35 protein-coding genes are annotated in these 55972 nt (G+C 42.3%); 24 read left to right on the forward strand and 11 right to left on the reverse strand.

Annotated features, from left to right (window positions below; translation table 11 throughout):
- The coding region (locus BMY75_RS15200; protein WP_139199848.1) for a transposase at nucleotides 1–199 on the forward strand (199 nt) is incomplete at its 5' end.
- A 349-nt stretch (nucleotides 200–548) separates the two neighbouring features.
- On the opposite strand, the gene BMY75_RS15205 is transcribed toward BMY75_RS15200, so the two are convergent.
- Nucleotides 549–2366 carry a leucine-rich repeat protein gene (locus BMY75_RS15205; protein WP_074835492.1) on the reverse strand — a complete coding sequence of 606 codons (1818 nt, stop codon included), beginning with the start codon at nucleotides 2364–2366 and terminating at the stop codon, nucleotides 549–551.
- A gap of 761 nt (nucleotides 2367–3127) precedes the next feature.
- On the opposite strand from BMY75_RS15205, the gene BMY75_RS15210 reads away from it, so the two are divergent.
- Nucleotides 3128–4189, forward strand: coding sequence for a glycoside hydrolase family 11 protein (locus tag BMY75_RS15210; protein WP_081350584.1), 1062 nt, complete (start codon nucleotides 3128–3130; stop codon nucleotides 4187–4189).
- A 475-nt stretch (nucleotides 4190–4664) separates the two neighbouring features.
- Here BMY75_RS15210 and BMY75_RS15215 read toward each other — a convergent pair whose 3' ends face one another.
- Nucleotides 4665–4907, reverse strand: coding sequence for a hypothetical protein (locus tag BMY75_RS15215; protein WP_074835495.1), 243 nt, complete (start codon nucleotides 4905–4907; stop codon nucleotides 4665–4667).
- A 638-nt stretch (nucleotides 4908–5545) separates the two neighbouring features.
- Here BMY75_RS15215 and BMY75_RS15220 point away from each other — a divergent pair.
- From BMY75_RS15220 to BMY75_RS15235, 4 genes are all read left to right on the forward strand, one after another.
- Entirely contained in the window at nucleotides 5546–6940 is a 1395-nt protein-coding gene (locus tag BMY75_RS15220; RefSeq protein ID WP_074835498.1) for an agmatine deiminase family protein, read from the forward strand.
- A 32-nt stretch (nucleotides 6941–6972) separates the two neighbouring features.
- Entirely contained in the window at nucleotides 6973–8268 is a 1296-nt protein-coding gene (locus tag BMY75_RS15225) for a phosphatidylserine decarboxylase family protein (RefSeq protein WP_074835500.1), read from the forward strand.
- A gap of 12 nt (nucleotides 8269–8280) precedes the next feature.
- Nucleotides 8281–9699 (forward strand): C69 family dipeptidase, encoded by a 1419-nt coding sequence (locus BMY75_RS15230; RefSeq protein ID WP_074835502.1) that lies wholly within the window; start codon nucleotides 8281–8283, stop codon nucleotides 9697–9699.
- 785 nt (nucleotides 9700–10484) lie between these two features.
- Nucleotides 10485–11393 carry a hypothetical protein gene (locus BMY75_RS15235; protein ID WP_074835505.1) on the forward strand — a complete coding sequence of 303 codons (909 nt, stop codon included), beginning with the start codon at nucleotides 10485–10487 and terminating at the stop codon, nucleotides 11391–11393.
- A gap of 354 nt (nucleotides 11394–11747) precedes the next feature.
- Here BMY75_RS15235 and BMY75_RS15240 read toward each other — a convergent pair whose 3' ends face one another.
- Entirely contained in the window at nucleotides 11748–13661 is a 1914-nt protein-coding gene (locus BMY75_RS15240; RefSeq protein WP_074835507.1) for a BspA family leucine-rich repeat surface protein, read from the reverse strand.
- Nucleotides 13662–14079: 418 nt separating this feature from the next.
- Here BMY75_RS15240 and BMY75_RS15245 point away from each other — a divergent pair, with 418 nt between their 5' ends.
- Nucleotides 14080–15204 (forward strand): DUF6892 domain-containing protein, encoded by a 1125-nt coding sequence (locus BMY75_RS15245; RefSeq protein ID WP_074835510.1) that lies wholly within the window; start codon nucleotides 14080–14082, stop codon nucleotides 15202–15204.
- Nucleotides 15205–15284: 80 nt separating this feature from the next.
- On the opposite strand, the gene BMY75_RS15250 is transcribed toward BMY75_RS15245, so the two are convergent.
- Both BMY75_RS15250 and BMY75_RS15255 read right to left on the reverse strand, forming a co-directional pair.
- Nucleotides 15285–15611: a hypothetical protein gene (locus tag BMY75_RS15250; protein WP_074835513.1), complete on the reverse strand. Its 327-nt coding sequence runs from the start codon at nucleotides 15609–15611 to the stop codon at nucleotides 15285–15287.
- Between the two features lie 203 nt (nucleotides 15612–15814).
- Nucleotides 15815–16744 (reverse strand): hypothetical protein, encoded by a 930-nt coding sequence (locus BMY75_RS15255; protein WP_074835516.1) that lies wholly within the window; start codon nucleotides 16742–16744, stop codon nucleotides 15815–15817.
- A gap of 278 nt (nucleotides 16745–17022) precedes the next feature.
- Between BMY75_RS15255 and BMY75_RS15260 the strand changes: the two genes are divergently transcribed.
- From BMY75_RS15260 to BMY75_RS15280, 5 genes are all read left to right on the forward strand, one after another.
- A complete protein-coding gene (locus tag BMY75_RS15260; RefSeq protein WP_074835518.1) occupies nucleotides 17023–18138 on the forward strand; it encodes a hypothetical protein in 1116 nt (371 codons plus the stop codon).
- A 10-nt stretch (nucleotides 18139–18148) separates the two neighbouring features.
- Nucleotides 18149–20305 (forward strand): AAA family ATPase, encoded by a 2157-nt coding sequence (locus BMY75_RS15265; RefSeq protein WP_074835520.1) that lies wholly within the window; start codon nucleotides 18149–18151, stop codon nucleotides 20303–20305.
- 38 nt (nucleotides 20306–20343) lie between these two features.
- Nucleotides 20344–21192: a DUF7192 family protein gene (locus BMY75_RS15270; protein WP_207646280.1), complete on the forward strand. Its 849-nt coding sequence runs from the start codon at nucleotides 20344–20346 to the stop codon at nucleotides 21190–21192.
- Nucleotides 21186–21890, forward strand: coding sequence for a hypothetical protein (locus tag BMY75_RS18100; RefSeq protein ID WP_074835525.1), 705 nt, complete (start codon nucleotides 21186–21188; stop codon nucleotides 21888–21890). Before BMY75_RS15270 ends, BMY75_RS18100 begins: the two co-directional genes overlap by 7 nt.
- Before the next feature lie 225 nt (nucleotides 21891–22115).
- A complete protein-coding gene (locus BMY75_RS15280; RefSeq protein ID WP_074835528.1) occupies nucleotides 22116–23639 on the forward strand; it encodes a hypothetical protein in 1524 nt (507 codons plus the stop codon).
- Nucleotides 23640–23793: 154 nt separating this feature from the next.
- Here the strand turns inward: BMY75_RS15280 and BMY75_RS15285 are convergent, their stop codons facing one another.
- Nucleotides 23794–26277: an endo-1,4-beta-xylanase gene (locus BMY75_RS15285; RefSeq protein WP_074835531.1), complete on the reverse strand. Its 2484-nt coding sequence runs from the start codon at nucleotides 26275–26277 to the stop codon at nucleotides 23794–23796.
- A 332-nt stretch (nucleotides 26278–26609) separates the two neighbouring features.
- Between BMY75_RS15285 and BMY75_RS15290 the strand changes: the two genes are divergently transcribed.
- Nucleotides 26610–28820, forward strand: coding sequence for a substrate-binding domain-containing protein (locus tag BMY75_RS15290; protein WP_074835534.1), 2211 nt, complete (start codon nucleotides 26610–26612; stop codon nucleotides 28818–28820).
- Between the two features lie 92 nt (nucleotides 28821–28912).
- Here BMY75_RS15290 and BMY75_RS15295 read toward each other — a convergent pair whose 3' ends face one another.
- On the reverse strand, nucleotides 28913–32134 hold the full coding sequence (locus tag BMY75_RS15295; RefSeq protein ID WP_074835536.1) for a calcium-binding protein: 3222 nt from the start codon (nucleotides 32132–32134) through the stop codon (nucleotides 28913–28915).
- Between the two features lie 666 nt (nucleotides 32135–32800).
- Between BMY75_RS15295 and BMY75_RS15300 the strand changes: the two genes are divergently transcribed.
- A complete protein-coding gene (locus tag BMY75_RS15300; RefSeq protein ID WP_170844322.1) occupies nucleotides 32801–35911 on the forward strand; it encodes a glycoside hydrolase family 9 protein in 3111 nt (1036 codons plus the stop codon).
- A gap of 277 nt (nucleotides 35912–36188) precedes the next feature.
- On the opposite strand, the gene BMY75_RS15310 is transcribed toward BMY75_RS15300, so the two are convergent.
- Entirely contained in the window at nucleotides 36189–37769 is a 1581-nt protein-coding gene (locus BMY75_RS15310) for a fibronectin type III domain-containing protein (protein ID WP_074835539.1), read from the reverse strand.
- 751 nt (nucleotides 37770–38520) lie between these two features.
- Between BMY75_RS15310 and BMY75_RS15315 the strand changes: the two genes are divergently transcribed.
- The 8 genes from BMY75_RS15315 to BMY75_RS15350 all read left to right on the forward strand — a co-directional run bounded on the left by BMY75_RS15315 (nucleotide 38521) and on the right by BMY75_RS15350 (nucleotide 44572).
- Complete coding sequence (locus BMY75_RS15315) at nucleotides 38521–39261, forward strand: LytR/AlgR family response regulator transcription factor (protein WP_074835542.1); 741 nt, start codon at nucleotides 38521–38523, stop codon at nucleotides 39259–39261.
- Nucleotides 39258–40577 (forward strand): sensor histidine kinase, encoded by a 1320-nt coding sequence (locus BMY75_RS15320; protein WP_074835545.1) that lies wholly within the window; start codon nucleotides 39258–39260, stop codon nucleotides 40575–40577. Before BMY75_RS15315 ends, BMY75_RS15320 begins: the two co-directional genes overlap by 4 nt.
- Nucleotides 40578–40812: 235 nt before the next feature.
- Nucleotides 40813–41379: an RNA polymerase sigma factor gene (locus BMY75_RS15325; RefSeq protein ID WP_074835548.1), complete on the forward strand. Its 567-nt coding sequence runs from the start codon at nucleotides 40813–40815 to the stop codon at nucleotides 41377–41379.
- Nucleotides 41376–42314: a hypothetical protein gene (locus BMY75_RS15330; protein WP_074835550.1), complete on the forward strand. Its 939-nt coding sequence runs from the start codon at nucleotides 41376–41378 to the stop codon at nucleotides 42312–42314. The genes BMY75_RS15325 and BMY75_RS15330 overlap by 4 nt, the downstream gene beginning before the upstream one ends.
- Before the next feature lie 177 nt (nucleotides 42315–42491).
- Nucleotides 42492–42722 carry a DUF1653 domain-containing protein gene (locus BMY75_RS15335; protein WP_074835553.1) on the forward strand — a complete coding sequence of 77 codons (231 nt, stop codon included), beginning with the start codon at nucleotides 42492–42494 and terminating at the stop codon, nucleotides 42720–42722.
- A 39-nt stretch (nucleotides 42723–42761) separates the two neighbouring features.
- Entirely contained in the window at nucleotides 42762–43370 is a 609-nt protein-coding gene (locus tag BMY75_RS15340; protein WP_074835556.1) for a nitroreductase family protein, read from the forward strand.
- A gap of 30 nt (nucleotides 43371–43400) precedes the next feature.
- Nucleotides 43401–43988, forward strand: a complete 588-nt coding sequence (locus BMY75_RS15345) for a GNAT family N-acetyltransferase (protein WP_074835558.1) — start codon at nucleotides 43401–43403, stop codon at nucleotides 43986–43988.
- Nucleotides 43989–44014: 26 nt separating this feature from the next.
- A complete protein-coding gene (locus BMY75_RS15350) occupies nucleotides 44015–44572 on the forward strand; it encodes a GNAT family N-acetyltransferase (RefSeq protein WP_074835561.1) in 558 nt (185 codons plus the stop codon).
- Between the two features lie 166 nt (nucleotides 44573–44738).
- On the opposite strand, the gene BMY75_RS15355 is transcribed toward BMY75_RS15350, so the two are convergent.
- The gene (locus BMY75_RS15355) at nucleotides 44739–48485 is read right to left on the reverse strand and encodes a family 43 glycosylhydrolase (RefSeq protein WP_074835564.1); all 3747 of its coding nucleotides are present in this window, start codon (nucleotides 48483–48485) and stop codon (nucleotides 44739–44741) included.
- Between the two features lie 992 nt (nucleotides 48486–49477).
- Here BMY75_RS15355 and BMY75_RS15360 point away from each other — a divergent pair.
- Together BMY75_RS15360 and BMY75_RS15365 are read left to right on the forward strand one after the other, a co-directional pair.
- A complete protein-coding gene (locus tag BMY75_RS15360) occupies nucleotides 49478–51289 on the forward strand; it encodes a glycosyl hydrolase (protein ID WP_074835569.1) in 1812 nt (603 codons plus the stop codon).
- An 88-nt stretch (nucleotides 51290–51377) separates the two neighbouring features.
- Nucleotides 51378–54230, forward strand: a complete 2853-nt coding sequence (locus BMY75_RS15365; RefSeq protein ID WP_242940261.1) for a glycoside hydrolase family 9 protein — start codon at nucleotides 51378–51380, stop codon at nucleotides 54228–54230.
- A gap of 186 nt (nucleotides 54231–54416) precedes the next feature.
- On the opposite strand, the gene BMY75_RS15370 is transcribed toward BMY75_RS15365, so the two are convergent.
- Both BMY75_RS15370 and BMY75_RS15375 read right to left on the reverse strand, forming a co-directional pair.
- The gene (locus BMY75_RS15370) at nucleotides 54417–55310 is read right to left on the reverse strand and encodes an IS3 family transposase (RefSeq protein ID WP_170844323.1); all 894 of its coding nucleotides are present in this window, start codon (nucleotides 55308–55310) and stop codon (nucleotides 54417–54419) included.
- The coding region (locus BMY75_RS15375; RefSeq protein ID WP_139199852.1) for a helix-turn-helix domain-containing protein at nucleotides 55304–55972 on the reverse strand (669 nt) is incomplete at its 5' end. The genes BMY75_RS15370 and BMY75_RS15375, both read right to left, overlap by 7 nt.

The raw sequence follows: 55972 nt of genomic DNA on the forward strand, positions 1-55972 counted from the left end.
CAATGCAATCGAAGGATTCAACCGTCAGCTTAGGAAAGTGACCAAAACAAAATCCGTATTTCCTACAGATGACAGCCTTTTCAAGATGCTGTATCTGGCTATGAAGGACATCACGAAAAAGTGGACGGGGCGTCGTCAGGACTGGAGCAGTATCTATGCTCAGCTTGTGATCTATTACGGAGACAGAATACCCGAATAATACTTTTATCTTGACAATCAAATAATCATGTGCTAATATGCTGATAAGACCGACTGCTTTCACAATCGGTCTCATCATATACTCTTTTATTACACTATTTGTAGTTTACACAGAATTTGGGATTGACTCAGTAAAAATTATGCTTTTTCCATGACAATGGTCGTATTATATTGTTATTACGGTTAAACAAATTGATGCATAACACCCCCGAGTCCTCTTTTTTGAAGAGGGCTTGGGGGTGTGCACACTGAAACAGCCTATTTCACCAGTTAATATGTTTTTTTACTCTGATGTTCGGATATGGTTAGAGGGTGCTACAGTTGCAACAGCCTCTATATTGGATTTATCGTCAACTCAGTAATTTTTCCCCTTTTATATGAGCTGCTATTTTTGAAATATCAGTAATATTTATAATTCCATCGCCGTTAACATCAGCACGTAACTTTTCATCATCGCTCAGTAGCTTCTTGCCTTTAATATGAGCTGCAACCTTAGTAAGGTCGGTAACAGTTATCTCTCCATCACCGTTAACATCACCTTTTAATAACGTCGTTCCCTTTACTATAGTAACTGTTACAGCTCTGCTATTGATCTTGTCAGTTTGCCAATTGCCGTTAACCTTGGCGCAGACTGCTACCTTGTATTGGTGTCCCGGTGTGAGTTTGGGCGAGGTGAATGAGGTCTTTGTTGCGGGGATATTCTGATCTGCGATCTTCCACTTGCCTTTGATGTATACGGCAACGCCGTACTTTTCCGCATCCTCGACCTCCGACCAGTGGATTCTGAACTGGTTATATATTTCGTTGTATTCGGTGTTGGTAACGATCGGGTACACGGGTGTTTTCGCATACGGTGTGACGGTTATCATGTTCGAGTAATTGACGTACCACTTGCTGTCAAACATTGATAACACGGCAACGCTGTAATTCACGCCCGGTTTCAGATTTCTAAGCACAAAGGAAGTGTCGGAAGTATTTTCAACAATAGTCCATTTGCCATCGACCTCGACTGCGACAGCGTATTTTTCAGCGTTTTTTACAGCTTTCCACTTGAGTGTGACACATCCGTCGCCTGGGGTGTATGTAACAACGGGATTGGCAGGTTCGATATCTTCGCGCAGTTCATAGGCGATCTTGTTGTTTTTCGCGTACTGTTCGCCGCTTGTGCCTTCATAGCAGTATATCTTGAAGTTTTGGTTCACACGGGGACCGTCCTCGACGAAATTCGGAGACCAAGGATATCCCTCCGCGAGATGATAGCAGTAACCGATAGCGTAATTGCCAATTTTTATATTACTCTTCGGCAGAGTTGCGCTTGTCATAGCGGTGCAGTCATAAAACGCATCCTTTCCAATGCTCTCAACGCTTTCCGGGATAGTTACGCTTTTGAGCTTTCTGCAGCCCTCAAAAGCAGATTCACCTATACTCTTAACGCCGTTCGGGATAATTACGCTTTCAAGCTTTTCACATTCGTAAAACGTATTTTCATCTATACTCGTGAGGGTGTCAGGCAGCGTTACGCTTGTTTTGCCGCACGGGAAAGTCACGAGTTTTGTCATGTCCTTATTATACATAACACCGTCTACCGAGGAATAGTAACTGTTGTCGGGATCAACATTTATGCTTTCAAGATCGGATTCAAACCACGACTTGAATGCATTCTTACCAATGCTCGAAACATTGCGGGGAATAGTTACGCTTTTAAGCTTAGTGCAGTCTGCAAACGCAAAATCTCCGATGCTTGTGACACTGTCGGGGAGGTTTATGCTTGTCAGACGGCAAAGTTCAAACGCATTAGCTCCAATGCTCGTAACACCCTCCGGGATGGTTACATCTGTAATGCCGTTACAATAGGTAGTAAATGCGTTGTTTCCGATGCTTGTAACACCTTCTTCAATAACAATTCTTTTTATGGATTTGCTGTAACCCTTCCCGATATCTGAATCATAAGAATGGACATAATTATTCATTTCTCCCGTACCGCGGATCGTAAGTGTGCCTTCGTTATCGAGGCTCCAGGTCAGATTTTCACCGCAGGTGCCGCTTGCAACGCTTTCGGCGCTTGCCGCAATATCAAACTGCAAATCGACCACGTTCCCAAAGACCGCGCCACTGCCCGAAAGCACAATTGCCAGTGCCGCCAGTCCGCTTATAATTCTTTTTTTCATAATCGTATCAGTCCTTTTATTTATAAATAATGCATTAACAATATTATACTTCAGCCGTAACAGTTTTTCAAGAGCATAAATTTTGAATTTTACGGATAGATTTTGTGAATGTGGTACATACTCTTAAATGAACACACTAATTCAAAATTTCATATCTTCTTTTTTTATTTAGCATAATATTACTCCTTTTTTAATGGTCGTCCTTTATACGCATAAATGTCGCATCGGTATCGGTCTTGGAAAAACTGTTTCTGCTGTCAGAAAGGCTGTTGTAATACTCATAGTGAATAAGAAATCGGTGAAAATTACAAGCGGAGGATAATTAACTGATACTTTGTGCATGATGTACGATTCAAGACTTCTCAATATTAGCGTGAAAAATGTTGAATTTATGACATAAAAATTGCATTAATGTCAGGCGAATCCCAGCTTGTGAACATACATTTTCTATACTATTGATCGTGTAGTTCCGCGAAGTTCCGGGATTTTATGTGTTAAATGCTTATCTTAAAATGATTAAAAGATTTGTGGCAATTATAATTCAAAAAGTAAATAGATGATGTCTAAAAGATAAAGAATCGCAATTTATGGTATCGCCAAAATGATAATAAGCAAAATTTGATTAGAACCAATTGCTAAAAAATTATAAAATATAATCAAATGATACACTGGTTAACATTGAGCCGAATTGGTCAATGTGCTGTATCATTTAAGTATCTGTTTATAGTTGTAATCTTTTTAGAACGAGAGGAGAATAGCTTATGAAGAATGTTTTAAACCGTGTTTTAGGTGCTCTTGTTGCCGGTATGGCGATAGTATCGCCTCTGTCTTCAGTTGCACCTGCTATCACTGCTTATGCCGCTAAGACACTTACGGCCAGCCCTTCACACCAACAGGAAGTTGGCTGGTACAACGACTACCACCACGAGATCTGGCAGGCAGATTCCCCTAATTCTTCTACAATGACACTGCACGATAATGACGGTGGTTTCAGCGCACAGTGGAAATGCGGACCTAACGGCTCAAGAGGTAACTTCATTGCTAATCGTGGTCTTTTCTGGGGTCTGAATAATCCCAATACTTACAAAGACTATGGTTATATCTACTGTGACTACGATTGCAGCTGGGTTTCAGGTTCATCCGGTAACGCCTGGATCGGTATCTACGGCTGGGCGCAGAATCCTCTGGTAGAGTACTACATCATTGAAGACTGTAAGAACTGGTCTCCTGCACAGGATCCTTATGCAGAGTATAAGGGTTCCGTAAATATCGACGGCGGTGAATACAAGGTTTACACAAGTTCAAGAAATACCTATACCATCGAAGGCAATAAGAGTTTCACACAGTATATCAGCATCCGTCAGAACACAAGAACCAAGGGCACCATAAGCGTTTCCGATCACTTCAAGGCTTGGGAGAACCTGGGCATGAAGATGGGTAACCTGTACGAATGTGTTTTCGACATTGAAGGCTGGGAGTCCGACGGTATGGCTGATGTTACTATGAATATGTGTGCAATCGGCGGCGGCTACCATCACCCTAAAGATAATTCCGTTCAGAACGTAAATATGGAATACAACAGCCAGTACAAGCAGATGAGATTTACTTGGGACGCTGTAAATGGTGCTGACAGTTACGGCGTAGCTGTTTATCTCGCGGGCAAGTGGAGAGTTCAGGAGAAGGATATCACCGATACAGTTTACACTTCTCCCAAAAATCTCACCCTTGGCAAGACCTACAGCGTAGCTATCGCAGCCAGAGTTAACGGCAAATGGGATACAGCAAATGCTATCAAAAACGCTGTGACTTTTACTGTAAAGTGATATACTTCATTGATCTGATTTATAAAAACAAAACGGGGCTTTTGCTTGGTGCAACAGCCCCGTTACTCATATTGCTTTACTAATTTTCTGAACAGAGCTATTCAAACCACACTTCTGAAAAACAGCAAGCATGAACTTGAATAAACAGTAGCTTAATCACTCGAAATAATCATCTTTTTTGAACTGATGTCACAACCTATGAAGTCAAAAAAGATGATTTCACTTAAAAGCGCGTATTTACGCGCTTTTTTGTTGCCCTGAAACAGAAATTTTTTAAATGAAAACCGAAGATGATTTTGGGTATAAAATGCCTTTGGACAGGATTCGAACTCTTTTTTGGAGCGTTTTCAGAAGAATAGAAGATTTTTTTGAAGGGAAACAACTCAAATTTACATCAAAAAGTTTCACAAACTTTTCAGCCCGAATTTGGTGCTTTTCACGAAATGTGAGAACACCGGATTCGGGCTTTTTATTTTTACATATCAAAGAATGGAGGTGAAAGAATGCCGGGAAATTTTGATGGGATTAAAAATAGAAAATTCGGCATCGAGATCGAGATGACAGGCATGAGCTGAATGTAAACGCACTCTGCTCGGTCACGCTCCTCGCCCTCGGTGGACATCATGAGTTCAAGGAAATATGCTTTTGCCTGTTCGTAGTCCGTCCAGACCTCACGCCTGCCGTTGCAGATAGTAGTGACCTTGCGTGTTCTTGGCATAGCAAATTCAGGAATTTCCTATAAACGCCGTGATCTTTGTTAATGCCAACTATCTTGTTTGATGCGACTGATCCGCTGCGGATTTTGAGATTTCATTTTCATCGATAATAACTCCGTCGCATATCATTCTGACCTTGTTGTCGCTGCCTTTGAAAGTTATCGTTTTTGAGCTGTAGGCTTATTAATTTTTTGTAAACGGTAAAAATGAAGATATTATGCTACTATACTTGAATGTTTGCTAACCGATTGTTGGTTTAATCATTTCAATATTGTCTCGTTGTTCTGAAGAAATAACAAATAATAATTCGCTTTATTCAACATTAAGTAATTTGAAGTGAATAGCGAACTACTTTGTATATTGTATAGAATTTGAATGATTATGTTGAATATCATTGACATTGTTGCACAATTCGTTTATAATAAATTTATCATATAATATATACTGTGTTGCAATTTAGGAATCATTTTGTTAACTTTATATAATTTAAAAGAGACGATTAACATAGACATTAAGTCAGAATCCGATGCTGTTATTGCAAATCGTTACGATTCCTTTCAGGAAGATGTTTCGGACAAAGGTCTATACAAGAGATATTTTCGGACGGGATTAAAATAAAAACATTTTATGGAGGTATAGTATGGCTATCAACAATTTACAGAAGCTGACCGGAAAGCAGTTGGCTAAGAACTTCAAAACAGTAACAGGCTGTGAAGCACCCCCTGAAAACTGCACGTACACTTGTGATAAGTTCTCACCTATCCGACCTGTTGCGGAGTATGAACCTATGGGCGGAGCACTTGTCGCATATATCGGAACGACTGCACCGGACGCAGACCATAAGCAACTTCCTCCTTCCGGAAAGAGAACGTTTGGTGTGCCCGATGAACTGATTGTAAGGATGCAGCAGCTCGGTTCAAAAGATGGCAGTATCAAAGCCGGAGAACAGCCTGTACACATTTTTATTTTGTGTGCGGATGAATCCGAAAAGGGAAATATTATCAGTAATCTTCAGAAAACTGCTGATGAAAAAGGTTTCAATTTTGACCCTGCATTAGTGCATCTGATTCCGTGGGATGCAGACACCTATTGGACAAGAGACTATTCTCCGTGGTGGGTAAAATATAAGGACAGCGATATTTATGCAGTTTCCAAGCATATTTATACCTCTCTGGGCGGTGGTTCGGTCGGCATGATCGAAGGTGCGGAAAATGTAAATCCCAGGGAAGGATCCGGAATTTTCCGCTGTAATGATGATTACGGTGCAGTCAAGATTTCTGACTATTTTAATAGTCCGATTCGCAAAAGAAATAAAGCAGTTTGGGCAGGTGGTCAGAAACTATCCACCATTGAACCGCACAGATGGTTTTTCAGCGGTCTGCTGAATGTTGGTGGTAATTATATGGCAACTTCCAAAGGTGTCATTGCTTCGTCCTATCTTGTCGCAACACAGAACGAGCTTCCGGAGGATACCGACCCTGAAAATCCTGACAAAACTGACATTGCTAAGCGTATGCAGTACATCATGGAACAGACAAACCGTTTCTTGGGTGCGAATACCTATCATGTTCTGACTGACCCAACGGGAACTTATATTGGTCACATTGACTGCTGGGGAAAATTCCTGTCAGACAATAAAGTTCTGATTGCCAGTACACAGAATGAGCAGATAAATGTCGGACTGGATGCTATTGCTGTATATTTTCAGAAGGCTGGATTCCAGACTTTCAGAGTCACCTGTCCGAATATTTATGTTGCAAACGAGCCGGAAGAACCTGCTACAACCGCACCTTATACAAATAGTCTGATATTGAACAATCATGTCTATGTTCCGCTTTGCGGCGATAAAACATATGATGATGCAGCAATTAAGGCATATCAGGATGCACTTGGCGAAGAGTATGTGATCGAGGGAATTATCGGAAAATATGAAACTCCGTGGCTCGGAACGGATGCCCTGCATTGCAGAACCAACGCAGTCCCCAGAGAAATCGTTGACAGATGGCTTGCTAGTCAGGTATCTGTCAGTGTTTAATAACCTGTTTTATCAGAAAGAGGTGTAATCATATGAAGAAAGCAATAGGCGGATGGCTTCCCGAAAATAAAAAATTACAGGCAGAATGGGTCAATAATATTCTCAGCATTGTGACTGCTAAGCGAATGCAGTCAAATCTTGCTGATACCTGTGAATTTAAGCATCAGACAGTTACGGATTTTATGAATATGGTGGATGCTGACCCGAAACTGCATCTTCTTGCAGAACAGATGGTTGAGCAGGCTCTTGAATACAATGAAAATGACCCCACAGGTTCACCGCAGATTAAAAGTTTCAGGCTTATGATGCAGATGATCGACTACATCATCGGAACTGCACCTGAATATGTTCCGCCTGAAGATAAAGAGAAAAGAGCATTGATCGGATTTCCAATCAATGCAATTCTCGACTGGTGCATGGGAACACAGGCTGGATACGCCTTTTTTCTTGATGAACGTGTCAATCAGCACTTCGAAAATATCTTGAAAGACTGGTGCGATTTCCTGAATAGTGAAGCCTCTGCCTATGTCCTGAATGATGAGGAAAATAAAGGCTGGCTTTGTCAGAAAGCACTGAATGATTTGAATATTGATCAGTATGTACACGATAAATCAAAGATGCACTTCGGTTTTACTTCATGGAACGATTTCTTCACAAGAAGATTCTGCAATGATCAGCGCCCTGTTGCTGAACCGGATAACCCATATGTGATTACCAGTGCTTGTGAATCACAGCCGTACAGAATCAGCACTAACGTGCAGAAAGACACAAAATTCTGGCTCAAAGGGCAACCTTATTCTCTGGAATATATGCTGAATCATGACGAAAGTGCCGATTTATTCATAGGCGGTACGGTTTATCAGGCTTTTCTGAGTGCTACAAAATATCACCGCTGGCACAGTCCGGTTTCCGGAACTGTTGTGAGATGTTTCAATGTTCCAGGGACTTATTACGCAGAAGTTAACAGCTATCCTTATGACAGTGCAGGACCTAATGAATCGCAGGGATATATTACCCATGTAGCGGCAAGAGCTGTTATTCTGATCGAAAGTGATAACCCTGATATTGGCTTGATGGCATTTATCGCAGTAGGAATGGCAGAAGTTTCCTCTTGTGTGCTAAGTGTGCAAGCCGGACAGCACCTTAACAAGGGCGATGAACTGGGGTATTTCCAGTTTGGCGGTTCAACACATTGCTTGATTTTCCAGAAAGATGTGATTGATATGTTCGTGGAAAAGGCAATTCCGGCAGAAGATTTCAATGATTCTGCAGTCATTCGTCTGAATGAAAAGCTCGCTATTGCCAAGAAAAAGAAGCTTAATCAGTAACGGGAGAAATATATGTGTACAAGTATTTTAGTTGGCAAAAATGCCACGACAACTGGAAGTACCATCATTGCACGAAATGAGGATTGTGCTTCTGTAGTAACTCCGAAACTGCTGTTTCCGATGCGGAGTCCGTTCTATACTTCTCTATTGGAAAACGAATGGATTCTCGGAAACGGATTGAAAGTACCTATTCCTTGTAAGGCTTTTCGTTACTGTTCCTCTCCTGATGCGGGAGGTAATATTGAAAAGGAACGAAATACGGACATTGGCGACCATTATTTCTTTGAGGCAAGAGGAATCAATGAAAAAGGTGTTGCCATGACAGCTACAAATTCTATGGGTATCAATTCCAGAGCCTTAGAATGTGACCCAACTGTTTCAGGAGGAATTGAGGAATCCGTTATTACAACGCTGATTCTTCCACAGATTGACTCTGCTTTGAATGGTGTAGAATTGCTCGGTGCATATGTCGAAAAATACGGTGCTTCCGAAGCAAATGGCATTTGTTTTTCTGATTCAAATGAAGTCTGGTACATGGAAATCGGTTCAGGACATCACTGGATAGCAGTTAGAGTGCCAGATGACAGCTATCTGATCGTTGCAAACAGCATGAGAATCCATGATGTGGATCTGGACGATACACAAAATATTAGATACAGTGAACATATTTTTGAATTTGTAAAAAAATATAGGCTGCTTGAAAATCCCGACAGAAAATGTTTCAACTTTTCTGACGCATTTGGATTTCAGGAAAAAATGGACGATATTTCAAGACCATTTTATAATTGTGACAGAATCTGGATTGCACAACACATCTTAAATCCTAACATCAGACAAGAACCCAGAATAATTCCGGCACAGTATCCGCTTTTCATGAAGCCTGAAAGCAAAATTTCGCTTGAAATGGTTGAAAAAGTTCTGTGCGCTGATTACAGAGGGACAGAACTTGAAGGAAAAGCCGACCGTCCGATTGGAACTGTTAAAACAGTCGAAAGTCATATTATCGAAATGAATCCGGCATTTTCTGAACGAACTAACGGCGATATACAGGGTATAATCTGGCAGTCGATCGGAACTCCGCTGTATTCTCGTTATTTATGCGTGATTCCGGAATTAACAGAAATTCCGGCAGCTTACCATGACGGGACAAATATGTATGATAAAAATAATATGTTTTGGCGTGATCAGCTGATGGTTTCTTGCTTTTCAGTTCTCGGGCGTGAAACAGCGGATAATATCAGAGAAAAGATACAAACTCAAAACAAAGATAATTTTATCCGCTTTTATCAAATTGTGGAAAGTGCCGGAAACGATTTGACGGGAGCATTACGACAGTACAGCAGTCAGTCATTGATTGATAATATTAAAGAATCTGAAATATTATGTAATCGACTAGTAAGCAAATTAGCAGAATTCAACCAGGATTTTTGACAATATTAGAATGGATATTACACACAGGGACAACGCTTGTATTGGGGTGTACTGGAGTTCTCCTTGTATCATTTGTCAAAGTATATACCAACGGAAACTATCTTTTATTAAGCCTATAAATAAAGACTCAAAATGTAATCAAAAACTACAAATAAAAATCATTTTTTTTGAACTGACGTTGCAAAGCATTAAGCTCGTAAATATGGCTGAACTGCCGTGTTTACGAGCTTTTTCTTTACATATAACTGCAATTTCAACAGTTGAAAATGCACATTTGCAGCCCAAAAATCACACGATAAATAGGCGATTTCTTAATTCTGAGCTTATACTATAGCAGATTTCTGCAAGCAGATGCCAGAACAAGGGTGTCTGCTTGTTTCTTTGTGAGTTGATGGTTTTCTTAGTTGCAAATGACAATAAAAATAGTTGTCATAAAAGGACATAGCTTCTTTCACTATTATATCATCAAAAATTTACGATCTGTTTATTCAGACAGCATCGTAAAAAGCTTTGTTTCAGCGCTTATAGCTCAAATCTGGAACTCCTGATACAAACGATACCCTGTTAACGGAACTTAGAAAACAGTTAATTTTACAGCACTGTATATAAATTAACTGAAAAATTTATTTTAAGAGATTATACAAAATGTATTGACATTTCGTTGATTATAATGTATAATATATATAACATCGATGTGAAAATAATATGTTCATAATAATTCGTAACACTTCATTTTAAAACTGTCTGTTGCGAAATTATGCATAACTGATATGGGAGGATTTATCATGAGCACTGAAAACAAAACACTTGCAGGCGGCTGGGTCATCACTCAGGGAGATACCGCCATCGAAAAACACCCCGATGCGCTGGCAGCCTTTGAAAAGGCTTCGGCAGGATATGTAGGCGTAAAGTTCACACCTGTGGCTCTGCTGGCAACACAGATAGTTTCGGGAAAGAATTACGCAATACTCTGTAAAGCTACCCCTGCTACCCTTGACCCCACAACTACTCTTAAAATAGTGATAGTTTATGAAGACCTGAACGGCAATGCGACCATCACAGGTGTCAGAGATGTACTTTGTACCGATTACCCTGTATTTGCTGCTAACTGTGCTTGTTCGGCAAACGATGCTGCTGTTCTCGGCGGCTGGCATATCGCCCTAGAACCCAGCATAAACAAGCACCCCGATGCACTTGCAGCCATAGAAAAGGCAACAGCGGGTATGGTTGGTGCTAAGTATGAGCCCATCGCACTGCTGGGCACCCAGATAGTTGCAGGCAAGAATTACTGCATACTCTGCAGGATAACTCCTGTGACACTTGACCCAAAGCCCACCATGAAGCTTGTTTATGTATACGAAGATACTCATGGCAACGCTGTTATCACAGATATCAAAGAGATCATCGGCGCTCCTGTTCCCGGCGGATTTATCGCCAATGACGGTGCTACCGACCTGGACAGCAATCCCGAAGCAAAGAACGCTTTTGAAAAGGCTACAAAGGATCTTCTGGGTGTTGACTATGAGCCCATCGCTTATCTCGGCTATCAGATAGTATCCGGCAAGAATTATCTTATCCTCTGTGAAAGCAAGATAGTCGTTCCCGATCCCATACCTTCACTCACACTTGTGACTGTCTATGAAGATCTAAACGGCAACTGCAAGATAATCAATACCGAACCCGTGGTACTTTAAGATCGGATAAATAAGGTGAAAATGTAACAGCCCCCCCGACCTGCAGCTTTATGCTGCAGATCAGGGGGATAGTTTTGCTTATTATACCACACATTCCATCGGCAACCATTATCAATTATCTGAGCATCACCGTCCACCACTTTTATATTATAACTACTTCAGAGAATACACATATTTTTGGAAAGACTCAGGACATAATAAAATACGATCAATCCTTTGATAAATAGCAAGCGGCGCTGATGCGCCGCTTTGTTTTTTCAGATTTTATCGGTCTCATTTCTTCATTCCTCGTCTCAGCATTACATTCCTGAGATCGTTACGTTTTCTAATAGTATTTACATATCAATTTTGTTATCACTTTATGGTAACAGTCACAGCATTTTTGACAGCGTTTGCCGCGTCCCAACTTCCGTTAACTCTAGATGCAATTGCAACTTTATAAGTCTTGCCGGGAGTGAGGTTCTTGGGAGTTGTGTATGAGGTATCAGTGATATTCTGCGACTGTACTCTCCACTTTCCTGCAAGATATACAGCGATCCCGTATTTGTCAGCACCTTCTACCTTATCCCAGGTAAATCTTACCTGGTGATATTTCTCACTGTATTCGACTTTTATGTTTGTGGGATAAGTGGGTTTATCTATACCAATGCGTTTGTAAGTGTTCTTACCATCGTTAGTAAAGACTGCATATTCCCCGCTGCCGCTTACAACTTTTGAGGGAACTATGATATTCACCCATCCTTCACCGTTCGGAAGTTCGACATCTTCATTTATGCTTTTAAAACTCTCACCAAGCGTAAGATATTTCAGGTTCATACAACCACTGAATATATACGCATAACTCTTAGTTCTTCTTAAATCAAAGCCGCTTACACCGATAGAAGTCAAACTGCTGCAATTTCTGAACATAGAAGTCATATATTCAACTCTTCTTGTATTAAATCCTGTTACATCGATCGAGGCCAAACTTGAACAGTTCTCAAACATGGAAGATAACCGTTCGACATTTTTGGTATCAAAACTGCTTATATCAAGTGTGGTCAGAGCTGAACAACCTTCAAACATAGCATACATATCTTTAACTTTGCTTGTATCAAAGCCACTTAGATCAAGTCTTTTTAAAGAGGAACATTTCTGGAACATACACCTCATATCTGTAACATTACGGGTATCAAATCCGCTCAGATCAAGTGCAGTCAGGTTGGTACATTCGGCGAACATACCCTTGATATCTTTAACGCTGCCGGTATCCAGGCTACTCAGATCGATCTCTGTTAAACTCGAACAGTTATGGAACATAGCACTCATATCAGTGGCTTTGCTTGTATCTAATCCGCTCAAACCAAGTTCAGATAAATTGGTACATTCTGAAAACATTTCCTCCATATTAATTGCATTGCCTGTATTAAAACTGCTTATATCGAGTGCTGTCAGACCAGTGCATTTTCTGAACATCATACTCATATCTGTAACGATGCTTGTATCAAAGCTGCTTACATCAAGCTCCGATAAACCAGAACAACCCTCAAAAAGGTTACTCATATTTGTGACTTTTCTTGTATCAAATCCGCTCAGATCAATTGCTGACAAGCAGGAACAGCCAATGAACATATAGCTCATATCTTTGACCCTGCTTGTATCAAATCCGCTTACATCAAGTTCTGAAAGACCTAAACAGCCCATGAACATATAGCTCATATCTGTTACATTGCTTGTATCTATACCATTAATAGTCAGTGAGGTCAGATCAAAACAGCCTCCAAACATATAAGCCATGGTTGTTACTATGCTTGTATCGAATCCGCTTACATCAATCGTAGTCAGATCCGAACAATAATGAAACATATAGCTCATATCTGTTACTTTGCTTGTATCAAAACCGCTTATATCAAGATTATTCAGAGCATAGCAACAACTAAACAAATAGCTCATATCTGTAACTTTGCTGGTATCTGCATTTGAAAGATCAATTGAAATACAATTACGATAATAATAGAACAGCTTGCTGCAGTTTTCAGGAAAAATAGTCCCCTCTTCAGCTATGATTGTTTTAACATTCTGCTTTTTGCTGAAAGAGTTTACGGCATCACGATCCACCTCGCCTTTAAGCGTAAGTACACCGGTCGTTTCGTTAAAAGACAGACAGTTTGTTTCAACACCAGCAGCCTGGGCTGTTATGGTCTGTGTTATAACAGGCACACCATAGCTGACAACTCCTGCCACCATACAAAGTGACATTACAACTGCTAAAATTTTTTTCATCTTCATAAATAGCTCCTCCTTAGTTTGTTAAATTAAATACGTTATTATATTTTCTATCCTGATTATTTTATCACTGTTAGATATATTTGTCAATATTTTTGCTATATTATTTTTGATTTAAGAGCAAAATGTTGGAAGTATCATAATATGATAGTCGCACATGATCTTCTGATGTCCTGTAAACGCACGAATATAACATATTCTACGCACAGTATTTGTTTCATTTAAAATGAATATATTATATTGCTTTCTGCTGAACCGTGATTGACTTATTGGCGATGATGATGTATAATAACTAATAATGGCAAGTATTCTGCTTGCTCATTAAAATCGGAATTGACCGATCTATTCAGATCAAAAGTTTAGATTAGAGTAAATAACGTTATTACGGGAAAATTTTCAGCTTTTGCAAAAGGAGAAAACCATGAATTATAAAGTGCTGGATGATTTTGAAAAAGTTAGTGATGTAAGTCCTGAAACTATTAAAAAATATGAAGATTTGCTGCCTACTGAGTGGATAGAGTTTTGGAAAGAGTATGGATTCTGCTCATTCATGAACGGCTATTTCAGGGTGATCGATCCTGATGAATACAAGGATCTTTATAACGAAAGCGTTTTAAAACTATATAAAGAGGAAGCTGTTCCTGTCATGGTTACAGCTTTTGGAGATATTATTGCTTTTAAGATCAGTTTAAAAAATGATGAGAAAAAGTGGAGTCTGGAGTGTGCGTATTACAGATATGTGCGTTCAACTTTTTTCATGCCTTCGGTAAAACATTTCTTTGAGGGTCTTTGCTCTCCCGATGTTTTTGGTTTTGAAGAGAATTTTACATTCATAAAGTATTCCGAGGCGGTAGATAAGCTAGGTAAGATCAAGTACGATCAGTGTTTCGGATATGATCCGATATTAACTAAGCGAAGCAAAGAAAAGCTGAATGATCTCCGTATAGTAGATACAAAGGATTACTTAAAAGCGGCATTTGAGCAGAACGGACAGATCGAAGATCTTATGCAGGATGGAAAAGTCATTGATGTATCATATTCCGCAAAAAAAGAAAAGAAACCCAAAAGGGTGATCGTCAATAACCCCTATGAGCATAAACCTATCAATGAACCTGCACTTAAATTTGATAATTTCAATTTCAAATTATGCATCATACAGGTACTTATGTATGAGAAGAAACTTCTTAAACCCGCATTCGATATATACGAGTTTGCAAAGTGTTATCCGCCCCGTGAGATCAATATCGATGAAGAAGGCTATGAACCCATAAAGCCTGCCATAGAATATTTTAAGAAACTTGAGATACCGACCTCTCTTGCTGATGAGATCAAAGAGATAATCATGGATGGCGGCAATGATATCTATGGTCAGATCATTCCGTTCTGGGATGGCGAGGATGGATATTTTGACCTGAAAAGAGTATCGGATGCAGAGCTTTCTCAATTTTCAAATCTTAAGCAAATATTACTTATGAACAGTCCTGAAAATCTAAGCAAAACGCTGATAAACCGACTGAAAAAACACGGCCTCGAAGTAAAAGAATGATCAACGGACAACTTCTGATCTGTCCTAGCAGCTATACACATAAAACGGCAGGGAGCAACACTCTCCCTGCCGTATTTTTATTAAGTTATATCATTGCCGCTGTCAGGAACATCCTGGGTTATATGCCAGATGTCGTCGGTAAACAAAAGATGCAGGATACGCCTTTCGCCGTTATTTTCAATGATAACAACCGCACCTTTTACATTTTTAGTCTTATCGGCTGTACTTGCAGCAGAGGAACCGTTATCGTACTGCATATCGATGTTGATGATCTTGCATTTAGGGTATTTTCGTTCGATTATGTCAGTCAGCATTCTTCCTCTGCGGGCTTTGTTCGGTGTAAACAGCCGAATGATGATAATAAACGGAAGAAGCAGTATCAAAAATAAAAGGTTCAGTTTATTCATGTTTTTTCCTCCCTGCGTGGTTGATATCAGTTCGAATACAGTATAGCATATTTTCTGCCGGAAAGCAAGGAATATGATAAGCCTTTTATCACAGAGGCTGTTGTACGGATATGATGATTGAAAAAACGCCCCGCTCCCGTATAAAAACAGGAACAGGACGGAATTTTTATGTGGTAGTTATCAAATTAAAATCAAGCGTTTCATTAAATATCTACATTTATCCACTGTGCGTTTTCGAGCTTATCGGATTCGGCAAAAGCTTTCGCCTTGTATTCGTTCCATTTATTCTGAGCTTCATCACCGTGGAGCGCATTAGGATCATCTTTGGCTCTTTCACTTATCTGATAGCTCCACATTGTTCCTTCATACAGAGTATAATACATGATGGGAAGCTGATTGGGATCAGGTTCATCAGAATCCGTCACAAGATTTGCTTCAACCGCGAACGACTGAGTGGAAGGATCATAGCGGTAAATCTCTGCTTCGTGAAGATTTGCTCCGCCGGATCCGTCTGAGTGGAAATATAAACCTCCAACGTAGTCAGTGCGTGATCTTGCCCAACTTGAAGCAAGATTCTTAAAATCACCATTTGGAGTGATCACAACAAATCCTATACAAGAATAGGTCGTTACTCCTTCATTGTCAGTGTATTCATCACCAATAAAAAGTTCATACTCACCATCACTGTCAATGTCCATGAAAGTATAACTGAAACCTTTGGAACAGAGTTCAAGAGATACTCGTGCCGATTCACTGTCAGTATTCTCAGGGCCTTCATAATACATGGAACCTTCACGTATCGCTTCAGAAAGGCCTTCAATAAACGGATCAAATCTGTCATCAGTAACAGGAGTATTGTTTTCTTCCGCATCTGAATCATCTGCCTTAGCTGTTTCAGCAGTGGACTCTGTTGTTATTTCGGCTTCGGAAACAGCTGTAACTGCTGTAGTTTCGGCAACAGATTCAACTGCTTCTGCGTCGGATGTTTCCTCTGTGACTGTTTCAGATGCTGTTGTTTTTGCGGCATCATTCTGATCGGCAGTATCCTCAACTTTGCCGCATGCAGAAAATACTACAGCTATAAGTGAAGCCATGAACAGAGCAGTCACTCTTCCTGATAAATTATTCTTCAATTTAATTGTCCTTCTTTCATTAAACGTAAACGCCATGATTTGGTACCACGCCCTTATATACTTTATCATACACTCTATCAAATGTCAATTATCAATTTGTGAAATTAGCACTTTCTATATAAAATTATCTTTTATAGTTTTAATTTCGCTCATAATCAACATTACAAATGTCAACTCAGGTTTACATTTGCGCACTGTTCAGTTGCTTTACTTTTGTTACAAGATATGGTATAATATACCTTAAAGAATCATTTTAAGCGTACAGGAGTGCGTAAACTATGACACCATTCATGAGCAAGACCCAGGTGGAGATATCTCAGATCGAAAAAGCAGATCTGATAAGATACTACATCATTCCGGAAAACACACAGGCACTGTTAGTGATTTATAACGGAAATAAGTCTATCAATCTATGCGAATATGAAGACTTTTTCTCAATGCTTGCAAAAGCAGCAGACCGTTTGTATCTCAAATATCCCGACAGCTGTTTCGATAAATATACCTCCGAGATAATAGAAAGCCGCAAAAGGCTTAGCTCACCCGGGCGATTCAGTTTTATTGCTGAATGCAGGAAGCATGGAGAAAAGGCATTACCTTTCGGCACAGGTATGTTTTCTGAAAACTTCATCGGATACTTTCTTTCAAAGATATACAGCGATGCAGAAGCTGAGTTCAAGCTTTCAAACATCAAAGGAAACAGAAACAGATATATGATATCCTGCACTGTCAATGGAAATGAAAAAGTTCTGCCATGCAGCTTTACTTCACAGGATAACCAATATGTATACACTCTTGCGAACCTTTTTGACTGCAATCACACGGCAAAAGTCACGGTGATGTATGCCCATGGAAAAACAGAAGTAATTACCCAAAGTTTTACAGACAGAGAGATCAGGCATGAATATCTGTATGATATCGGGGATGATATTCTCCGATGCAGGATGGTCGAGGATGAACAGGTGATATTCTACGATGAAAGTTCTCCCGATCTTGAAAAGGCTGATATGTCTGAGGAAGTTCGGCTGATATGCAGTATCGTCAGTGATAATGTACAAGGTGCTTTGCTACCATGGGGCGAAAAGGTCTTCATGTCGGATAAGGAAACTATTTATGACAATCGCAGTGAGCTGATAACTCAGATATGTGAGGAAGAACTCTGCGACGGAAGAAAAAGCGAGATCTCGGTAGTACATGAGGTGTTCAGACATAAAGACAAGCTGTTTGTACAATCAAAACTGAACTGCACTAGGCTGATAAAAAGTCTGGACAGTTCGCAGGAAGGTTATTATTACCGACAGATCAGCGGCGGAGTGATCAAAAATATCAATGACGATCTTTTGGGGATACCCGGCGCTAAAATAATTGACAGATACTTACATAAAGATAACGAATAGAGGAACGGATATGGCAAAAAGCAGGATAGATGCAGTAATGCAGGCAGTAAAGGCGGCTTTAAAAAGGGACGATAAATATGTTCCGCTGAGTAAATACCTCGCTGAGATAAAGCGGGAACCCGAAAAAAATGTTTTCGGCTCAGAGGAAACACTGTATGAACTGGTGGACAGCATTATAGCTTCCCGCGGCGAAAAAAAGCCGATAGAAATGATGAACGAAGCGGAAGACATCTACCGCACTGTACTTCCCCTCGGAGAAGAAACAAAGAACTACAGATTTGCAAATGCTGTATTTTTGAAAATATTTGAAAAGAACGGCATTTATCATTCGGGATTGTTCACTAAAGAGCTATACCTTTGTTTCAACGATAAGCAGATATATATCGAGACCATGTGCTCAATCGCAGATATACCGACAGCTGAAAAGAACATCTATTATATAAATACTTTCGGCTGCGAACTGAGACAGTACTACAGCGATGAGAAAAGTTTTGCCTCATCTCTAATAAGCGGCGTTATGAAATTATGCAGCGCTCATGACAAGGAAGCTGAATGTGAAAGACTTATCGGCTATGCTCAAATGGCTTGCGGCATATATGATATCACCGAAGACAGGATAGCAAGATCTGAGATGATGCTAAAAAACAGTGAGGAGACCCTTGCGGGAGCAAGACATACTCTCGACCTTACGGAAGATCGTCTTGACAGCTTCAAAAATTTTGTGGAGCAGAACGAGAAGACCATCAAAGATCTTACACTGAGCGAGACTGAAAAGCTCACCAGAGAAGCAAAGAATGCGGAATTCAAACTTAGAGAAGCTTTCGATGCTTTTCTGAACGAAGAGCATGACAGCATAGTATTTGAAAAGGATAAACTGGTCAGAGAGGTCATAGATTCTGCGGACAGCAAGATAAGAGAGCTTAAAATGTTAGCCGCAGGCATCAAGGACAACACTGCCGCAGAGCTGTTCCGCATAAACACTGAGGCTAACAAGGCGATCGACAGAGCCTCATCGATGCTGAACAACGGCGAACTGAAAAATATTCTCACAGAGGTAAACAAGAGCAGTGATCTGGTAAACAGGATAATCCGCGTTGATGAGTTCAGCAAGAATTTCGATACCGAAAAGGCTGAAGCAGCCGCTGCAGCCGCAGTCGCACCTGTTCAGGTGACGGCAGGAGTACGTCCCACCATAGTTCAGATAAATGCGCAGAGATGCACAGAGCCTGCGGATATGACTCCGAATTTCTTCTTTGATGAAACCTATCCTTTCAAAGACAGGTTTGAAAAGCTCATGGAGAAAAAGCAAAAGGATATCGCAACAAACAATGCTCTTTATCATGAGCATTTCGATGATATAATCACCGCTGTTATCGAAGATTCCAACCCGTATATGATAGGACCCTCGGGCTGTGGAAAAACTTTTCTTGTTGGTCAGATAGCAAGACTGCTGGGCTTGGAATATCTGGATATAGGCTACATAAACGAGGAATACGACCTGCTGGGATTCCAGACAGCTGACGGCGGATATAACTACCCTGCATTCTACAGAGCATACAAATACGGTGGTATAGTTTTCTGCGATGAGTTCGATAACGGCAATATCAGGGCAGCAGTAAAGCTCAACAGCTTTATGTCAAATTCAAAAGATGCCAGCTACTGTTTCCCAAACGGCGAGCGTGTAATGCGCCACCCGAATTTCCGTATCATAGCCGCAGGCAACACCGCAGGCGATGGAGCCGACAGGAACTACAGTACCCGTGAGAAGATAGAGGAATCTCTTATGCAGAGATTCACAGCGATATACGTTGATTACGATAACAGACTCGAAAAGGATATACTTCGTGATTATCCTCAGTGGTTTGAGTTCGCTGCGGCCTTCCGAAATGCCACTACTGCATGGAGCAAAGGAAATCAGACAGCAGCACCGGGTATATTCACCACCCGTGATGCTACCAGCATAAAGAAGTACCTTGATCACCAGAGTTACGATGTTGAGGCTATCGTCAGATATGAATTCATTGAGACCAAGGACAACGAATATCTTGCATTCCTGCAGAGAGAGATGGCAAAATTCTACAACGGAAATGAAAGAGAAAGCATCGGGATATTCAACGTATTCAACAAGATAGTTTTCGATATACGAAACGGAGATACAAGAAGATGACAGATTTTATGAACCTCAAAGTATACCAATACAAAAAAATGACAGTATACAATGCGGTATTCAACAGCCTGAGTGATATGCAGATGTACATACTCAGCGAACCTAAAGTAAACGACAATATATTTCTTAAACAGCACAGTATCATCAAACGTCCTGATTTTCCGGAGGATACCTTTGATAATGCAGTAGATTATCTTATTGGCGGATATACTGGTAATTATGACTTTACGCTGAAAATGCTGAAGGAATTTGAAAAGACTATGCCGATAAAAACTTACAGACGCAGGCAGGAAAAGGCAATGGCAGGCTCTCACCCCAATATTCCCGCGTATGTGGCAGGTACTCCGAAGACAATGTACAGGCTCACAAGAGCAAGAGAGAAAAAATTCGTTACTATATGGTTCAATCTGGCATATTCAATTCACACTTTAGAGCAAGCAGTCACCAACCGCGGTGCGCTGACTCTCAGTCTGATAAAACTGCTTGAAGAATACGGCATAGGTGTTGACCTTAAAGTGTTCAGCTCATGCTACAGCAATGACGAGGTGTTCAACTCCGAGATAAGGCTGAAAAGCCCGTCGGAACCTATTAATATGAAAAAATGCTTCTACCCCATGTGCTCGGTAATGTTTTTACGACGTGTCGTGCTGAGGGTGATGGAGTCCATGTCATTCCACGAAAAGAGCTGGTATCCCTATTATGGTCAGCCCCTTACGGAAGAACAGTTTCGTGCGATCTTCAAGATACCCGAAACTGATATAGTCATTTCATCACCAGTTCAGATGGGCATATTTGGCCAGGATATAAATTGTGACAGTTATAATTTTTTTAAAAAGATAGAACTTGATAAGTATATCAAGTTTTCCAAGGTGAACAAGTCATGCTGAATTTTAACCAAACTTATACCCCCGATATGATGACATTTGAGCTTCTGCCTTCTTATGCCTTAGATGTTCAGCAGCGGATAGCAGATACATCAGAAATGATATTCAAACTTCAGCAGGATCGTATGCCTGATAAGGCGATAAACATACTTACTCTCGCCTCACAGCAGCTGCAAATAAACGGTCTCGCAAGATACAAGGGAACTGTGGGGGCTATAGGTTACGCAAGGCTCATTGACCAAGCTGAGAAAGCAGACAAAGGGGCTCAGAGAATATCTGAAAGCTTTCAGGAAATATATATCGGATTATGCAAAGAAAATATCCTGCTGGATACCATGAAAAAAGTGCTTGAGGGCTGTATAAATGAGATACATTCAGCATCTGAGGCACTGAACGAAAATATGAAGAACATATCAGATAACGTCGATGGAAAATACTATCACATACTTGCTGATAAAAGGATTCACGACCTTGTTCTATCGGCAAATATAGCATCCCAGTGTATTATGATGATATCTGATATGTACACCCGCAACAGCGAAATGTCACAGCGGATAGAGTCACTCAAAGTGAATACTCTGGTTTTGTGGAGAGCAGGTATCGCCGCACTAAGAAATGCTCCAGACAAAGATAAGATGGATAAGGTCTGTGGTATAGAAGACGTGATCTCCGCAGCTATTGCTAATATCATAAAACGATAATTTGGCAACACCCGAAACCAATTCGGCAATAAAACTAAAATCCTATATAATAATTGTGCGAATTATCTATAAATACATTATGCAATAAAATTCTGTTGATACCCTGTGACGATATTTATTTATAATCGTTGACTATGATTTTTATGTGTGGTATAATTTTTATATGTAAACTGGCTGTATAGTAGTTCAGCCTGAAATATTAACCTGAAACAGGAGGAAAACAAAATGAATAAAAACAGTAAAAAGCTGGCAATACTGCTTGCAGCACTTATGGCTGTAAGTATGACAGCTTGCAGCAGCAACGACGACGATAGTAAGACCGAGACAGAGGCAACAACTACCACAGCTGCAACAACAGCTGCGGATGAGACCACTACTGATGAAGAGCCTGCAGAGGAAACTCCCGAAGAGAAAGACTCCGAGATCACTGCACAGGAGGATATCCAGTTCGACCCTGCTGATTTCAAAAAGGATGAACTGAAAACAGCTCAGATCAAAGAAGTTGCAAAATTCTCCAGCAAGGATATCGATTTCTGGGGTGATACAGACAGCTTGATCTATTCCAAAGTAGATGATAAGACTATAGCTTGCTGTAACTATAAGGGTGAAAAGCTCGTTGACGGCAAGGCTTTTAATGTAGAGAAGCTCAAATATACAGATCTCTACACATACTCAATAGAAAAGGACGGTATGATCTACTCCGGCCTTATGGATGCCAAAGGCAATATAGTACAGGCTGCTGATAACGGCGTTGGTATATACAAGGAGCTAAACGACCATTTCCTCATTGCATTTTTCCCTGAGGCAGAGACCGATAACGAAGACGAAGCAATATACTACGTTACCGCAAACCAGTACTCCATTAAGGTAAAAGATGAAGATGTTCTTTACAAGGGCAAGGTAAAGGTATACGATATCGAAAGCAAAAAGTACCTTGAGAACACTACTGTCACTACATCTCCAAACTACAGTGCATATGGTGATCTCGTAAGCTTCTATGACGACGATAAGAACAGAGTATGGGTAAACTCTGAGGATAAGGTACTTGAACTTGGATACGATTATAATACTGTAGGCAGCAATATGCTCGTAGCTCAAACAGAAGATGGCAGAATTGTATATGACCATGAGCTCAACCCTCTGTTCAGTACAAAGTATACGATCTCCGAAATGTCTTCCACTGAGGATTTCTTCATGCTGTACGATGGTGATACCAAAAAGGCTGGTATCATGTACAAGAATGGTGCCATAGTCCTCGAACCTAAATATGGCAATATTACATATGCTGGCAACGGCTTCTTCACTTATACAAACGGTGAATACGGAGACAAGGTCGGTCTGCTTGCTCTCGACGGCACAGAGATAACCAAGGAAGACTATAAGTCCATCAGAGGTTTTGATGTACCCGGTTATTTCAACGCTGCAAAGGATAATGGCAAGACTGATATCATTGACGAAACAGGTAAGGTGATCGTAGCTGATGATGACTACGGTTTCTCTGAATCCTCAAGCTATGTTAAGGTCAGCGATACTTATGATTATATGGTATGGGAAAAGAATGAACCTGCTCTTAAGCTTGCTTCCGGCACATACATCGGTAAGAATATGGTATTCTCCTATAAGGATAAAGCTATATTCGACCAGGTAACAGGCAAGAAGCTGGTTGAAGATGTAGATAAAGCGCATATGGCATACGGTTATCTCATCGTTACAAAGGGCGACAATTCAACTACTTATTCGGTAGAATAATACTGATAAAGCAAAAGACCTGAAACCAACTGGTTTCAGGTCTTTTTTTGTAATTGAATCCGCCATTTACGCAGGAGGACAGATACAAAAAAGAAGAAAGAATAACCAAGTTATTCTTTCTTCTAATTATTAGTCAGATAACCGAATCAGCTTATCAGATAACAGTTACGATAACTGCGTTCTTGATTGCGTTATTTACGTCCCATGTACCGTTGACCTTTGCAGCGATAGCTACCTTGTAGCTCATGCCGGGTGTCAGGTTCTTAGGAGTTACGAAAGAAGTAGTGGAACCGGAAATAGACTGAGTCTGGATCCTCCACTTGCCTGCCAGATATACTGCGATACCGTAGTTCTGAGCATTCTGAACAGGGCTCCATGTGAACTGGATCTGATGATACTGAGCGCTGTAGTTCACTCTGATATTTGTAGGATAAGTATTGCCGGAAGGCTGATAAGGATCGGGATCATTGTTAGTCTTCTCGGGGCCCTTGATACCTGTACCTGCTACCGCACCGATAACTTCGTCAACATAGAATGAAGTTGTAGAGCTGTCAGTCTCAACGTAGATCTGCATATTGGAAGCATCAGAGGGAATCTTGAAGTTTGTGTTTGCAAGCTGTGTCCACTCGCCCTTCTTTACAGTTTCAGTAGCGATCTTTGTGTAATTTGTGGTGCCGCTGGCATCATCATACTGCATTGTGAAATGGAACTTATCGGTTGCATCGCCTTCAGTATACTTTACTATCGCACTGAAGCTATATTCATTGCCGGGCTGGAATGCGCGAGGACTAAGTGTGTAAGTAGCACCGTTCCATGCGCTCTCTCTGCCTGATACATACAGTGAGCTGTTGCCAACGAATGCAGTAGTATTGCTGGAAGCTACCTTTGCAGAACCTCTTCCGGAGAAGTCATCGGTAGAACCTTCAAATCCGCAGTTGAAGTACCAGCCGTACTGATTAGGCTCAATAGGCTTAACTTCAGCGCCGCCGTTGAACTTGGAACCATCGCCCCACTGGCTGTCGGGAATGATAGAAGTGATGTAGTTGTAAGCAGTCTTGGGCTGGTTGTTTCCATCGTAAAGCAGAGGCAGGTTTCCTGTTTTGCCTACCCAAGAGTTATTATCGTTAGGACCCCATACCTGAACAAGTGTAACCTTACCCTTGTACTTGCCGCTCTTGTTTACGTCAACACAGTGCTGGAAAATAGCCTTGTACTTTTCTGCCTGCTGCTGATCGGTATACTTATAACCGTCACGGGAGATATCAAGCTCAGTTACCTGAACATCGATACCGAGGCTGAGGTAGTCATCCATTGCAGCAAGGTATTCCTGAGTTGAACCCCAAGAATTATATGCGCTACAGTCAATATGCGACTGCATACCCATGCCATCCAGCAGGCCCTTGTTGTGCAGAGGAACAAGTATAGTGTTCTTTATGCAGTTTTTCTTATCACGAGCGAACTCATTGTAATCGTTGTAGTAAAGCTTACAGCCCTTAGGTGCATACTTTCTTGCATAAGTGAATGCCTTTTCAACGAATGAGTTGTTTCCGTAAACTCTTACCCATGCAGAAGAACCGTTCTGTCCGTTAGTTCCGTTGGTAGGACGCAGACCGCCGTTATTAGCTGTTCCGTCATAGATTACCTCGTTACATACGTCATAAGCGTAAAGGTTTACAGAAGGATACTGTGTAGCGTATGCATTGAACATATTCTTGATGTAGCTTTCCATACGCTGATCCATAGTGTAGGAATTTACATAGCCGTTGTTGTTATTGAATCCCTGCTTGAAGAACCACTCGGGAGTCTGGCTGTGCCATACCAGTGTATGACCACGGAAAGCGATATTGTTCTTTGCGCAGAAGTCAAGTATAGCAGCGCAGCGGTTGAGAGTTACTTTAACATTGGTATCGGTAGAACCGCTCTGAACGATAGTAGCATCAGGCTTAGTCTCGTTCTCGCACTCAATAGCATTGTGATCTTTGAGCATTATGCCCTTGATAGCGGAATTATTAACTGTACTTCCGTTCAGGATATTACCTACACGGAAATAGTCAGCAAACTCATCCTTCAGACCCTTGCCGTAAGGAGCTGCAGCAGCTATAGCAGCGGACTTGTCAGCAGTTACCTTGACATCATCAAAGATGAAATCATCAGTATTATCGTTAGTAAGAGTCAGTTCATACTCGTAGGTGTTTTCAGGTGCTTTGTAATCACCTGTAAGTTCAGCCCACTTGCCTCCCTTGACTTTCTTTTCGTCAAGAGTTACAACAGTCACTTCATCTGTCTCTTCATCAATGTACTTCAGAGTGAGTTTGAAAGTGGTATCCTTTTCACTGAGTACCTGCATCGAATAATCGTAATCAACACCGCCGAAGAGGTAAAGACCCTTTGACGAAGCAGCGCCGTCCTCGGTTGATGTACGACCTGTGACCTTCATACCTCTCGAAGAATCAAAACCGCCGTTATCAACAGCAGTAAGTTCTATTGAGGTATCTGTACCGTGCCAACCATCATAGTTGATCTCGAAACTGTCGTAAACGATCTCCTGCGCATAAACAGGGGCAGTTAACTGCGGCATAGCTGTTGTCAGACAGCTGAGAGCCATCAGCGATGCCAGAATTTTCTTATGCTTCTTCATAAAAAAGACCATCTCCTTAAAAATAAAATCGTTGAATAACGTGTGAAAATTTAAATATCAAAAATAACATATTGTTATTTTTTCTAACTATATTGTACAACAATCGAGGTGAACTTTCAACCTACTATTTGCAGATTGAGTGAAAAAAATGCAGATTTGCTCTTGATTTTTGTGATTAATGTGCTATAATAATAATTAGTAATCAATTATAAGCTGACAGAATGAATGAAATAACAGGAGTATATTTTAATATAAGCTATCATGTGTGCATTTATCTGCTCACAGGGTGTAAGATGTGATACCATATGTAAATGGTAAGAAGGGGTATGAATATGAATACTAACAAACGCCCGCTCATCGGCGTATTGACCGCCCGAGCGTCGGAAGCTGAACAGCGGCAGCTACTCAAAGGCATACTATCTAAAGCCTATGAGCTTGACATGGATATCGCTGTATTTTCAAATGTATATAATATTTCGGAGTACTATGCAGATGTTGAGGTGGAAAACAAGGTCTACGAGCTGGTACATTCCGAACAGCTCGATGGTGTTATAGTCACTTATGAATCTCTTATTTATCCCGATATGCAGAAGAGCATCTGTGAACATATCAAGGCTCTTGATGTACCTGTTGTTATGATAGATGCAAAAATAGACGGCTTCACCTGTATAAATACAGATGTGAAGAGTGATCTGAGGGATATCGCCCGTCATCTAACCGATGTACACGGTATCAGAGATATAGATATACTGACAGGTCAGGAGGAGCTTGAAACCTCACAGCTTCGTATCGAAGGCGTGAGAGAGATCATGATGGAAAGAGGTCTCCCATTCAGCGAAGAAAATGTGATATACGGCAACTTCTGGAACACCTCGGGTGAAGATCTGGCAGAGGATTACATAAGCGGAAAGCGAAGGATACCTCAGGCTGTGATATGTGCAAATGATTATATGGCTTACGGACTTCTTGATAAACTTTTCCACTACGACATATCAATCCCTGAAGACCTTACAGTAATAGGATATGAACATATCGGAGAAAGGATCTATCACTCCCCTGTTCTGACCACCTATCAGCGCAACCGTGCAGCCATAGGTGCAAAAGCCGCAGCACTTATCTATTCAAAGCTCACAGGGGCTCCAACGCAGGATATCGACACTTCCGGATACATGATTCCCGGCTACACCTGTTCCTGCGGTATGGAGAAAAAATATCTCCTTGAAGAACTGGTGGATGTCAGGGAAATCAAAAAATATAACGATATGAATTTCTGCGGAACATTTGAACAGCAGGCCGTCACCTGCCGATCCATCTCCGATTACATACAAACTCTGCGGAACTTTTCCAACATGATAAGAAATGTTTCGGGTATATATCTATGCCTGTATGAGGATTGGTGTACACGTTCACACAAGGCTTCTATAAAAGATTTCTCAAACAATGAACCTATGATATGTTACACCATAATCAGCCCCGACAAAGTCATGGATGACCCCGCTTTCTTCACAAGGGGTCAGCTGTACCCTTCTGAACTTATCGGTGCAGAAGACAAAAAGTTTCTCTTTTTCGTACCATTGTTTTCAGAGGGAAAGGAACTCGGGCATTTCATTTTCCGGTACACCTCACCCGATACCTATGATCAGGCAATGATCGTGTGGCTGAAAATAACCGTTAATGCACTTCAGGTGCTCCGCATGAAAAATGACATCAACACCCTGCTTGAATGTACCAATCTATCGGAGTACCACGACACTGCTACAGGGCTTTACAACGAACAGGGCTTCACCAACGAGCTTGCCAACGCCTGCAAAAAGCTGGGCGAGCAGGAAAATCTTGCTCTTATAATGGTACGCACAGGCATCTTTTCCGACGACAGCCGTATCGATAAGAAAAATCTCTCTGTAAGAATGGATATAGAGATCTCGGATTGTCTGAACCAGACCACCGCCAATATCAACGGTTTCTGCGGAAAGCTTTCAGACAAGCTGTATATCATTTCCGCCACAGGACAATTTACAGATGAAGATATCGCCCTTATCACGGATAAGCTGGAGATCATAATATCACATTCTCCCCTTTACATTCAGGAAAGAGGTATTGACACCCTCTTTATGGCATCAAAACTCATCTCGGCTGATGATAACACTGAGGAGTGTATATCTGCACTTAGCGAAGATATCAACATGAAGATCAAACAGCTTTCCGATAAACGGCATCACGCCTACTACAATGACTACCTGCAGGTCAGGAACTCCATGTACCGCGACCCCGGAAACGAGTGGGACGCCCAGAAGACTTGCCGTGATTTCCGCCTGAGCTACGGACATTTCCGTGCCACCTACAAGGATATTTTCGGCATAAGCTTCCATCAGGATCTTATAATGAGCCGCATCGCCATGGCGAAATATCTCCTGCTCACCACCACCATAGGCATACCTGCTATATCCTTTAAATGCGGTTATAAGGACGAAAAATATTTCATGCGCCAGTTCCGACAGCTTACAGGCAGTACCCCCAACAGCTACCGCAACAGTTCTATCTGAATATCGCTGATGATACTTTGTATACCATCACAAAAATCCGGCAGACTCCAAAGTCCGCCGGATCTTTTTTGCTCGTTATTTTTGAAATACTATTACTTCACAGTAACCGAGAATGCTCTTGCGTTCAGGTTGGAAGTATCCCACTTTCCGTTTACCTTTGCACAGATCACCATCTCAACCTTTGTGCCTGCTTTCAGTTTGGGTGAAGTGAATATTGTATCCTTAGTGTAAGAATATACTTTCCACTTGCCGCCTTGCTTGACTGCCACACCGTACTCCGTTGCCCCCTTAGCCTTTGTCCATTTGATCTTGAACTGATGATACTGCACGTTGTACTCGATATTTTCGACAGCAGGATATTTAGTTGTCTCTTCCAGAGGTGTTACAGTTATCGCTTTGGAAGCATCCATCTTCCACTCGCCGTTTACCATAACAGCAACTGCTACCTTGTAGTTTGTTCCTGCTTTCAGGTTCTTCAGAACGTAGGATGTTCCATCGCCCTTAGCAAGCATCTGCCACTTGCCACCTGCATAGCCGCACACAGCGTACTTTTCAGCTTCCAATATCTCTGTCCATGTGAGTTTGACAGCATTTCTGCCTTTCTCAAAAGTTAAATCGGGAGACTTATAAGACGAAGGTGAATACTTGTATGTATCGGTATACTCCTTACCGCCTATAGTTGCCTTAGCGGTATATATGGTCACATCGCCCGCGCCCTTTTCCGAGGAAACCTCAGCCGCATAACTGACTTTCGCACCGCAGTCACTGCATACGAAACAGAATTCAGCGGCGAAGATATCACATTTCTTTTTCCATCTGCACTGGGGCTTTTCGGAATAATGATGCTCTGAAGCCTTTGCAAGTATTTCGTCCTCGGTCAGACTTGTTCCGTGCGAGAAATCGAATCGCTCGATCTGACCCTTTGTCAGAGAGAGAGAATCATCAGTAATCGGTATGGATATGATATAATTATTTCCATCAACTTTTACACACAGCATATCAGGACTAATGCTCTTACCGAATTGAATAACATCATATGAACGCCCCCATATGGATTGATCTTCGATCACATCATGTCCATCGCCAAGTTCAAAGTAATATGTATCATCATACTCCTTGCCTCTTATATAGTCATTTCCCTTGCCACAGATGATATAGTGGTTCTCATCAGGTACAATGAACGAATCGTCACCATCGGTAGCCTCAACTACTGCCATATCGAGCATTTCCAAAAATGTCCACTCTACACCGTTAGCAAATTTCGCTTTCTCGATAGGGTGAAGAGGACCTGAAAAACCGGACTGATATATACCTGGCAACTCAACTGCATCTTCAGAATCCTTGACCTTGATCGTTATTGTATTGCCAAAACGAGCTATGTATACTTCATCAGAATTGATATCCTCAAACAGTACAGTGTCCTCACCGCCTGGAGGATATGAACCGCCGTTTGATTCATTGAAAATATCGTGACCGTCACCGCGGCGGAATATCAGAGTATCGGTGCCGCCGCCCGCATTTACAAAGTCATTGCCTTTGCCGGGGGTTATAACATCATCTCCGCCACTTGTATAGTACTTGTCATCGCCGTCTGTACCAACTATGAAATATCCGATAGAATCCTTTCCGGTAAATTCGGAAGTATCCTCGACATATCTGCTGCGGTCGAGATAATCATGAAGATTCCATACAGTTCCGTCCTTGAATACCACATACTCAATTGGCTCCCTATACTTTGATGCACCATTCTGATAAACACCGGGGATATGAACCGAACCCTTTTTATCACCCTTAACATAGAAAGTAAAGCCGCTGTCTCTGCGGACATAAACATCTTCAGGGTTGAGGTCTGCAAAGTAAACTACATCGGTACCGCCGTTGGACCAAGCATTTATCGAATCAGTGATAGTATCATTGCCGTCACCGTAGTAATACACAAAAACATCATCGCCGAAACCACTGTTTATGGTATCGTCACCCTCACCTGCAACAACGATATTATTGCCGTCAAGAGTAATTACGTCATCGCCCTTGCCACTGAGAATTACGTTATAACCGGGATCATCTGCGGTGAAAAGTCTGTTGCGTTCACGGCTTATTGTGATATTATCGTTTCCGTCTTCTGCAACGATAATATCATTTCCGTTTGATACAGTTACATTATTGTTGCCGCTGCCTGCATGGATATAGTATTCATCGCCGCCCTCGGCTGTTATAGTATCGCTTCCCTTTTCGCCCCAGATAACAGTGGATTCGAGATAGCCATTTATCTCGTCATCTTCGGGAGTTCCCTTTATCTTGTTTACAAGCTTTATGATATCCGTATAACCGAGAGTTATATCAGGCGAGAACTGTATATTCTCCACCCTGTTCAGCGGGTTTTCAAAGTAGTCATCAACAAATACAAGTGTTTCATTGGCAACGTCAAGTATATACAGATCACCGCCGTCACGGTAGAGGGTAAAATGTGTATCCGATGTGTCATAATCGAATACTATCGTATCTTCATCACCGGAATTGCGCTCGCAGAAATCACGGATGTAAACATAGCCGCTGCCTTTTTGTATCTTGTATGTATCGCTGCCCGAAGCGCAGTTGTAGATGAAGTTCTTATCATAAGAAGGTGTTAACTTTACTTCATCTTCAACAATATTCCAGTAGCCATATTCGGTCATGAAATCTTCGATCTGCTGTAATGCTTCATTACGTGTATTTATGGCAAAGAAGACCTTGTCCAGTTTCTTGAGAATCTCACACGCCTGAGCAACAGTTATTTCAACGAATACATCGCCCTGAAGAACATCAGGTCTGTTTTCAAGACCATACACAAGTCCGTCACGGTAAAGCACTGCATCGCCATCGATGTAATACAGCTCATATCTACCAGGATTTGCAGTAAGATCCTCATAGTCTTCCTGAGTCATCACAATTTTAGCCTGCTCGTCAAAATTCTCGGTGATGTATTCCTTGCTGATATTTGCGTGACCTGTGATCTTGTATTCATCATACTTATACTTTATCAGCTTGAATACGCTGATGAACTTAATGATGCCATGTGGGTCAAAATCAGGATCATACACAGCATCTATAAACTCGGCATACTCTTTTGCTTTGCCCTCAAGTGTAGGATCATCGGCAAAATTTGTGCCTTCCTTCAGCGGATCGCTTATGCCTTTGACTATTGCCAATGCCTGAACCGTGTCGGTCATAGCCGCATAGTCATCAAAGTAATCTGCAGCAAAAGCCGGTACAGCACAGCCGAAAGTCAGCGTAAGTGCCAGAACAGACGCCATGATTCTCTTCGTAGTTTTCATGTGATTAAACCTCCTGTCTAAATTATCTTTTTTGTCCTAATTAAACATATCCATTGTTTTACAATGACGCAGTCATTATACTACAAAATATATAATTGGTCAATAGTTTTATATAATATATATAATTTCATACATTTTTTAACCATCATTAAGTAAATATAATCATCATTATTTCATAATTGGTAAAATATTATTTCGTCAGAATTAATGATATCATTGAAAACCAAAACCATCTACCTCAACATCAAGGCTGCACTGCTTAACTTAACGTATATTACAGCAGTTAAGTAAAGCGTACAATCGTAAAAATGCCCATTAATCATTAATCCTTATTATTTGAATTTAACAAAAATATTAACAATCGCAAGAATTTACTTTACATACGATAATTGCTATGTTATTATAATAGTGTAGGTGAACTGAAAAACGGTCATTTTGTACTTGTCATTTTTGAAAAAACTCATTGATCTATGAGTTTTTTGCTGAGATACAAGAAGCCTGATGATCTACGTTTGCCCGGAGACAGATCATATTTTCATTTCAGAGACAGACACTTTTATCAGCCGCGCAAATTTTAACCCGGAACTTTTGCGACGGCTGTAAAATCGTTTACTCATATTTGAAAATTAGTATCTGCTAAATAAACCTACAGAAAGGAAGATTTATATGGGAAAGGGAAATTTTCTCAAAAGATCACTTGCCTGCGTATCCGCAGCAGCAATGATGCTCACCGGTAATGCAGTATCGATCGCTGATGCCGCTGTGATCGACAAAGATAATCCCAACAACTACCACAACTATGCAGAAGCTCTGCAGCTTGCTCTTTGTTTCTACGATGCAAACAAGTGCGGCGACCAGGTAACAGGTGACGGCTATTACTCATGGCGTAATAACTGTCATGTGAAGGATGGCTACATCCCGCTGCAGCCCATGAGTCCTATGCCTACGATTGGCAAGGGCAAGACCGACGATCAGTTACAGGAGGACCAGGGCCTCGGAAACACCGATGACGGCAAGACCAAGCCCAACCTCGGCGATACTGACCCCTCACTCTATGTCGGCGTCAATATGTCGCAGAAGTTCATCGACAAGAACAGGAAGTACCTCGATCCTGACGGAGATGGTACTCTCGACCTGACAGGCGGCTGGCACGACGCGGGCGACCACGTTAAGTTCGGTCTCCCCGGAAGCTACTCCGCCTCCACTGTGGGCTGGGGCTACTATGAGTTCCGTGATTCCTACAAGGAACTGGGTCTTGACAAGCACGTTGAGGACGAACTCCACTGGATAAACGACTACTTCATGAAAGTTACTTTCATGGACGACAAGGATAATGTCATCGCTTACTGCTATCAGGTGGGCGAGGGTAACAACGACCACAACTACTGGTGCCCTCCTGAGCTCCAGGTAGAGGACACAATGGTAGCTTCTTCTTCATGCGCTGTTAAGCGTCCTGCTTACTTCGCAACCGAAGAGATGCCAGCTTCTGACCAGTGTGCAGGTGCTGCTGCATCGCTGGCTATCAACTACCTCAACTTCAAGGACACTGAACCTGCATACGCTAAGAAGTGCCTGAAATACGCTAAGGCACTTTACGATTTCGCAGTAAAGACACACGTTGAAGACTGGGAGCCCGGCAAGGTGCCCAACTGTTACAGCTTGGGCTACGACGGCGGTTTCTATACCTCCAGCTATGACTACGATGAGCTGGCATGGGCTGCTGTATGGCTCTATTACTGTACCGAAGACTACGATTATATCAACGATATCATCGCAGTTGACGAGACTACCATAAACGACAAGGGTGCTCATCCCTACACAGGATATATGAAGCGTATCATCACCGATACAGGCAACTGCTGGCAGAACATCTGGGTACACTGCTGGGATACAGTATGGGGCGGCGTATTCGCTAAGCTGGCTCCTGTTACCAATACAGCACGTGACTGGTACATCTTCCGCTACAACCTTGAATTCTGGTCAGGCTGCGCTGAAAGCGTAGATTCCTCCGAATGGGGTTATGAGCCTGTTCACGGTCACAAGTACTTCGGTATGGATGACTATCTCTGGAACACAAAGATGACTGCAGATAAGATCGCTGATCTTCCTATCAGCGAGACCAGCGGCGACTTCATCGCTAAGTCTCCCAAGGGCTGGGCAGTCGTATCGGGCTACGGCTCTGCACGTTACAACACAGCTGCAGGTCTCTGCGCTTGCGTATACGCAAAGACCACAAAGGACGAAACATTCCTGCCCTGGGCAAGAGCTCAGATGGAATACATCCTCGGCAACAACCCCATGGGTTATGCTTATGAGGTAGGCTACGGCAACAACTTCGCAAGCCATCCTCACCACCGTGCATCTCACTGCTCCGCTACACAGAGCATGGACGATCCCGTAACACAGGTACACACCCTCTGGGGCGCACTTGTAGGCGGTCCCGATCTTAAAGATAATCACGTTGATATTACCAAGGACTACATCTACAACGAGGTAACAGACGACTATAACGCAGGCTTCTGCGGCGACCTTGCAGGTCTTTATCACTACTACGGACGCAAGGGCGGTAAGGATGCCAAGGAGAACAAACTGATCGAGAACTTCGATATGTCCTCCAACGCAAAGGGCTACGATCAGGTAGACGAAAAGGGCAATAAGCTGCCTGTAGGATACTTCGTATCAGGTGCTAAGGCTCAGGAAAAGGAAGACGGTGTTCAGCTGAAGGTCGTTCTTCACAATAGAACAGTTAATCCTCCAAGATTCGAGTGCGATGTTAAGGCAAGATATTTCTTCAACATCAAGGAACTCCAGGATAAGGGTTACGGCATCGATTATATCACCGCACGTATCGACTACGATCAGGTTGCAGGATATTCCAACAACAAGTCACACGCAACTCTTTCCGACCCCGTTAAGTACGACAATAAGGGTACATACTACGTTGAGATCACATGGAAGGACTGCAAGTTCTACGGCAGCCGTGTTTACCAGTTCGCTCTCACAACAAAGATGGATCCCGATAAGTTCATCTTCCCCGAGTGGGATTCTTCAAACGACTACAGCTATGGCGATCTTGTAAGCTTTGACGATGATAACGCAGCTGAAGCTATCACAAACAAGATCACACTTTACGCTGACGGCAAGCTCATCTGGGGCACAGAGCCTAACGGCAAGACTGCTGCTGATGAAAACACCAGCGGCAACAATACAGAAGTTGCTAACCCTACCGTTAAATGTGATTCCACCACATCCAATTCCGCAAAGATCAGCTGGAGCAAGGTTAGCGGTGCAACCAAGTACGGCGTATACGGCAACGAAAACGGAACCTGGAAAAAGGTTACTGAACTTACAGGTACTTCCTACACATTCAGCGGCCTTAAGCCCAGCAAGAGCTACAAGATAGCTGTTCTTGCATTCGTAAACGGCAAGTATAGTTCCGATTTCTCCAAGGCAATAACATTCACTACCAAGAGTGAATCTTCTTCCACTACTTCTGATTACCCAGAGATAATCAAGGTAGATTACAGCGAAGATTATCACCAGGTTAGACTGACATGGAAGCCTGTAAAGGGTGCGACCAACTATGGTATCGCTGTATATCTGGCAGGCAAGTGGAGAGTTCAGACTTCTTCCATCTCTGCATCCGCTACAAGCTATGTTACTCCCAAGAACCTTACACCCGGCAAGAGCTACAAGGTAGCTGTGGCTGCAAAGGTAAACGGCACTTGGACAGTAAATGATTCCCTCAAGCACGCTGTTACAGTTACTGTAAAGTAATTACAGAAAACAAAAGGCGAAATCAACGGCTAAGTTATAACAGCCTGAAATGAATTGACATGCCGGAGCTCATATGAGTTCCGGCGTGTTATTTTATTATCTTATTTAAACAACAGAAGGACCTTGAATTTATATGTTTTACAATTGTGATATAAGCGTTGTTGGATACTATTTAATATAGTATCCTCTCAAAACGTACAGTAAAAGCCAAAAAAGTCCGGCACTCAGCCGGACTTTTCTGTCGTTTCTTTTGAAATGATCTATAAGAGGAGTTTTATTACTGTACAGTAACGGTGAATGTTCTGCTGTCGATATTATCGAGATCCCACTTGCCGTCCATCTTAGCAACGACTACCATCTCATAAGTGCTGTCAACTATCAGCTTGGGAGAAGTGTAAGAAGTGTCTTCAGTGCAGCCGAGGATCTTCCACTTGCCTGCAAGCTTAACAGCAACAGCGTACTCATCTGCATCGTCCAGTTCATCCCAATACAGTTTGAACTGATGGAACTGTCTGCTGTATTCAATATCGGTAACCTCGGGATATTCAGCATCCTTAGGAGATACAGTGATAGCATTGGATGTATCCACGTTCCACTTACCGTTGAACATTGCAACTACAGCGACCTTGTACTCCTGACCGGGCTTCAGATTCTTAAGAACATAAGAGTTGCCGTGACCCTGCTCCAGAAGTCTCCATGCGCCGTTTACATAACCGGCAACGCCATACTTCTGAGCACCGTATACGCTATCCCAATTCAGAGTTACCTTCTTATAACCCTTCTCATAAGTTACTTCAGGATTGAACTTCACCTTTGCTTCAGTCTGGATAGAATTGCTGTATGCCTTGCCATCAACAAAAATGGTAGCAGTATAGATTGTCATACCCTTAGAGTAAGCTGTAGTAATGTTTACTTCCTCGTCACTGATATCGCTCTCAGTGCCGTCTGCTTTGAACAGCTTGGGAACTGCGGTGTATGTACCATCTTCATTTAAGAACCAGTTCCATGTTACATAGTTTATCTTTTCGACGATTGCAGCTTTGCCGTCTACATATACTGTAGAAGAGGGATCAAATGCAGCACCGTCCTTACCATCTACGCCATCGGGATAGCCGCCCCATGAGTTGCTGCTCTTTACGCCCTTGCCGGCTTTTCCGCCCTTAAGGTCAAAATCGCCACCGTAGATTGTGATCTTGCCTGCCAGTGCATATCCGCCGTCTCCGCCGTTGCCTGCATACCAGCCATCGCCACCATTGCCTGCATTACCGCCCTTAGCGATAACTTTGCCGCCATATACAGTTATATCACCATCGATAGCTGCTACACCGGGAACACCGCCGTTACCGCGCAGCCACCAGTCATAACCCCAACCTGTAGCAGAATCACTTGCAGTAGCGTCGATTGTACCGCCATAGATGTTTATGGTACCTTTTATAGCATTGTGACCGAACTGGTTTGTACCTTCGTTGGGAGCACCAGTTGCAACAAGTGTGCCTTCGCCGTATACGTTGAGTACAGCGCCTTCTTCGATAACGATACCCTGAGAAGCTGTAAGTGTAGCGCCTGCATTCAGTGTAAGATCAACAACGCCTGAAACTGTGATAATGCTTTCAACAGTTACGTCACCGTCAATAATGTACTCACCCTCGGTAAGTGCGCTGTAATCTACAGCTACAACTTCTTCGGCGGTAGTTTCATCATCGGTAACTACCTCATCAGCGGGGACTATCAGCTCTACTTCTTCAGCATTTGCAGTTACGCTTATAAAGCTGCAAATGTTAGCGGGAACCATTCCTGCTGTCATAGTCAGTGCCATCAGAGCTGCTGCTACCTTCTTACAATTTCTTCCTTTGTTCATTTTCAGAACCTCCTTAAAACAATTATTGATATAAAAGCGTCCCCTAAATTGTTTACTTATAGGGTTCACTCCTATTGCCAGGTTAATTTTACATAAAGCACAGATTAACAAATGGTATATTATTCAATATATACATATTGTCGAACCATAGAGTTATCGCACTTTTCAGAATATAAATTCATAACAGATTCAAATAATTGAAACATGAAATATACTATTTATGCATCTTTTTCTATGATAAAATACTGTAATCCGGTAAGATATAAATAATTTTTATATATATTGAATGTTTTACCATAAATTTCCGCATAAGAGATACCATCACTTATGTAAGCCAAAATTTCTTGATCGAGCGCATCGCAGGAGAAAATTATTTACCAAAGCACGTTCAAAAAAGTTCGTATCAGCGAACAATTTTTACACGTTTTTCCAGTCTTGCGACGATGTCAGTTTTATTTTTTCACATAAAGACAGTATCATTTTTTGCAGATATAACAGAAAAGCAAATAACTGTGCCTCTGTATTTTTTAACTAATGATGTACAAAATAAATATTCATCACTTTATTGGCTATTGTAATACAAAAACGCATAAATGTCAATAGAAGTTGCGTGAGTTGTACAAAACTTGCGTGAATGGTCAATGAAAATCTTGTTTTTTTATTGTGACTATGATATAATAAATATATCAAGTTGTACTATAATTAATTAATCGTTAATATCAAGTTATTCATTACTTAAAGGGGTGGGGTTATGGAACTTAATATTGCGGTGGTCGATGATCTGGAGCACGACCGCGAAATCATAAAAAACTTCATTGACCGATTTTTCGGTGAAAAACAAAACTGCACTATAAGAACGGCAAATTATTCTACAGCCGAAGAATTTCTTAAAACTTATCGGAAAGGTATGTTCGAGATAATATTTCTTGATGTGTGCCTTGGGGAGATGGATGGCCTTTCTCTTGCTGATAAGATCCGAATTGCCGACCGAGATATCAGTATCATATTTATGTCTACCACTCGGGACTTTGTATTTCAGTCCTTCCCTTCTCAGCCAAAGGGATTCCTCTGCAAGCCATTTGAATATGCAGACTTTGCCAATGTAATGGAAAGAACCATCTGTGACCTTAACGCTGAGGACAAACTTCTGAAAGTCAACATTCCCCATATGGTGCTGGAGATACCTCTTTCCGAGATAGTTGCTGTGCTTTCAAATAATCACTCGGTCGATGTGAAACTCATCACAGGAGAAGTAAAACAGAGCATCATGCTGTTCGGCGAACTTGAATCTGCATTGGAAAACGAACCGAATTTTCTATTTTGCAGCAGAGGTGTCATAATAAATATGGACTATGCCTCACAGGTAAATGGCGACGGGATAGTCATGCAGGACGATATGATATACCCCGTCCGCAGGCGCGGGCGCAAGGATATTCTTGCAAAATACACGAAATACGCCGCTTCGCGTATGCGCAGGAGGCTTGAAATATGAATATCAGCCTTGTGCTAAGATATTTCACCGAGCTTTCAATGGTCATTCCAGCATCTGTTATGGCGATAATTCCTGTATACCGCTGTCGAAGAGTAAGCAAAGCTTTCCTGTTTGGTGCACTGGCTATTATGCTTGTGACCTTCACTCTGGGCGGTGCTTTGATTTGTTCAATAATGGACCTGACTACTAACAATATCCTGTTTCCTGCTATGTCGGCAATGTTCGTAATGTATGATTTCTGCTTTGAACTGCCATTTTTTCAAAAGCTTGTCTCATTTGCAAATTCAGTATTTCTCTGCGGATTCTGCACAACTTACAACACATTTCTCACCGCACCGCTGGAGCTGAAAAATACCGATAACGTCTATACTGAGCTTTCGGGGCTGATATGTCTTGGAGTTACATTAATTATCGGATTGGTCTTTTCACGAACGCTTTTCAAGAAATTTCCCGAAATGTTTGAGACTGAAGAACTTGATCAGGTATGGAAAATTCTTTCTGTCACACAGCTACTATCATCGTGTTTAATCATCTGGATAAATCCACTAAGTGCAGAAAATGTCATGACAGGCAGACTTCGCAGGATAAGCCTTGTTGTTTTTCTCACCGTACCGCTGGTGACATTCTTTCTGTATCATATTTTGTGGTGGCTCTCGAAAAAGCTGACCGAGCGTGCCGAATTGCAGCGAAGTCTTGACCTTTTCAAGATGGAAGAAAACCAATACAGAAAAACAAGACAGTATTTGCAGGAGTCTTCTCAGCTGCGGCACGATTTTCGTCAGCATATACTGCTTATCAACGAATATCTGAAAAAAGGTCAGACGGATAAGCTGACAAAATACATCGCACCACTTGTTGAACATATCTCACAGCGTCACAACACCATATGCCAGAATCAGGCTGTTGACGCTATCGCAAACCATTATGATGAAACCGCAAGATCACGGGAGGTTGCTGTAAACTGGTCGATCGACCTTGGAGAAGATATTCCAGTTAAAGAATCGGATATGTGTGCGGTCATGGGCAATCTGGTTGAAAACGCCATACGTGCAGCATCGGAACTTGAAGGCCAAAAACGACTTGTGAATGTCCGTATCGGTCTTCTCAACCCAAAAACTCTGGTCATTTCCATATACAACGCCTACCGCGGCAGGATAGAACTGGACAAAAATGAACTGCCCATCACCAACAAAGAAGGGCACGGCATCGGTCTTCATTCGGTGCAGAACATCGTGAAACGCTACAATGGTTCAATGGTCATCGAGACCCGAAACGGGATATTTAATGTTAGCATACTTATGTATCAGCCGGAATAAAAGAAGATAAGTGTAATATAAAATACATAACTTTTAATGCAGTTCTGAACACATAACAGTCAGAGCTGCATTTAAAGTTTGCGTAAAAAAGTGTGCTATCAAAAAAAGGCACACGGTATATTTAAAAATATATCAGATCAGCTTCTCAAAATTCTTTGAAAATTATTCGGAATAGTGTAACCTTTTTGTTCCGTTTCCTGATTATCATAGTGAAGAGAGAAAGGAGGCTCAGCCAATGGACGAGTTTGAAGATGACCGCGAACTTGTTGAACTGTTTTTATCACGTGATGCTGCAGCCGTGACAAAAACTGAGAAACGCTACGAGAAACGGCTTATCGGGCTTGCCAAAAGCTTTCTCAGCGATCCCCGTGACGCTGAGGAATGTGTGAATGATACATATTTAAAGGCATGGAATTCTATACCACCCCAGAAGCCCGAAGATCTTTTCTCTTACCTTGCAAGGCTATGCCGATGCACGGCTTACAATATTATAGAGAAACAGCAGACGGCAAAACGCTCTGCACAGCTTGTTGAACTCACTCACGAAATGGAGGAGTGTATACCCGATGTGAGCCGCAGTTCTTCACCGGATGACAAGTTTATTTCAGCGCTGATAAACGAGTTTCTTGACACATTGTCCAAGGATAAATGCGATATATTCGTCAAGCGGTACTGGTTCGGAGAAAGTGTGGAAGAAATAGCAAGTGAAACAGGATTCACCGCAAGCAAGGTCAAAACTACTCTTCACAGAACAAGAGAAAAGCTCAGGAAATTTTTAGAGAAGAAAGGAGTACAGCCATGAACGGAAATGATATATTAAGATCAATGAATGGAATTGATGACAGGTTCGTGATATCAGCAAAGAGAGAGCGAATCATAAAGCACAGCTCAAATAAAAAAATACTGCAAAAAGTCACCATCGGTATAGCCGCGGCGGTGGCGCTGGCAATACCTGCAGGTGCAATATATACTCAGTTTGAGCACAAAGGAGCGGTGATGGAATACTTTGATGAGAAAACCGCAGATTATCTTGAAGACAAGGGTCTTGCCCTGAATTATGTAAGCGAGAACGAGCATTTTCGCATCACGGTAGACACCGTTCTATCAGACGGGAATGTCGGCAGTATGGTGCTTACGGTTGAGAGTCTTGACAGCGAAGGCATTGACTATATAGGAGAAAAACCGTTTTTTGATATGTACATAACAGAAAAAAATGATGTTTCCACTGGTGATAAAATATTTCTTGAAGGCGGAGGCAGTATACACCACGATGTGGTCGCCGATACACAATACTCATTCCAGAAAGATCTTTATCTGTGCGATATAGATGTTGAAAAAGACTATGTTATGACCTTCGGTCTTGACAGAAGAGATAAAAAAAATGACCCAGAATTATTTGAGGGAATATCATTTGATATTTCATTCAGACCGAATCTCGAGACCAAAGAATTCATAGATGATGACGGCAGACATATTTACTTTTCGCAGATAGGCTTTTATACCGATGAAGAAGAAACCATACGTCGGCTAAACCATTTGTCGAACACATCAGGGGATATGCGGCTTTTGAGAAAGAACAGTATCCTGAGCGATGAGATAGATATAACATCGGCGACATTTGACCGTTCTCCCGAAAAAGAAAAGCCAAAAGGCTGCGTCTGGTTTTCAAGCATAGTAGAGATAAACAATTATAATGGTGCGAGATTAGGTGATATGCTTTTCAAAGAAGTTAAATAAAACATGAAACGGCGTGCTTACGGGTACGCCGGTTTTTCGTAAGTGAGAACTTACAGACAGGTTTATATATGCTGTTTCTGGATATAGCATATTGTATTTTTTTGACGATTATGATATAATGTTATCCAAGAAAAACTACACGTAAATTAAAGCATTAATATCGAAAGGACAAAAACAATGACATACGAAGAAGCTGCAACCGCTATCCCCAAGGGCAGATACCGCCATTACAAAGGAAACGAATATGAAGTCCTGGAAATAGCAAAGCATTCGGAGACACTTGAACCCATGGTAGTATACCGTGCACTTTACGGCGAACACAGTGTATGGGTGCGGCCCGCCGAGATGTGGAATGAGATAGTCGAGAAAGACGGCAGGACATTCAGACGATTTGAGAAATGCGAATGATATCAAGACCTCGGTTTTGCTAAAGAAAGGAGTTCAGCTATGAACACACTTGAAACCATACATACCAGACGAAGTACACGAAGATTTTCTGACAAGCCCATCGAAGATGAAAAGCTTGATGCTATTTTAAATGCAGGACGTTTTGCCCCCAGCGGCGGAAATTCCCAGAACTGTCACTTCATCGTTGTGCGCAGCAAGAAAGTTCTTGCTAAACTTGCTGAACTGGCGCAGACCGCTTTTGCTGAAATGGAGATAACCGAGGGTATGTACAAGTCAATCGCACACTCCATCAGAGCATCAAAGCAGGGCGGTTATGTTTTTCATTATGACCCTGACTGCCTGATAATCGTTGCGAATCAGAAAGATTACGGCAATAATATCGCTGATACTGCCTGCGCTCTTGAAAACATGATGCTTGCGGCAAACGAACTAGACCTCGGCAGTGTGTGGATAAATCAGCTTAGATGGCTGAACGAAGATGAAACGCTGCTTGGGTATGAGCGCGAACTTGGTCTTGAAGAAAATGAGCGAGTATACGGTGCGCTGGCTGTGGGTTATGCTGACACAGAAAACGGTCTGCCTGAGCGCAAACCTCTCGAGAGAACCGGTAACAAGGTCACATACATTACAGATGAAAGTAATGCTTAAGAGGAATAATTTTTTAACGCGGGTGACAGAATGAAACTTGCAGAAGATCTTACAGAAATACAGCTGAGAAAAATACGCTATGTGATCGGCGATGCTTTTGTCAGCAACGAACTTTTTCACGAGTTTGGAAGCATCGAAGAAAGGCGGCAGCTTGTTCTGAAATACATGGCGGCGTATGTCGATCATGTATACGAGACAAGCTCGCTGTATATGACCGATGATGGTCTGGGATATATTGGTTTGCAGTACAGCGGAGATATATTTGCTCTCTCGCAGATGAAAATGCTATGGCGGATATTTCTGCGGCTCCCCTTTTGCAAGCTAAAAAATATGCTGAGGCATATAAAACAGATAGCCGATGAAAACTGGAAGTACGCCCAAAAACCACATATCGATATGTTGATGGTCGCGGTAGAAAAGCGAGCGCAGGGCAAAGGATATGCCACAAAGCTGGTCTCATTCGCACAGGATATGGCAAAGAAAAAGGGTGTTCCTTTGCTTGCCGATACGGATATGAAAAGCTATGCGGAAATGTATCAGTATCTCGGTTTTGAGCTTTACAACACAAAGACTGCATCAAACGGCGTGACAAGGTATAACCTAGTCTGGAAGCCGTAACACAAATCAAAAAACAGGAGACAGCCATGAATATCAGACTTATAAATATCAAACGCGACAAATCCGACCTAAAAAAAATAAAGCGGCTTTATCACACAGCTTTTCCCTCTGATGAACGTGCGCCTTTCGGGATACTTGTAAGAGGAGCTAAAAAGCCGAATGTCAATTTTTTCAGCTGTCGGGACGGGGATAAATGGATAGGTTTTCTGTACACGGTGAACTATCTCGACCTTAGTTATGTTTTCTATTTTGCTGTTGATGATGCTCTGCGAGGTAAAGGCTACGGAAGTGCGATACTCAAAGCAGCGCAGAAAAAGTACAGCGGAAGACGACTTTTTCTGGCTATTGAAGAAGTCGAGAAAAAGTATAAAAACTACCAACAGCGTGTTAACCGTCTTCGGTTTTATGAGCGCGCGGGCTTTGTGCGGACGGGTCAAAAGATGCAGGAAGCGAGTGTCATATACGACCTTATGAGCATAGGCGGCAGAGTTCGCAACGAAGAATACCGACAATTGATGATATCCTTCGGCGGACTGCGTATGCTGTTTTTCACCATTAGAATACTTGATGATCGATTGGGATAGATCTTGGTTTGCTGAACTGAAAATCTAAGATGAATACTCGAACCCTGAAGCGTTTTGATGTGCTTCGGTTACAAGAAAGACAGCCACTCTAAACGAGTGGCTGTCTTTCAGTTATAGCATATTGTATGAGAGGAAAGCTATTTTATAGATCTTACGATCAAGTCTGTTACTGACCCTCATGGAAGAAGTAAGGCAGTGCATCATAGATGTAATGTCTTACATAACCCCACCAGTGAGTAGTGTTAGGTGCTTCAAGGAAGTAGAAGTTGCCCTTGGACAGGTCGCTGGTGTAGGTAAAACGCTTAGTGTCGCTCTTGAGGGTGTTTATCAGTGGTACCATATTATCATATGCAAGATCTTTTGTACCGGTCGCAGCGATCACAAAGTAATCACGCTTGGAGTAACCGCTCTTGTCGATAGCGTTCTGGATACCGGATGCGCCGTCCCAGCAGTGACCGGAAAGGGGCATATAGTATGCGCAGATGTCAAGGTTATTACAGAGCATCTTCCATGTGGAGCCGCCGCCCATTGAGAATCCTGCGTATGCTCTGTGGAATCTCGAAGCTTTCAGGCTGCTGATGCTTGTATTGCCGTTTGCATAAGTTGAGTACTTGCTTTCAACATAAGGGATTATGCTCTGACGCATTTCGTTCCATACAGTACCTGCGCCCATATTGCCGTCATTTGAGGGACAGTTGTTGAATGTCGGGCAAACAACGATCATGGGTTCGATATCACCGTTTGCGATCATGTTATCCAGCATGAGGTCGATCTCTATGGAAGTATCGTTGAAGCAGGTATTTTCATTTTCTCCGCCGCCGTGCATCAGGTAGAATACATTGTACTTCTTCGACTTGTCATAGCCGTAAGGCAGATAAACATTCATAGCCTTGCTGCCGTTGATGCCGTTATAATATTCCTTGACAACGGTGCCGTGCTTTGCAGGCTGTTTGAAGTAACTGCTCGGAGCTTCTTTGTACTGGAGATTTGAGCTGTATTTATACTGTGTCTTTGCAGGCGCTGTCACAGGAAATTCTGTGATCTTACCTGTAAGATATGACTGAAGATAAGTTACATCGGTATTATCAACTGTACCACTCTGGTCAACATCTGCATTCTGTTTAGAAGCATTGTTTACAAATCCCTTAGACATACCTCTTTTGAGTTCAACAAGATCCATTACGTTGATCTCTCCGTCAAGGTTAACGTCACCTCTTGCAGGACCCTTTGCAACAACTACATTGGACTTGGGTCCGTCGATCTTTGTTCCAGCGGGAGCAGCTATAACTTCATCAATGAAGAAATCACAGGTCTCCTCAGTAGTTTCAGCTACCAGAACAAGGTCTTCTGCACCTGAGGGTATGGTATATTTAGCATTATAAAGCTGAACGAACTCACCGCGGTTTGCATAAGTCTGAGCTATCTTGTCATACTTAGTCTCACCATTCAGGTCGTACTGCAATGTGAGTTTGAATTCTGTAGGATCTGAACCCTGTATATTTGTAAAGCAGGCACTGAATGCGTAACTCTTGCCGGGCACGAATGTACTTGTGCTCAGTGTTTTCATTCCGCCGTGCCATGCAGAGGTTCTTCCCGAAAGGCTCAGTGACCTGGTACCCTTATACTTTGTATCGGAACTTGTCTCGGCTGTACAGCCGCCTCTAGCCGACCAGTCATCTGTACCATTTTCAAAAGTATCGTGGAACAGATAGGTGCTTGAAACTGTCTGTGCAGTTGAGGTGCCTGATGCGGTTATCTTTGTTCCTGCAGGTGCTACGATAACTTCATCTAAATAGAAATCACAGGTGTCTTCAGTAGTCTCTGCCACAAGTACGAGGTTTGTAGCTCCCGATGGAATAGTATATGCGGAGTTGTAGAGCTGAACATATTTGCCGCGGCTGCCTGTAGCCTGAGCTATCTTTGCATAATTAGTCTCACCGTTCAGATCGTACTGCAAAGTCAGCTTAAATTCGGTAGTATCAGAACCATCAAGATTTGCAAAGCATGCGCTGAAGGCGTAGCTCTTTCCCGGTACGAATGTACTTGTACTCAGGGATCTCTGTCCGCCGTTCCATGTAGATGTTCTTCCAGAGAAACCGAGTGACTTAGAACCGCTAAGTTTTGAATTCGAGCTGACAGAAGCTGTACAGCTTCCTCTTGCAGACCATTTATCTGTTCCGCTTTCAAAAGTATCGTGTATCCAGTATCCGTCAGCATCGGGTTCAGCTATCGAAGGCGCATTCCACTCTGCGCGCTCATAGTCAAAATAGTCAACATCAACATAACCGCCTGTGGACTTGGTGGCATAGCTGTAGATAGCATTTCTGTAACCAGTAAAGAGCTTCAGGTCATAGGTCATGCCCACCTGTGTGCCGATCTTTTTCCAGTTAGCGCCATCGAGAGAGTAGTAGAAGTTTACCTTATCGATATTATTTGATACATTGTAGTTGCTGTCAACGGTATTGAACTGGAAATCAGTCTTGAGGTATACTGTGTTACTGCTGAGAGATACTTCTTCCTGGATCTTGTCCGCACTGTTCATTACATCGCTGTTGCCGTTATAATTGCCGTTTGTAGCCATGTAGATCTTCTTTTCACCGCTGTCGGTAACTCGTACACCGACATTTCCGTAATTGTACTGGAATGCGGAAAGACCTGCATAGTCTCCTGCCTTCATGTGAGAAACATCCATCTTTATAACACCAGAGCAGGAAGGACCTTCTGTCCTCATGGTCAGGGTATTCCTTGCATTGATGATGCTCTTTGCTATGTATCCGTTTTTAAGACGGAGCCAGCCCGGTCTTTCGGTAACAGACCAGTAATTATTATCGGGATTATGGTTCCACTGCCATTCAAGTTTAAGCTTATTGGAGCTGTAGCTGAACTCATCATCCTTAGCAAGCTGTGTGCCTGTATGATTTCCCGGCATATCAAGTACAATCGGAGCCTTGCCGTTAACGCCCATTATAGGCCAGTTGTTCTGCCATGTAACAGGTACAAGAACAGGTATACGTCCTACTGCACCGTGATCCTGGAAGAGAAGACCGTACCAGTTTCCGTCGGGAGTATCAACTATACCGCCCTGAGCAACACCCGAGCCGTAAGTACCGAGACCAGAATTGAGAACAGTCTTGCCCTCAAAAGAACCTGTCAGGCTCTTACTACGATAGCAAAGCTCAATTCTTCCGCTGCCGCTGGGCCATGCAATAAGGAATACATAATAATAACCGTTAATCTTCTGGATATGTGAGCCCTCACCTGCAAGACCGTTAAGACCTGTCTTGATGATGGTACGTTCCTGAGCGCCGTATGCAAAACCTGTCATCTGGGAATTGAGCTCCTTGATCTTGATATTGCCGTCGCCGCCGTAAACCAGATAGTTTCTTCCGTCATCATCGAAAAGCATGGAAGCATCGTGGTACATACCGCTTATCTCGCTCTTTGTCCAGTTGCCGCTCTCGATATCGGTAGTCTTATAAATATAGGACTTATTCGTGCCGTAGCTTCCGAAAAATACATAGAATGTGCCCTTGTTATACCTTAGGCTCGCTGCCCATGAACCGTGAGCGTAATCGTGCTGACCATTGGAAAGTGTCTGCTTTGCGCCGTCAGCCATGGTATCGTATACATAAGAGCATATCTCCCATGATACAAGGTCTTTGGACTTCATAACAGGTACACCCGGGCTGAAGAACATAGTAGTACTTACCATGTAGTAAGTATCGCCAACTCTGATGATATCAGGGTCGGGAACATCTGCCCATATCACGGGATTAGCTACCTGTCCTGCTTCAAGAGCATTTGCAGTCATAGCCGGAATAGATGCACCGGCAGCAGCAAAGCAAGAAGCAGCAAGAGCAGCTGACGACAGTACTGACAATAACCTTTTCGCTATCGTTTTTGAACTTGACATAACGTCTTCCTCCAATCTGAATTGGTCTCCCATATTTCATATTCCACAGAAGCATCCTTCTGTTATTAAAAGTGCCGTTTTACAACACTTTTTTGACTTGATCAAGTACCGAGCTGCAGCCGATCAACGCTGATATGTTTTTCATGCAGATATCTGAAATCAGTACAACTCGTATGACTTTTGAGGTTTTACCCTATTATCGTCTCAGGTTTTGCAAACAAAAGGCAGAAAATGCGCGATTTTCAAGAAATCAGATATGTGACGGCACTGTCTCATCTACTGATACATATGCCTTCTTTTATGTATCAGAGCACGGAATCACACGCGATAATATTTTTATATTGTATGTTAATATCCTCATATGTTTTACCAGCGTCTGACTTTAAAATCTAAATAGATAAGAATTGTTCCATTGCTGAATAGTCCATATCGTCATGTGAATTCTTCCTAATTTAGCGCGAGAACAATACAATTTTAGTTAGCACTGTTGTTATTGTTAAAAATTATAGCACAAGCACGATTTATTGTCAAGTGCATTTTTTTAATATGTTTGTACGTTAATTTTTTGATATATATTGTGGAACAATAAGGCATAAATTGTGATTTTCTGTCCGGAAATTTCCAATAATTACAAGCCAACGAAATATATACTATTATATATTACATACACCATCCTGTGAATTGTCCGCTGATTAACATATCCTATAATACTAATCAGTCGCCTAAGCTTAACTGTCAAATTAGGTATCCTGAATCAAACTCAAAATAATGGATACACAAAATCCGCAATTTTTGACTAGTATATTTTTAAATCAGCAATATTAAATATTTAATTTTTTGTGGAAACTATTGCAATTTGCCCCAAAACGTGATATATTATAGTATGGAGTTTACATGGTATGTTATGTCTGTAGATTAATTAAATTATTTCAGATAAAGATAATTTAAGCATCACAGACGCGAAAGCTCTGAAGGGATGAATGAAAATGAAGATGAGAAAGAAAGTATCAAAAACAATGTCAGCCGTAATAGCAGCTATAATAGCTACCTCGGCTGCCGCACCATCTGTTACTTATCCTGTAACAGCAGCAGGCGGAAACGCTCAGGTGTACGAATTTGAAAACGGCAAGACCTCCGGCGGAAAGATCTTTTCCAACGGAACTGAGGGTCTTAAACGCGGCGGAGACTGGAGCGACGCTACAGACCTCTCGAATTTTTCTGGAAAAGGTTTCTCCTATCTTGACCAGAAAGGTACTACTGTCAGTGTTGAAGTCAACGCTCCCGAAAAAGGACTTTATCAGCTGACTTTCTGCTACTGCCAGCCTAGCGACAGAAACAGAAAAGTTCAGTATCTCAATGTTAACGGTGTCAATCAGGGAGAACTCACTTTCCCGTACAACGAATCTTTCAGCGAAGTTTCGGGCGGTATAGTTCTGCTGAACAAGGGAAAGAATACCGTTGAACTGGAAGGCTACTGGGGCTATACTTATTTTGACTATTTAAAAGTAGAGCCTGCACCTGAGCATATTGCAAATCTATCACCGACTACCGAGCTTTCAAACCCGAATGCTTCGGATTCCACAAAGCGTCTTTACAGCTATCTGCGCGATCAGTACGGTAAGCACATAATCGCGGGTCAGCAGGAGTACTGCGGTTCCCACAACTACAATTCATGGAACAGTCCCGATGTTTTCATCAAGGACAACGAAGCAGAATTCGAGTATATCCTCGAAAAGACGGGCAAACAGCCTGCGATACGCGGAATCGACCTGCTGGCATACTGCACATCTTCCACTTGGAGAGACGATGCACCCGAGCGTGCAATCGAATGGACAAACAAGTATCACGGAATCGTGACTATGACATGGCACTGGAACGTTCCCTCTGAAAAAGGCGGCAAGGATATCGCTTTCTATGTTAAATCCGCAAGTGATAAATATACAACTTTCAGCATAACCAAAGCCCTTGAAGAAGGCACATGGGAAAATGAAGTTCTCATGGCTGATATCAAACTTATCGCAGGCGAACTGAAAAAGCTCAAGGATGCAGACGTTCCTGTGCTGTGGAGACCTCTCCACGAAGCTGAGGGCGGCTGGTTCTGGTGGGGCGCAGAGGGTGCAGAACCCTGCAAGAAGCTCTACCGTCTGCTTTATGACCAGCTTACTAATGTATACGGACTGGATAACCTTATCTGGATATGGACAGGTTCAACTTCACCTGCTGCATCGGAATGGTATCCCGGTGACGATGTAGTTGATATAGTTGGCTGCGACAAGTACAACGCCAAGGACGGTCTGCCGAACCTCAGCGCTATCTCGGCAACATTCTACAGCCTTGTACAGAGCACTGACGGTCAGAAAATGGTTACCATGTCAGAGAACGATTCTATACCGTCTATAGAAAATCTTACCAATGAAAGAGCAGGCTGGCTCTACTTCTGCCCCTGGTACATGAACTACCTCACCAGCGAGCAGAACAATCCCGTGGATAATCTTATCGATGTTTATACAAGCGAATATTGTATAACTCTCGATGAACTTCCCGACCTGAAAACTTATCCGATCACTGAAAGCACAAACACAAAGTCTAAGGTGCTTTACGGTGATGCAAACTGCGACGGCAAGGTTGATATATCCGATGCTGTACTTGTAAAGCAGTATCTCGCTAATCCCAAGAAATATGCTATCTCAGCTCAGGGTCTTGATAATGCAGATGTAAACAACAGAGGCGATGGTCTGACCGACCTTGATGCCAGTGAGATACAAAAGTACGCAGCAGGTATCATCAAGTCATTCAAAGTCTGATACTTAACAGCAAAACAAAAGCAGAGATTCTTCTTTTGGGATAGGGCTGTTAATTCAGAATATAAAATCTTTTGAGGAGGAGAATATCATGAAGTTAAGAAACAAGCTGCTGGCAGCAGCAGCAAGTGCGTCTCTCGTACTGAGCCAGGCGGCAGTTTTTGCCCCTGCTGTTCATGCGGCTGACGAACTCAAAGAAGCAATTGCCAATTCTTCAGGCGTCAAGTACGACTTCGCAAGAGCATTGCAGTATTCAATGTATTTCTACGATGCGAATATGTGCGGAGATGACGTTGAAGGAAACAATCGCTTTGAATGGAGAGGAAACTGTCATACCTACGATGCACAGGTACCCCTTCATCCTATTGACAACTGGGAGGGTGTAAACCTTACAGAAGCTCAGATCAAGAAGTACAAGAGTCTCCTTGATCCCGATGGCGACGGCTATGTTGATGTTGCAGGCGGTTTCCACGATGCAGGTGACCACGTAGAATTCGGTATGCCCGAGAACTATTCCGCTTCAACAGTGGGCTGGGGCTATTACGAGTTCCGTGATTCCTATGTAAAGATCGGTGAGCAGGATCATATCGAGACAATACTCCGTCATTTCAATGACTACCTTATGAAGTGTACATTCCTTGACAAGAACGGTAATGTAGTACTTCACTGCTATCAGGTTGGCGACGGTGATATCGATCACCAGTACTGGAACTCACCTGAAATGGACGAAATGGGAAGAGCCGCTTTCTTCCTGACACCTGAGAAGCCTCAGACAGATTATGCTGCTTCCGCAGCTGCTTCACTGGCTATAAACTATCTGAACTTCAAGGATACAGACAAGACATATGCTCAGAAGAGCCTTAAATATGCAAAGGCACTTTTCAAGTTCGCTATGGATAATCCCAAGGAGCTTTCCGATAACGGCGACGGTCCTAAGGGTTATTATCAGTCAAGCAAATGGCAGGATGACTACTGCTGGGCCGCTGCTTGGCTTTACAAGATAACAGGCGACCATATGTATCTTGAAGAGATCTATCCCTATTATGACTACTATGCAGCTCCCTGCTACGTTCACTGCTGGAATGACGTATGGGGCGGCGTACAATGTATACTCGGCGAGATCTGCAGAGATACACCTTACAATAAGGGCGAGTACGTTTATCCCGATTTCATAGAAGAATTCAAGAAAGCTGCAAACAAGAGCCCCTATGAGCAGATGGACTGCTGGGAGTCTGTTGAAAAGGCACTGAACACCTATATGACAGGCGGCATAGGTGAGATAACACCTCAGGGCTACTGGTGGCTCAATACATGGGGCAGCGCACGTTACAATACAGCTGCTCAGCTTGAAGCTCTTGTGTACACCAAGTACAACGGAGACAAGCCCAACAAGTACAGCGACTGGGCAAAGGGTCAGATGGAATACCTCATGGGTAACAATGATATAACTTACCTTGAGCGTATCGAAGCAAACAAACAGGCTAAAAAGAATGGTGAGCCTGAACCCTGGAGCGAAGATGAACTCCACGGCAGCAGATGTTTCATCGTTGGCTACAATGAGAATTCTGTTGAGTATCCTCACCACAGAGCAAGCTCAGGTCTTACCAAGTGCGAAGACCCCGATCCTCAGAGATATGTTCTTTTCGGCGCACTTGCAGGCGGTCCCGACAACAAGGATGCTCACAATGACATAACCAAGGACTGGACATACAACGAAGTTACCATCGACTACAACGCAGCTTTTGTAGGCGCGAGCGCAGGTCTTTACAAGTACTACGGAACCTCTAAAATGGCTCCTACCAAGAACTTCCCTCCCAAGCCTACATTCTCAGGCGCGAACGGCGGTTCTACAAGCAACGAATGCTGGGTAACTGCCTGCGGTATCGATGACCTCAACGCTAACGGTGCAGGTGTTACAAAGGTTTCCCTTTATGTAATGACAGCTTCCACCAAGAAGGTAGAAGATCTTTCTGTACGTTACTATTTCAGCACAAAGGGAATGGCAGATCCTAATAATGTAAAGGTATCCGAGCTCTACGATCAGGCTTCTACCGAGGCTGCTCCGGCTAACGGAACGATAAGCGGTCCGTATAAGTATGACAAGATGAAAGATATGTATTATGCCGAGATCAAGTGGAGCGATTACAATATCGCAAACTCCGGCAAGAAGTATCAGTTCACTGTTGGTCTGTACTACGGCGACTCATGGGATCCTACCGATGACCCCAGCTACAAGGATCTCAAGATCTACAAGGAAGATGACGCATTCTTCGCAACAGGTACAGAAGTTAAGACCGAGAATATCTGTGTATACAGCGGAGATAAACTGGTCGGCGGTATCGAGCCTGACGGCACAAAGCCTGTATTCGATGAGCCTAATGATACTACTACCGAGCCTACCGTTACCTGCAAATCCACCACTGCTTCTACTGCTTCCATCAGCTGGAACAGTGTTGACGGAGTTTCCAAGTACGGCGTATTCGGTTACACCAACGGCAAGTGGTCAAAGATCGCTGAAACTGCAAGCACTTCCTACAACTTCAGCGGTCTGAAGGCAAGCACAAGCTACAAGGTAGCTGTTCTTGCAAACAAGAACGGAAGCTACAGCGGAGATTTCTCCAAGGCTATAACCTTTAAGACAGCAGCAGAGAATTCTTCTACTGTCACTACTCCCAACGTCAAGGTTGAATACAACACACAGTATCACCAGATCAGATTCAGCTGGGCATCTGTAAAGGGCGCTACCAACTACGGCATAGCTGTATATCTGGCTGGCAAGTGGAGAGTTCAGACAGCTAAGATACCTGCATCTACTCTCAGCTACATGACACCCAAGAACCTGACCCCCGGAATGACATACAAGGTTGCTATCGCAGCTAAGGTAAACGGTGAATGGACATCAACCGCAGCGATCAAGAACGCTGTAACAGTTACTGTAAAGTAATATAATGATCTTTAACGGCAGTTTCTTCGGAAGCTGCCGTTTTTGTGATGTGCCAAAATTAAGAGCCTGTCCGATCTGACCCGCCCCCTGTCAAGTAGACAGTGTAAAAAACAAAAGTATTCTATGTATTAACCAATAGCAGTCTGTACTAATTGTGCAGGCTGCTGTTTGTTTTGTATGACTGAATTATGCTGCATATGCCTCATGGTATTCCATCGGTGTCATGCAGTTTAGTTTTATCTGATAACGCTTTGTGTTGTAGTATGTTATGTATTCTTCGATCGCTTTTATCAGTTCTTCTCTGGATGTGAACTTCCGCAGATAGTACATCTCTGATTTCAGCATGCCCCACCAGCCTTCCATCGATCCGTTATCAATGCATCTTCCAACTCTGGACATACTTTGTATCATTCCGGCATCAATGAGTTTCTGATGAAATGCTTTGCTGGTATATTGAAAACCTCTGTCACTGTGGAATATCGGATGAGCATCCGGATTAAGTGCTACAGCTTCATCAAATGTTGAGAAAACAAGGTCATTGTTGTTGCTGTCACATATTTTGTATGACACTATACGTCTGTCATAAAGATCGATAATAGCACTGAGATAGATCTTTTTGATTATCGGACCAACGTAGTATTTGAACTCAGTTACATCTGTAAGCCACTTTTGATTAGGCTTGTCCGCATGAAAATCCCTGTTCAGTATGTTTTCAGCTGTGACCTGCGGTGTCGAAGGTATGTAGGTCTTTTTCTTTACTCGGGTAACAGATTTCATATGAAGTATCTGCATCAATCTGTAGATTCTCTTCTTGTTGTAATGTACAACGTGTTCACGGTTGATAACGATTGTCATTTGATAACCTAAGATACCGTCTTTTTCTTCGTAATGCTGTATGATCCATTTTATGAGCTGTTCGTTTGTCAGCTGACTGTAGCTTGGTTTTCTTTTATGCCATTTGTAGTAAGCAGAGCGTGCGATATGAACAGCATTACAAAGCCTCTGGATGGGATACTTATCCACTTCATTCATATATTTGATTGCAAGATACTTTGCTTCATTATGTACTCCGCTTACCAATCGCCTCCTTCCAATTCTTTCAGTTTTTTTAACAGTTTTATCTCTATTTCCTTATCTTTTAGTTTTGCCTGGAGTATCTTGTTCTCCATACGGAGGCGTTCGGTCTCTGTCAGTTTATCTTCTGATTTTGCCTTGCCTCGACGATCGGTAAGTCCTTCTACACCTTTTTCTTCATATTTTCGTACCCAAGAATAGATCTGCTCGTAAGATACACCGTATTTCTCCATAGTAAGTCCGTAATCCTTGCCGTTCTCAATACAGAACGCAACAATCTGAGCTCTTTCTTCCTGGGTGGTCTTTCTGCCTTTATTCATGGTAATTCCTCTTTCCGAGCATGTTCGCTCTTTAAAGTCCTTACCGCTATTATAGCATGAAATCCACTTTCTGAAAACACTTGTGGATGAAATATGATACTTTCGGCATATCTCTACTTGACTTCCTTTACAGTCAAGATATTCAGTTACTGCTTTCAACTTAGTTTTCGCAGAATACCGTTTGTTTGTATGGCTGATCCTGACCGATTCTATTCCATCTGTTTTTGCGAAAACTACCATTTGTCTAAACGTTTCTTTTGTAACCCCATATTTCTTGGCTATTGATGCATAGCTTCCTTTTCCTGAAAGATATTCTTGCACTGCTTGAATTCTTTCTTCATCTGTCAG

This window comes from Hominimerdicola alba (genome assembly GCF_900109655.1).
In the GTDB taxonomy this organism is placed as follows: Bacteria; Bacillota; Clostridia; order Oscillospirales; family Ruminococcaceae; genus Hominimerdicola; species Hominimerdicola alba_B.

Bases quoted from the DNA above. Each gene is read 5' to 3' on its own strand.
- BMY75_RS15205 (WP_074835492.1), bottom strand. From the start codon at position 2,366: ATGAAAAAAAGAATTATAAGCGGACTGGCGGCACTGGCAATTGTGCTT.
- BMY75_RS15210 (WP_081350584.1), top strand. From the start codon at position 3,128: ATGAAGAATGTTTTAAACCGTGTTTTAGGTGCTCTTGTTGCCGGTATG.
- BMY75_RS15215 (WP_074835495.1), bottom strand. From the start codon at position 4,907: ATGCCAAGAACACGCAAGGTCACTACTATCTGCAACGGCAGGCGTGAG.
- BMY75_RS15220 (WP_074835498.1), top strand. From the start codon at position 5,546: ATGGCTATCAACAATTTACAGAAGCTGACCGGAAAGCAGTTGGCTAAG.
- BMY75_RS15225 (WP_074835500.1), top strand. From the start codon at position 6,973: ATGAAGAAAGCAATAGGCGGATGGCTTCCCGAAAATAAAAAATTACAG.
- BMY75_RS15230 (WP_074835502.1), top strand. From the start codon at position 8,281: ATGTGTACAAGTATTTTAGTTGGCAAAAATGCCACGACAACTGGAAGT.
- BMY75_RS15235 (WP_074835505.1), top strand. From the start codon at position 10,485: ATGAGCACTGAAAACAAAACACTTGCAGGCGGCTGGGTCATCACTCAG.
- BMY75_RS15240 (WP_074835507.1), bottom strand. From the start codon at position 13,661: ATGAAGATGAAAAAAATTTTAGCAGTTGTAATGTCACTTTGTATGGTG.
- BMY75_RS15245 (WP_074835510.1), top strand. From the start codon at position 14,080: ATGAATTATAAAGTGCTGGATGATTTTGAAAAAGTTAGTGATGTAAGT.
- BMY75_RS15250 (WP_074835513.1), bottom strand. From the start codon at position 15,611: ATGAATAAACTGAACCTTTTATTTTTGATACTGCTTCTTCCGTTTATT.
- BMY75_RS15260 (WP_074835518.1), top strand. From the start codon at position 17,023: ATGACACCATTCATGAGCAAGACCCAGGTGGAGATATCTCAGATCGAA.
- BMY75_RS15265 (WP_074835520.1), top strand. From the start codon at position 18,149: ATGGCAAAAAGCAGGATAGATGCAGTAATGCAGGCAGTAAAGGCGGCT.
- BMY75_RS15270 (WP_207646280.1), top strand. From the start codon at position 20,344: ATGACAGTATACAATGCGGTATTCAACAGCCTGAGTGATATGCAGATG.
- BMY75_RS18100 (WP_074835525.1), top strand. From the start codon at position 21,186: ATGCTGAATTTTAACCAAACTTATACCCCCGATATGATGACATTTGAG.
- BMY75_RS15280 (WP_074835528.1), top strand. From the start codon at position 22,116: ATGAATAAAAACAGTAAAAAGCTGGCAATACTGCTTGCAGCACTTATG.
- BMY75_RS15285 (WP_074835531.1), bottom strand. From the start codon at position 26,277: ATGAAGAAGCATAAGAAAATTCTGGCATCGCTGATGGCTCTCAGCTGT.
- BMY75_RS15290 (WP_074835534.1), top strand. From the start codon at position 26,610: ATGAATACTAACAAACGCCCGCTCATCGGCGTATTGACCGCCCGAGCG.
- BMY75_RS15295 (WP_074835536.1), bottom strand. From the start codon at position 32,134: ATGAAAACTACGAAGAGAATCATGGCGTCTGTTCTGGCACTTACGCTG.
- BMY75_RS15300 (WP_170844322.1), top strand. From the start codon at position 32,801: ATGGGAAAGGGAAATTTTCTCAAAAGATCACTTGCCTGCGTATCCGCA.
- BMY75_RS15310 (WP_074835539.1), bottom strand. From the start codon at position 37,769: ATGAACAAAGGAAGAAATTGTAAGAAGGTAGCAGCAGCTCTGATGGCA.
- BMY75_RS15315 (WP_074835542.1), top strand. From the start codon at position 38,521: ATGGAACTTAATATTGCGGTGGTCGATGATCTGGAGCACGACCGCGAA.
- BMY75_RS15320 (WP_074835545.1), top strand. From the start codon at position 39,258: ATGAATATCAGCCTTGTGCTAAGATATTTCACCGAGCTTTCAATGGTC.
- BMY75_RS15325 (WP_074835548.1), top strand. From the start codon at position 40,813: ATGGACGAGTTTGAAGATGACCGCGAACTTGTTGAACTGTTTTTATCA.
- BMY75_RS15330 (WP_074835550.1), top strand. From the start codon at position 41,376: ATGAACGGAAATGATATATTAAGATCAATGAATGGAATTGATGACAGG.
- BMY75_RS15335 (WP_074835553.1), top strand. From the start codon at position 42,492: ATGACATACGAAGAAGCTGCAACCGCTATCCCCAAGGGCAGATACCGC.
- BMY75_RS15340 (WP_074835556.1), top strand. From the start codon at position 42,762: ATGAACACACTTGAAACCATACATACCAGACGAAGTACACGAAGATTT.
- BMY75_RS15345 (WP_074835558.1), top strand. From the start codon at position 43,401: ATGAAACTTGCAGAAGATCTTACAGAAATACAGCTGAGAAAAATACGC.
- BMY75_RS15350 (WP_074835561.1), top strand. From the start codon at position 44,015: ATGAATATCAGACTTATAAATATCAAACGCGACAAATCCGACCTAAAA.
- BMY75_RS15355 (WP_074835564.1), bottom strand. From the start codon at position 48,485: ATGTCAAGTTCAAAAACGATAGCGAAAAGGTTATTGTCAGTACTGTCG.
- BMY75_RS15360 (WP_074835569.1), top strand. From the start codon at position 49,478: ATGAGAAAGAAAGTATCAAAAACAATGTCAGCCGTAATAGCAGCTATA.
- BMY75_RS15365 (WP_242940261.1), top strand. From the start codon at position 51,378: ATGAAGTTAAGAAACAAGCTGCTGGCAGCAGCAGCAAGTGCGTCTCTC.